This window comes from Minwuia sp. (assembly GCF_048007105.1).
Lineage (GTDB): Bacteria > Pseudomonadota > Alphaproteobacteria > Minwuiales > Minwuiaceae > Minwuia.
In genome coordinates this window covers 735,001-791,844 of record NZ_CP180352.1, presented here as the reverse complement: position 1 = coordinate 791,844, position 56,844 = coordinate 735,001, and the positions used below count along the sequence as shown (strand labels likewise).

The following is a 56,844-nucleotide window of genomic DNA, read 5'->3' as shown; positions in this document are numbered from 1 at the left end:
ATAGTAGCGCTCCACATATTCGATCACCTGCGGCCAGACGAGAATGTGCGCCGAAAGGATCTCACCCGAGCGCGGATCCACCGTGTGTGGTCCCATGGCATTGGCCCGCGGCTGCGACAGCCATCGGATGACGCTGTGATTGACGTTCTCGTCGGACCAGGTCGGATCCTCCGTCGCGGTGGGCGCATCGCGGGCGATGATGGCGTTGGAGAAGCCCGCGGCCTCGAAAACGGGTAGCCAGGACTCCACGGCCCGCCTGATCCAGGGCCGCCATCGGGCGGGGACATCCTGGCCGATATAGAAGACAATCGGTTCGACCGGATCGCTGACCGCCTGATCCGGGTTCCTCTTGACCAGGGGGTAGCGTTCGATCAGCGCCCCGCTTTCCAGCAACCCGCCATCTGCTGTCTCGAAGGCGGTGTAGCGGGTTGCGAAGAACCCGACGCGCGGATCGAAGGCGCGCGAGCGGACCGGCGTCCTGCGCAGCAGCACCAGCGAATGCCCGACGGTGACCGAGACCGGCGCGGGCCCTGCGGCCGGATTCGCCGGGTTGGCGGCAAGGAAGGTCAGATGTGTCCGGATGTCGATATCGATGTCATGGGCGACCACGCGGCTGATCCAGGACCCGCGTGGATCCGGCGCCTGGGGCAACATTCCGGTGCGCAGAACCAGTTCCCGCGCCGACATCTGCGGAAGGTCCGCCGAGAAAACGGCCGTACCGTCGATCAGCAACCGTCCCGCCGGGCTCCGGCCGATTACCGGAAACGCCGCGATGACCGGGCCGACGGCCGTGTTGCCGACCGAAACGGCGACCGGATCGTCGGCTGTTCCGGCATCTGTTTCCCGCGGTTCGTAGGGCTCGGGATGGCCGCGGCGCCGTGTGATCGGGCCGCTCATGTCACGGGCAATCAGGCTGCCGTCGATCTCCTCGAATCGTACGAGGACGCCGCGCAGTCCGATGCCGCTCGCTTCGGCCTTCAGCGGCAGGCCGACGCCCTCGACATACCAGAGAAACAGCCGGTCCGGCGTGTCCTCGGGCAGTTCAAGCAAGAGCTGTGGCCCCTTCCGGAAGGCCCGGATCGCGCCATCGCCGATCGCCTCGGCGCCATCAATGGCATTGACATAGGGATCGGGCGGCGCCTCGGCGGTCTGGGCCGCAGCGCCACCCAGCGGCAACAGGAGAACAAGCAGATAGAGAAGCGATCGAGCCATGACGGAGCCCCCTGATTCCGGTCTGTTTGTCGCCCGCAGCCAGTCTGGCAGACGTGCCGGAAGGACGCCATCGGCCTTTTCGGCTGCCCGGAACCGGCTGGCTGCGCTAGACTCCGGCGCAACGGAGGGGTTCGGATCGGAGCGAGATGATGCGCGGATTGCAGCACGTGGACAGGCCGTTCCGGCGTCCTTTTCAGCTTGTCGCGACGCTGATCATCCTGTGTGCTCTTTCGGCCTGCGGCTTTCTCGGCCCGGCTTCGATTTCCACAGAGCGCGGGTCCTACATCGATGTGCTTGCCCAGACCGACCGCGAGGAACTGCTGGGCAATCTCGTTCGCCTGAAATACAGCGAGCCCCCAGTATTCCTGCAGGTCGGCAGCATCACGGCGAGCCCCTCTCTCGAACTGGGCGTCGAAGGTGAGGTCAATCTCGGCAACAACGTGCCGCCGCCCTCGGTCGTGGCGAAACCGAACATCGTCTACAAGGACGCGCCGACCATCGTCTACGCGCCGTTGTCGGGCACCGAATTCGCCACTGAAATCCTGACGCCCATGGGTCTCCCGTCGGTCTATCTGATGCTGGAGAACGGTTTCGCCTTCGATGTCATCGCCGATCTGATGCTGGTCTCGATCAATGGTCTGTCCAATGCCAGGGATGCGCCGGCCGCCGAACGGGCCATGTTCAGGCAGGCTGCCACAGCGTTCACCCGCCTCATAGCCGCCGGCCTGGTCCAGAGCGGAACGGTCGAAAGCGGTGGCGAACTGGAGATCGCCATCGATCTGGCGGGCGCCGCCGGAACGGCGGACGGCGATCTTGTCGCTCGGGCCTGGGGGCTCGACCTGTCGGCCGGTCAGATCCGGGTGGAACGCGGTCTGGGCGGCGGCGCCAGCGTCCTGTCGGTGCGGACCCGGTCGCTGCTGGCCATCATGAGCTATCTGTCCAACTCGGTCGAAGCGCCCGCTGCCCATGCGTCGCAGGTCTGGCCCAGTCCGGGCGATCCCGATCCGCCGATGCGGGTCCGCGTGAACACAGCGCGCCCGGCGGGGGCGGCCGTCGCGGTCCGGCAGCGGGGGCACTGGTTCTACGTCGCCGCGGATGATCTGAAGTCCCTGAATGCGCTTTATCTGTTGCGGGTCCTGTTCAACTTGCAGGCCCAGGCCAGTGGCGGCCAGATTCCGCAGGTCCAGCTGACGCTGCCGGTGCAGTAGCTGAGCGGTCCGCGAAGCTCCACCGGCCGATGTTAACGATAAATTTGTTACCTCGTGTTGCACTGCAACGGGTTGACGGCGGGCGGTTTCATCGGCTTTCTGCCGCGGTCGCAGTAGCATATCTAGGACGAGGTCTTGACGCATGAACGACTCACACGATCCTGCGGATCGGCAAGCACGTTTCGGCGCGCCCCTGCTGGGCAGGCGCGCGCTTCTGGCCGGCTTCGGCGCCACTGCGCTGGTCGCCGGCATGGGCATCGCTCCCGGCGAGGCGCACGCCCGGACACCCGTCGCCCGTCGAATCGGGCTCAAGAGCATCCACACCGGCGAATCGATCGACGTGACCTTCCAGGAGCACGGGCATTTCGACCCGCGCGCGCTGGACGAGATCAATCACGTCCTCCGCGATCACCGCACCGGCGACGTCGAGGCCATCGACCCGGCGCTTCTGGTGCTGCTGACCGACCTGCGCACCCGCATGGACAGCAACGCCAGCTTCAACATCATCTCCGGCTACCGCTCGCCCAGGACCAACGCGGCGCTGGCGGCCAAGAGCGGCGGTGTCGCCAAGAAGAGCTTTCACATGAGAGGCATGGCGATCGACTGCAACCTGCCGGGCCGCGACCTTCTGAAGCTGCACAAGGCGGCCCGCGCGGCCAAGGCCGGCGGCGTCGGCCTCTACCAGCGCTCCAACTTCGTCCACATGGACACCGGCAGGGTCCGCTACTGGTAGGCTGACCGGGCGGCGGCCGCCCGCGAACAAGACAAGGCCAATCGGCACTGACCCCTCGGTCTCGCTGCGGCGCCGGGGGTTTTTTATGCCCGGCCGCCGCTGCGGTGGTATTCTCCGCGCTCAGGCTTTCGCGATGGGGAGGATCGGATGGCGCAGAAAAACTGGCAGGTCCGGCGGCTGGCGGCCGCGCTGGGCGCGGAAATCACCGGCGTCACGCTGGCCGATACGGACGATTCCGAGAAGGCGGCGATCCGCGACCTGCTGCACGAGCATAAGGTGATCTTCTTTCCGGGCCAGCACATGGCCGCCGGCGATCATGTGGAATTCGGCCGTTTCTTCGGTCCGCTGGAAGGGCACCCGAACCTGAAGGACCGCAACGCCGCGGAGCATCCGGAGCTGTTCCGCCTGGAGGCGAGCTCGGGCGGCATCGCCGACGAATGGCACACCGATCTGACCTTCCAGGCGCAGCCGGCGCTGATGTCGATCCTGAACATGAAGAAGTGCCCCGATGTCGGCGGCGACACCATGTGGACCAGCCTGTTCGCCGCCTATGAGGGGCTGTCGCCGCCGCTGAAGGAAATGTGCGATGGCCTAAGCGCGCTGCACGACGCGCATCCGCACGACCGGTCCGACCGGATGGCGATCCATCCGCTGGTTCGCATCGACCCGGAAAGCGGCCGCAAGGCGCTCTACGTCAACGAACACTTCACCCGCCGCATCGTCGAGATGCGGGCGCAGGAAAGCGATCTGCTGCTCGGCTATCTGACGAAGTGGGTGCAGCAGCCGGCCTTCACCGTCCGCTACAACTGGACCGAGGGCACGATCTGCATGTGGGACAACCGCTACACCCAGCACTATGTCGTCAACGACTTCGTCGGCGAGCGGGTGATCGAGCGGGTGACGGTGATGGGCGACCGGCCGGTGGGGAACCGTCCGCGCTGGGCGCCCTGGCCCGACGGCGGCCGCGGCTCGGCGATGTACCGCCACGACCGCCAGCTCTCCCGCTTCCTGCGCAGCCAGGCGTCTGAGGAAGCGGCGGAGTAGATCGTCGTTCGCTTCCCTCCCCCTTGAGGGGGGGTCAGGGTGGGGGTGAGAACCGCCGGCCTCGGTGAGTCCGCCCCCCACCCGGCGCTGCGCGCCGACCTCCCCCTCCAGGGGGGAGGTTTCAGGGAGCGCGCCGCCTCGTTCCCGGAGCCCTACGTCTCCAGACCGATCTGGAAGGCCCGGACGATGACGAAGTCGGGCTCGGGCGAGGTGGCCTGCACCGTACCCGCGAAGAAGCGGCGGTTGAGCCAGGCCCATCTGCCCTCGGGCGCCACCGGTTCGATGCGGGAGACGGCGTAGCGGCCCTGCGGGGCTTCGGCGTCCAGCAGCACCCGGTTGCGGATGGTGATGGCCGTGCCGTCATGGATCCGCATCTCGTAGAGCGCATCCAGCTCGCGGATGCCGTCGCGGCGGAGCAGTTGCCGGTCGGCGCCGCCGGGCTCGATCGTGCCGTGGAACTCCGGCAGACCCGGCCCGCCGCGGAAGTGCCCGCCCAGTATGGGAACGATGAAGCGGTGGCCGAGCGGGCTCTCGCCCAGATCCTCGCGCGGGCCGACATCGACGGCCGCTTCCCAGGCCAGTTGCGGCGACAGATGCCGCGGCGGCAGCGCCGACAGCGCGTCGAAGGCCTCGTCCTGATTCATCCCGTTTCCTCATCCCCGAAAAGCCGGCGGGCGGCGGCGCATGTTCGCGCCGCCGCCCGCCTTGCTCAAGGGGCCATCGGGCGGGAGCCCTCAAGCCCCCTGAAGTCAGGCCGCGTTGCGGATGTTGACCAGGAAGGCGTCCACCGACTGGCGCAGCGTGGTCGACTGCTGCGACAGGTTGCCGGCCGCGCCGTCCAGCTGTTCGGCGGCCTCGCCGGTCTGGTTGGCGGCGTTGGAGACCTCGAGGATCCGGGCCGAAACGTCCTGGGTGCCGATCGCGGCCTGCTGGACGTTGTCGGAGATCTCGCTGGTCGCGGTGTTCTGCTCCTCGACCGCGGCGGCGATCATGTCGGTGATCTCGCTGACCTGGTCGATGATCGCCTTGATCTCGGCCATGGCCTGCACCGAACCGCCGGTGGCGTCCTGGATGTCCTTCACCTGCTGGGTGATCTCCTCGGTCGCCTTCGCGGTCTGGTTTGCCAGGCCCTTGACCTCGGCGGAGACGACAGCGAAGCCCTTGCCCATCTCGCCGGCGCGGGCCGCCTCGATGGTGGCGTTCAGCGCCAGCAGGTTGGTCTGGCTGGCGATCTCGTTGATTATGCCGACCACGTTGCCGATCTTGTCCGCAGCGACGGCCAGGCCCTGAACGCGCTCGTTGACCGAGTTCACCTTGGTCACGGCTTCCTGCGCGATGCGGCTGGATTCCATCACCTGCTTGGAGACCTCGGCCAGGGTCGAGGAGAGTTCCTCGGCCGCGGCGGCGACATTCTGCACGTTGGCGGTCGCCTGCTCGGAGGCGGAGGCCACGGCGGTGCTGTTGTCGCTGGTCTGCTCGACGCCGAGACGCAGGATCTCGGAGGTCTGGCTCAGCTGCGCGGCGGCGGCGGCCACTTCGTCCACCAGGCTGCGGACGTCGCGCTCGAAGTCGTTGGCGTGCCGCTCGCGGGACTCGCGGGCGTCTTTCTGCATCGTTTCGTAGTAGACGGTGATCGCGAGATCCATGTCCATGAACAGCGCGCGGGTGACCGCGTCGAGCATGGCCGGGCCGTTCTTGCGGTTGCTGAAGCGGCTGGTGCGCGCGATCAGGATCTGGCTCAGGCGGGCCAGCACGAAACCGTAGGCGGAAATGTACCAGCGCGGTTCCAGGCCGATCTTCTTGTGGGCCAGGCCGATCCGGTTGACCCGCTCGAAATAGTCGTTGTCGAAGCGGCCGCTCAGCAGCACGCTCCAGTGCGAGGACTGGGCCTTCTTCAGCCGGGCGATCTTGTCGGCGCTGCCGACCATGTCGGCCAGCCCCCTGATCCCGGTCACGTGGGCGTAGAAGGCGTCCAGCAGGTCATCGAGCTGCGGTTCGATGATCGGCCACGCGGCCTGCATCAGTTCGCGAACCTCAGCCGTGATCCCGGAAAACTCGAGACGCGTCGCGCTATCGAACTCGTTATTGCTAGTCATGATGACGATTCCTCTGGTCGATTGACCCTGCGATAATCGTCACGGAAGAGCAAATAACTGGTTAACGTATGGGTTGTTTCTGAATCGAAACATGGTTTCGAGTCGAAATACAACTTCGAGTTCTTCGGCGCTTTTCTGAAAATCTGTCGCAGAAGCAAGAGCAGAACATACGAAAAAGCACAGTTTGCAAGGGTTTGAGCCCCCAGCCGCCCCCATTGCCGTGCATGAACCGTTCTGTTCAAAAAGAGCGCGCCTTTCCCCTGCGGCAATCCACGCCGCCGCAGGTTCGCGCATAGAGCGAACTGGCAACCGCCGGGGAAGACCTATTCGCCGGCCGCGATCATGGATTGGGGCAGTCCGCCGGCCTCGATCGGGTGCGCCTGCTCCCATTCGTAGATATAGTCGCGGGTCATCGGCACCGTGTTGATGTTCTTGGCCAGCTGCATCTGGAACACGGTCAGGAAGCTCTCGCGGAAGTTCGCCTCGCAGGACTGCAGGTAGAACTCCCACATCCGGCAGAAGCGCTCGTCGTAGAGATTGTCGCGGATATGGTCGCGGTGGCGCTGGAACCGCTCGTTCCAGGCCTTCAGCGTCTCGGCGTAGTGCAGCCGCAGGCTCTCGAAGTCGGTCATCCAGACGCCGAGCTGCTCAAGATGCGGGGCGATCTCGCTGAGCGACGGCAGGTAGCCGCCGGGGAAGATGTATTTCCGGATCCAGCCGGCGACCGGGCCCGGCACGTCGGCCGAGCCGATGGTGTGGATCATCGCCACCCCGTCATCGGTCAGCAGGTCGCGGACCTTGGTGAAGTATTCGCGGTAATGCAGGTTGCCGACATGCTCGAACATGCCGACCGACACGACCCGGTCGTACTGCCCCTCTTCCAGCCGGTAGTCGAGCAGCTTGAATTTCACGCGGTCGTCCAGCCCGGCTTCCTTCGCGCGGCGCTCGGCCACGGCGTGCTGTTCGACGCTCAGCGTCAGGCCGGTGACCTCGATGTCCGCCTGCTTCGCCAGATAGAGCGCCAGACCGCCCCAGCCGCAGCCGATATCGAGCACCTTCTGGCCCGGCTTCAGCAGCAGCTTGGCGGCGATGTGGCGCTTCTTCTGCGCCTGCGCCATCTCCAGCGTGTCTGAGGGATCGGCGTAGTAGGCGCAGGAATACTGGCGGTCCGGATCGAGGAACAGGTCGAACAGTTCGCCGGAGAGGTCGTAGTGGTGGGCGACGTTCTCCTGCGCCTTGCCAACCGGATTGTAGTGCGCCGCCACGGTCGACAGGCGCTGCAGGGCGACGGCCGGACGGGATCGCTGCCGGTTGAAATAGGCCAGGTTCTGCACCGCGACCTGCAGGAAATCGTAGAGCGAGTGGCCATCGGGGATCACAAGCCGCCCGTCCATGTAGCATTCGCCGACCTTCAGCCGCGGGTTCCGGGCGATCTCCCCGGCCACGCGGGCGTCGGTGAACTGGATCGCGGCAGTCGGCCCGTCCAGGTCGCCTGCGAAGACGTGTTCCTCGCCGGTGTGGTCGATGACGGTAAGCTGCCCCCGCTTCACCAGCCGCTTCAGGAATGTGCGCAACAGAATCATGGCGACCCTCCGCTCGCCTCAACCGGTATCTCAACCGCAAGACTAATCCAGCCTGCAATGAAAATGGAACATCCACGGTGTGACTTCCTGTGCCCCTGCGGCCACAGTGCCACGCCCGCGGCCGGAGCCGGGCCTGCGGGAAGGTGATTTTCCGGCCTGCGCCCTATATGACCCGGCATCGCCTTGAACCCCCGGGAGCCCGACGTGCTGAACCGCCTGTTCAGATGGATGGAGAGCAGCCAGACGGTCTTTCCGGAAGCGTTACCGGACAGGCCGCCTCAGGGATTCTTCCCGTTCGTGTGGCACTATGCGCGGCCGTTCCGCGGCATTATTGCCGCCAATGCCGCGGCTGCGGCCTGTGTCGCGCTGATCGAGGTCTGGATCTTTTCCTTCGTCGGCAATCTGGTCGACTGGCTGTCGGGCGCCGAGCGAGAGAGTTTCCTGCAGACCTACTGGCCGGAACTGCTCGGCATGTCGGCCGTGGTGCTGATCCTCTATCCGCTGTCGCATCTGGTTTCGGAGGTGATCTCGAATCAGGGCGTGCTGGGCAACTTCGCCATGCGCACGCGCTGGCAGGCGCACCGCTACCTGCTCCGGCAGTCCGTCGGCTTCTTCCAGAACGACTATGCGGGCCGGGTGGCGGCGAAAATGATGCAGACCTCGCTGGGGGTCCGCGACGCGGTGCTGAAGACCACCGAGATCCTGCTTTATGTCGGCATCTACTTCCTGGCCGCGGTGGCGCTGTTCGCGGCCGCCGACTGGCGGCTGGCGATGCCGATGCTGGCCTGGCTGGCGGCCTATGCGGTGATCCTGCGGTTCCTGGTGCCGAAGATGGCCGCGCTGTCGGAGGCCCAGGCCGAGGCGCGCTCCATGGTCACCGGCCGGGTGGTCGATGGCTATACCAACATCACCACCGTGAAGATGTTCGCCCATGCCGACGCCGAGGACGGCTTCGTCCGCGAGGGCATGTCGCAGATGCTGGGCGCAGTCTACCGCTCGATGCGGCTGGCCACCTGGATGATGTTCCTGATGACGGCGATCAACGCGGCGCTGTTCTTCGCCGTCTGCGGCATCGCCATCTGGCTCTGGCAGTTCAATCTCGTCAGCCTCGGCGCGCTGGCCTTCGCCACCGGCCTGGTGCTGCGCATTCACGGCATGGCGCACTGGATCCTGTGGGAGGTCTCGTCGCTGTTCGAGAATATCGGCATCGTGCAGGATGGCATCGGCACCATCTCCCGCGACCGGGCGGTGACCGACCGGCCCGGCGCCGCGCCGCTGAAGGTGAGCGACGGCCATGTCCGCTTCGAGGGCATCCGCTTCAACTACGGCAAGTCCATCGGGCTGGACGGGGACCGGGTGATCGAGAAGCTCGATCTGGACGTGAAGCCGGGCGAGAAGATCGGTGTTGTCGGCCGCTCCGGCGCCGGCAAATCGACGCTGGTGAACCTGCTGCTGCGCTTCTACGACCTGGAGGGCGGGCGCATCACCATCGACGGCCAGGACATTGCCGGCGTCTCACAGGACAGCCTGCGCTCGGCCATCGGCATGGTCACCCAGGACACCTCGCTGCTGCACCGCTCGGTTGCCGACAACATCAGCTACGGCAGCCCGGATGCGAAGATGGAAGATGTCGTCGCCGCCGCCACCCGGGCCGAAGCGCATGATTTCATCCGCGGCCTGTCGGATCCGCACGGCCGCACTGGCTACGACGCCCATGTCGGCGAGCGCGGCGTGAAGCTGTCGGGTGGCCAGCGCCAGCGCATCGCCATCGCACGCGTGCTGCTGAAGAACGCCCCGATCCTGGTGCTCGACGAGGCGACCAGCGCCCTCGATTCGGAGGTCGAGGCGGCGATCCAGCAGAACCTCTACCGCCTGATGGAGGGCAAGACCGTCATCGCGATCGCGCACCGGCTGTCGACCATCGCGGCGATGGACCGCCTGGTGGTGATGGATGGCGGGAAGATCGTCGAGGAAGGCACCCATGACATCCTGATCCAGAAGGGCGGTCTCTACGCCGACCTCTGGTCGCGCCAGTCCGGCGGCTTCCTTCTCGGCGAGGCGGCGGAGTAGGCCCCGTGCTGGTGCTGGGCTTTCTGGGTCTGGTGCTCGGGCTTCTGCTGTTCGTCGGACCGCAGCTCTGGGCTCGTCACACCCTGAGCCGCCACGCCGATGACCGTCCAGATTGTCGTGGCACCGGCGGCGAACTGGCCGAACATCTGGTCAGGACCCACGGGATGGAGGGCGTCCGGGTCGAACGCATCGATCATGACGGCGACCACTACGACCCGGATGCCAGGGCCATCCGTCTCTCCCCGCGGAGTTTCGACGGCCGGTCGATCACCGCCGTCACCGTTGCCACGCACGAGTTCGGGCATGCCCTGCAGGACCATCAGGGCGATCCGGGACTCAGACGCCGGACGGTTCTGGTGAAGCAGGCATTCTGGATCGACCGGATCGGCAGTGGCATCCTGATGCTGTCGCCGTTCCTGATCGCCTTCGGACCGAGCCGCGCCATGGGCATCACGGTTCTGCTGGCCGGCATCGGGCTGTCTCTGGTACGGGTGATCGTGCATGGGCTGACCCTGCCGGTCGAGCTCGATGCCTCGTTCCGCAAGGCGCTGCCGATTCTGGAGCAGGGCGGGTACCTGCCGCCGGAACACATGCCGGCGGCCCGGAATATCCTCCGGGCCTGCGCCCTGACCTATGTCGCCGGATCGCTGATTTCGGTCCTGAACCTGCTGCGATGGATCCGCCGCTGACCGACGCGCGCTTCCGTCCGCTCCCTCCTTCCGGTTAGATGCCGGAGGCGAAGGGCGGAGGGATTCGATGACCGAGTGGCACGAGATGACGGCGCTGGAACTGGGGCGCGGGGTCAAGGCGGGGGAGATCGATCCTGTCGCACTGGCGGATCATTTCCTCGACCGGATCGAGGCCGCCGATCCCGACCGCCGGACCTTCGTCTCGCTGACCCGCGAGCGTGCCTATGGGGAGGCCATCGCCGCCCGCCGCCGCGCCGCCGCCGGCATGGTGCTGTCCCCGCTGGACGGCGTGCCGATCGGCTGGAAGGACCTGTTCGACACCGCCAACCATCCCACTGAAGGCGCTTCGGCGCTGTTCGCGGGCCGCGTGCCGGACCGGGATGCCGAGCCGCTGCGCCGCGCGACCGCCGCCGGCGCGGTCTGCCTGGGCAAGACCAACCTGCCCGACCTCGCGTATTCGGGCCTGGGCGTGAACCCGCACACGGGCACGCCGGCCAATCCGCACAGCCCGCAGGGCGATCCGCGCGTGCCGGGCGGCAGCTCCGCCGGGGCCGGCACCTCGGTCGCGGCAGGGCTTGCGCCGGCAGGCATCGGCTCCGACACGGGCGGATCGGTGCGCATTCCGGCGGCCTTCAACGGCATCACCGGGCTGAAGACCACCTGGGGCGCGATCTCGCTGGAGGGCGCCATTCCGCTGGCTCCGTCGCTGGACACCGTGGGGCCGCTGACCAGGGACGTCGCCGACGCGAATGCCCTCTTTTCGATCATGTCCGGACGGCCGATGGCCGACCTGGGCGGCGTCAACCCGTCGCACCTCCGCCTGCTCTGGGCGCGGGGCCATGACGAGAACGAGCTGGAACCGGGGGTCGCCGATGCGATCGAGGCCGCGGTCGAGGCGCTGCGGCGCACCGGGGCCACGGTCGACGAGGCGCGGCTGGATTCCTACGAGGCGGTGGACGATCTGGTGATCCAGCACGGCAACCCGATCACGCTGGAAGGCTGGGCGCTCTGGGGCGAGACCGTCGAGGCTAACCCGGGCAAGCTCTACAAACCAATCCGCGACCGGATTTCCGCGGGCCGGGACGCCAGCGCCGTGGACGCCGAGATCATGCGCCGGCGCTTTCCCGACCTTGCCCGGGTCTGGCGGCGGGAGGCGGCGGGCTACGACGCCGTGATCCAGTCGACGACGCCAGTTGTTGCACCCTCGATCGCGGAGGTGTCCGCCGACGAGGCCCGGCACAGCAGATTCGCCCTGCTGTCGTCCTTCAACACCCGGCGCATCAACTTCCTGGGTCTCTGCGCGCTGTCGCTGCCCTGCGGCTGGAGCGAGGGTCTGCCGGTCGGACTGATGGCCACCGCCGGGGCGAATGGCGAAGGCGGCCTGCTGCGTACGGGCAAGGCAATCGAGGCCGTCTGCACGGAATTGTTCAGCAGATAGGCAAAATCTGGATTTTGCATGTTTTTTGATCAGTATGAACAGGCCGTGAAGGGCATTTTTTGAGCACAATTTGCTCAAGTCGTTGAATTTCATGGGAAATTGCATTCCGGCACGCTGCTTGTAATCCCTGCGCCAGTCGGGGCCGCTGTTGGCCCTGTGAACTACGCGAGGGAGTGGCGCATGAAACTCATCATGGCCGTGATCAAGCCGTTCAAGCTGGACGAGGTCCGCGAGGCGCTTACCGCGCTCGGGATCGACGGGCTGACGGCCACGGAAGTCAAGGGGTACGGCCGTCAGAAGGGCCATACCGAAATCTACCGCGGCGCCGAATACGCCGTCAGCTTTCTGCCGAAGGTGAAGATCGAGATCGTCGTGAAGGCCGACATGGTCGAGCAGGCGGTCGAGGCGATCCGCCAGGCGGCCGGCACCGGCCAGATCGGCGACGGCAAGATCTTCGTTCTGGATGTGGTCAGCGCGATGCGGATCCGCACCGGCGAAACCGACGCAGACGCGCTCTGAGTTTCAGGGAGATTCAAGACAGATGAACCACAAACAACTCATCACGGGCCTGATTGCCGCGCTGCTCGCGGTCGTCGGCCTCAGTGCGCCGGCCTTCGCCGAAGTGTCCGGCGAAACCGCCTACGTCCTCAACACGCTCCTCTTCCTGATGTGCGGCTTCATGGTCATGTTCATGGCTGCGGGCTTCGCCATGCTGGAAAGCGGTATGGTCCGTTCCAAGAACGTGGCCACGATCTGCGTCAAGAACATCGCCCTCTACTCGCTGGCGGGCCTGATGTACTACCTCATCGGCTATGACCTGATGTACGGCATCGACGAGGGCGGCTACATCGGCTCCTTCAGCCTGTTCTGGTCGCCCGACGACGCCGCGGCGCTGGCCGAGGAAGGCGCGAACTTCGATGCCGGCTATGCCGCGACCTCCGACTGGTTCTTCCAGATGGTGTTCGTCGCCACCGCCGCCTCGATCGTGTCGGGCACGGTCGCCGAGCGCGTGAAGCTCTGGCCGTTCCTGATCTTCGTCTGCTTCCTGACCGCGATCATCTACCCGATCCAGGGTTCCTGGGAGTGGGGCGCGGGCTGGCTCGACGCGCAGTTCGGCTTCTCCGACTTCGCCGGTTCGACCCTGGTGCACTCCACGGGCGGCTGGGCGGCCCTGGTCGGCGCCATCATCATCGGCGCGCGCAAGGGCAAGTACACCTCGGACGGCAAGATCAACCCGATGCCGGGTTCGTCCATGCCGCTGGCCACGCTTGGCACGTTCATCCTGTGGCTGGGCTGGTTCGGCTTCAATGGCGGCTCGCAGCTGGCGCTGGGTTCCGGCGCTGACGCCGTCGCCGTCGCGAACATCTTCGCCAACACCAACACGGCGGCCGCGTCCGGCGTGGTTGCGGCGATGATCGCCAGCCAGATCATGTTCAAGAAGGTCGACCTGACCATGGCGCTGAACGGCGCGATCGGTGGTCTGGTGTCCATCACCGCCGAGCCGCTGGCTCCGACGATGGGTCTCTCGGTCATCATCGGCGCCATCGGCGGCGTGCTGGTCGTGGTCTCGGTCCCGCTGCTGGACAAGCTGAAGATCGACGACGTTGTCGGCGCGATCCCGGCCCACCTGGTCTGCGGCATCTGGGGCACGCTCGCCGTGCCGCTGTCGAACGGCGACGCCAGCTTCGGCGGCCAGCTGGTCGGCATCATCGCCATCGGCCTGTTCGTCTCGATCGCCAGCGCCATCGTCTGGACGGTGCTGAAGTTCACCATCGGCGTCCGCGCCGACGAGGAGGACGAGGTCATGGGTCTCGACCGGGCGGAGCTCGGCATGGAGGCCTATCCCGAGTTCGGTTCGGGCGGCTCCCAGCGGCTCTGACCGAAACCGCAAGACGGGGCGGCCCTTCCTCTCCGGGGCCGCCCTCCTCCCCATGGCCCGGCGTTCAGCGCCGGGCCATTTTTCTTTGCGCAGGCGCCGCTTCCTGAACCGCGCCGTCCGTCCCGGTCTATCCCCCTGAGAACGCCCGCGATTCCGGGCCTGCCCATTTCCGGATCACATTGATACACTCTGGCGCAATTCACGAGCCGGACGCCCTTGCAGCGCCGGCCGGCGAGGGTGTCTGGAGGGGACAATTCAATGGAACAGGTGGTTTCGGGACTCGACGTCTTTTTCGTGCTGATCGGCGCGATTCTCGTTTTCGCGATGCATTCGGGCTTCGCGTTTCTCGAGGTCGGCACGGTCCGCCACAAGAACCAGGTCAACGCCCTGGTGAAGATCCTGGTCGACTTCTCGATCTCCACGGTGGCCTATTTCTTCGTCGGCTACCTGGTCGCCTACGGCACCGGCTTCCTGGTCAGCGCCGCGGTGCTGTCCGGCGCCGAGACGGTCGAGGGGCTGGACTACGGCATGTCCGGCTTCGGTCTGGTGAAGTTCTTCTTCCTGCTGACCTTCGCCGCGGCGATCCCGGCGATCATCTCCGGCGGCATCGCCGAGCGCGCCAAGTTCTGGCCGCAGGCGATGGCGACCGCGATCATCGTCGGCCTCGTCTATCCCTTCTTCGAGGGGCTGGTCTGGAACGGCAATTACGGCTTCCAGGGCTGGCTGGAAAGCGCCTTCGGTGCCCCGATGAACGATTTCGCCGGCTCCATCGTGGTCCACGCCGTGGGCGGCTGGATCGCGCTCGGCGCCGTGGTCATGCTGGGCGTGCGCAAGGGCCGCTACCGCAAGGACGGCACGCCGGTCGGCATTCCGCCGTCGAACATCCCCTTCCTGGCGCTGGGCACCTGGCTGCTCTGCATCGGCTGGTTCGGCTTCAACGTGATGAGCGCGCAGTCGGTCGAGGGCATCAACGGTCTGGTCGCCATGAACTCGCTGCTTGCGATGGGCGGCGGCATCCTCGCGGCGCTGGTCGCCGGGCGCAACGACCCGGGCTTCGTGCACAACGGCGCGCTGGCCGGACTGGTCGCGGTCTGCGCCGGCTCCAACGTGATGCACCCGCTGGGCAGCCTGGTCGTCGGCGCGGTCGCCGGCGTCATCTTCGTGGTCTTCTTCCAGCTCTGCCACAACCGCTGGAAGATCGACGACGTGCTGGGCGTCTGGCCGCTGCACGGGCTCTGCGGCCTGTGGGGTGGCATCGCCGCCGGCATCTTCGGTTCGGAATCGCTGGGCGGCCTGGGCGGCGTGACCTTCATGTCGCAGCTGGTCGGCTCCGTGATCGGCGCCGTCTTCGCCCTGGTCTGCGGCTTCATCGTCTATGGCGGGCTGAAGGCCATCATGGGCATCCGGTTGTCGGAAGAGGAAGAGTTCAACGGCGCCGACCTGTCGATCCACCAGATCCGCGCCAACCCCGAAGCGGACCTGCCAGTCCGGAACTAGGGGAAACCGCGCGTCCGGGGATGATAGGTGGGGGCTCCGCTGTCGCCCGACCGGCCGGGCCGATCGCCGCTGCGGTGCTCTGATCCTCCTCGCCAGACGGGCCCGGCCCGGACTTCTCGAGATTCTCTGCCGCCCCCGGGCCTGACCCGGGGGCCTCGAGGTTCGGCCGTCCGGATGGTTGCAAGGACAGGTCCCCGGGTCAGGCCCGGGGACAGCAGAATGAAGTATCGCGTCAGACCCAGTGCTCCGTCTCGCAGAGGTCGTGATCCGACAGGCTCTGGATGACCGCGCAGTCGCCGACGGCGCCGTGCGCGCAGGCGGTCGAGATGCGTTGCAGTTCGGCCTCCAGCCGCTGCAGCCGGGCGATGCGGGCGCGGACATCGGCCAGGTGGGCGCGGGCGATGGCGTCGGCCTCATGGCAGGGCTGGTCGGGGTCCTGCCCCAGATCCAGCAGATCCCGCACCGCCTCCAGCGCGAAGCCGAGATCGCGGCAGTGGCGGATGAAGTGCAGCCGCTCCAGGGCTGCCGGTTCGTACCGGCGCTGGTTGCCGTCGGTGCGGTCCGGCGCGGCCAGCAGGCCCGTCAGTTCGTAGTAGCGGATGGTCGGCACCTTGACGCCGGTCCGCCTCGACATCTCGCCGATGGACAACATGCGGAATATCCCTTGAACCTCTAGTCGCTATAGATCCTAGATAGGGGGCCTCTTGAGGAAAAGGAGGCCCCGATGAGCGGCTGTTGCGGTCAGGATCAGACTTTCGATGGCGTTTCCGCCGGCTACCGGCGCCGGCTGTGGATCGTCATCGCCATCAACGCGGCGATGTTCGGCGTGGAGATCGTCGCCGGCGCGCTGTCCGGATCGCACGCCCTGCAGGCGGATGCGCTGGATTTCCTCGGCGACGCGCTGACCTACGGACTTTCGCTCGCCGTGATCGGCATGTCGCTGCGCGTGCGGGCCACCGCGGCGCTGGCGAAGGGGATCAGCCTGGCGCTGATGGGCCTCTGGGTGCTGGGCAGCACGGCGCATGGCGTCCTTGTCCAGGGCGTGCCGGAAGCGGCGACCATGGGCGCGGTCGGTTTCATGGCGCTGACGGCAAACCTGATCAGCGTGGCTCTGCTGATGAGTTACCGCGAGGGCGACGCCAATGTCCGCTCTGTCTGGCTGTGCAGCCGCAACGACGCCATCGGCAATGTCGCGGTGATGCTGGCGGCCGCCGGGGTCTGGGGCAGTTCCACCGGCTGGCCCGATCTCATCGTCGCCGCGGTGATGGCGGCTCTGTTCCTCTGGTCGTCCGTGCAGATCGTGCAGCAGGCGCTTGGGGAACGCCGCGCCGCCGCCGCGTCCTGAGGCTGGCGCAGACCGGTGATGCATTTGACTTATGCAGACTCGCGCCATTTCATGATAGGTTCACGACCAGCAACCGATCCACGTGGGAGGATTTGAAGAATGCCGTCCGGAATTCGCGACAAGGTAGCCATTCTTGGCATGGGCTGTTCGAAGTTCGGCGAGCGCTGGGACTGCGACGCCGAAGACCTGATGCTGGAAGCCTATGAGGAAGCCCTCAAGGACGCCGGCATCGAGACCAGCCAGATCGATGCGGCCTGGTTCTCCACCGCCATCGAGGAAGTGCATGTCGGCAAGTCGGCCCTGCCGCTCGCGACCGCGCTGCGCCTGCCCTACATCCCGGTGACCCGGGTCGAGAACATGTGCGCCTCCGGCACCGAAGCCTTCCGCGGCGCGGTCTACGCCGTCGCCTCAGGCGCGGCCGATATCGCTCTGGCCGTCGGCGTCGAGAAGCTGAAGGACACCGGCTATGGCGGCCTGCCGCAGCGTGGCCGCGGCCCGCTGAACGACATGATGAACCCGAACGCCTCGGCGCCGGGCAACTTCGCGCAGCTGGCCACCGCCTACCGTCAGAAGCATGGCGTGAAGGCCGAGGACCTGAAGCGGGCCATCGGCCAGGTGTCGGTGAAGAGCCACGCCAACGGCGCCAAGAACCCGAAGGCCCACCTGCAGAAGGAAGTCTCGATGGACACGGTGCTGAATGCGCCGATGATCGCCGAGCCGCTGGGCCTGTTCGACTGCTGCGGCGTCTCCGACGGTTCCGCCGCCGCCATCGTCACCACCCCCGAGATCGCCGAGAAGCTGGGCCGCAAGCGCGCCGAGATGGTCACGGTGAAGGCGCTGCAGCTGGCCGTGTCCAACGGTCTGGAAGCCCAGCACAGCTCCTGGGACGGTTCCTACTTCATGACCACCCGGCAGGCCGCGAAGCGCGCCTACCAGGAAGCCGGCATCAAGGATCCGCGCGAAGAAGTGTCGATGTTCGAGTGCCATGACTGCTTCTCGATCACCGAGCTGGTCACCACCGAGGACCTCTACATCTCGAAGGAAGGCGAAGCCTGGAAGGATTTCCTGGACGGTTTCTACGACGCCGACGGCAAGGTGCCGGCGCAGATCGACGGCGGCCTGAAGTGCTTCGGCCACCCGATCGGCGCCTCCGGCCTGCGCATGCTGTACGAAATGTACAGCCAGCTGCTCGGCCGCGCCGACAAGCGTCAGCTGAAGGATCCGAAGATCGGCATGACCCACAATCTGGGCGGCGCGCCGCACCAGAACGTGTCGTCGATCGCGATCGTGGGCCTGCACGGCGCCTGATCCGGTCCATCAGGGACAGAACCGGGAAGGGGCGGTCTTCGGGCCGCCCCTTTTTCTTTTGGGTGGGAGCTGATACTTTTTATGGATGATAAATAAGTCGCAATATAGGCGGCGTGAAAAGCGCTCTTCTTTGATTGCTCCAGCCCGTAGTCAAACGTTCGAGCGTTTGAGCGGGCTGGTCGAACGGCTTTTGGAAATTGATTATCGTGAATTGGCGAAGAATGGATTCCAAGTTTTCTCGGTTTATACATCAATAGGATTCATTCATTTTTTCTCATATTTGGTATTTTTCGACCATGAGATTATTGGAATTTTGGATTTTTCTGCAATTTCGAGTTTTTTCTGGGGAGTATCCCTTCTTATTGTAGCCTCTCTGGGGTTGGGACGACTTACTACATTTCTCTTTTTTAATTATTTCGGGCACACAATTATTGCACTAAGGACGATAGAATTTGCAAGAATGCTTATCTTGGAGCGTTATGAAATAAGATACTCAATTCGGAAGCTCAGTTTTGTGGATAGGGATCGCAATAGGGTTAAGTTAGATTTATCAGACTTGGAAAAGGAAAAGATTATTGGTTTTTCTAGGAGCCGAGAGCAAAAACTAGATAGATTAGAATCAATTTTTTTCTATACTAATTCGTTAGTGATATTCTCACTCATATATGTTGGGGGTGTGAATACTATTGATTTCGCAGTAAAAATTTTGATAGTATTTGTTATATTGCTTTCAATTTATTCACTCCGTGGCTCAATAATAAGGATGCTGGAATTTCTGCCGCTGACAAAAGGTTCTAGGCCGGATTCTAATTTCTGGTTATCAGGCGTAATTCAAAATGGTACTAGGGCGAGTCTGGCATTGCTGTTAACATTTGGCTCGTTCTTTTTAGGTGTTGAGAGAGCTGAGTGGACTCAGCGTACATCAATGTTTGATATATATGAAGCTGAGCACAAGATTTTTGAAGATCGTCCGATCATTCTACGATCCCAGAGTGGTGTTGTGGTTTTTGACCCATCGGATCAAAGTTCTCACTATTTGTCTTGGGAGCGCGGGATCAAATTAGTCCGCACGTCACCGCCCGACAGCGGATCGTTCAAACAGCTAGTGCGGCAGCTTTCCCTATTCCCGACCGGAACAAGATAGAACAGCGCCGCAAGCCAGCATATACGCACTTGAATGTTGTTGATACTAGCAATAAAAGGCCCGGAAGCAGGGCTTCCGGGCCAATGAGGTTCAGCGCTACTCGTCTTACGCTACGCGGTACGGATACTCGTTCGCGCCTTCAAGGGGTCGTTTCTTCTTGTTGTTATCCGAGCGCACCTCGCCCCGCTGCCGCGTTGGGGGTCGCGGCGTCAGGCCGGCGGCCGGATGACCTGGTGTCGGGGTCGGGGTGTGCGGGCCGGGTCGGTGCCCGGCCGTGTGTCGTCGTCAGTCGTTGACGGCGTTGGTCGCGGCGTCGACCGCGATCACGGCATCGACGACCCGGCGCGTGGCCTCTGCGATCAGCAGCAGGTCGCCATCGACCCGGCCATAGACGTAGCCGTCCTCGACCGGCGGATAGTGGCGATAGTCGTCCCGCGGGATGTAGCGGATGATCACATCGTCCGGGACCGGCTGGCCGATCTGGTAGCGCTTCTTGGCGATACCCGGCGGCAGGCAGCCATTGTTCTTCTTGGCCAGGCCCGGCGGGCAACCCCCCGGACCCTTGGCGTCGGCCGAGCTGCCGGCGGAGATGCCACCGATGGCCAGAACGGCCAGGGTGGCGGCAATGGTGTTCCTGAACGTCGTCATCTTGCGGGCTCCGTTCGTCCTGTTACGCGGATCATTAGGCTGATCCGTCATTGTTTCGCGCGGCTGGCTGAACCGCCGATGAACCGGGATATGGGGAGGTACTTGCTGCCAACAACCACTGTGACCGGCTGGTCACGCATCGGTCACAGGCTGAGGTGACCATCGTAACCGGCTGGAAAACAAGCCGTTTCAGGCTGTGACGGCGGTCACTGTACCGGCTGGCGCAGACCCGGCGTGCGGCGCTGCAGATACCAGCGCAGGAAGGCCGCCATCAGTTCCGGCTCGTCGGCCAGCGCAGTGCGGACCTGCGGCAGGCCCGGGCGGTCCAGCACGGTCTCGGCCAGGATGCGCGCATTGTAGCGGGCGAGCCCGCGGATCTGGGCCAGCACCCGCGCCTGCTGGGTCTCGTCCAGCACCGGCCAGAGCACCAGCCCGAGCACCACGCGCGGCTGCATCAGGTCGATCACCTGCGGTCCCGTCTCCAGCGACATGGTGAAGGCGAGCGCGGCCTTCACGCCGACGCCGGAATGCTGCAGTTCGGCCTGGGCCAGGCGGAGCCAGACATAGGGCTGGGCCGGGTTGGCGGCGAGGGAGCGGTGGCTGGCCTCGATGGCGGCCTCGAGCCGCTTGCCGCGCTCGACGGTGTCCTCGGCCGGAGTGCGCTGCGCGGCGACGAGTTCGACCAGCGCCAGATCGCGCGGTGTCCGGTAGTCGGAGGGCAGCGCGGCGCCGGCGGCGAGGAAGGAGGCGCGGGCGTCGGCGATGCCGTGCTCGCCGACCGACTGACCCGTTTTCAGGCGCTCCAGTACGACTTCGCCGGGCGCGGCCAGCAGGGTGGAAACGACACGGGGCAGCGAGAGATAGACCAGCAGCACGCCGATCGCGAGCATCGCCAGTCCGCCGAAGGATGATCCGACACTGAAGCCGGACCGACCCCGGCGTTTAGGTGCCATAATATTTGCCGTATCCGCGGTAGTAGTAGTAGCTGTCGCTGTAGTTGTACTTCTGGTGCTTGCGGATGTCGACGCGGGTCATCGCGACGCCGGCCAGGTCGCCATTGGCTTCCTGCACCTGACGGATGCCGGCCAGCACCGCCTCGCGGCGGGTCGAGCCCCAGCGCACCAGGAACACCGCCTTGTCGACATGGCGCAGCAGCACCAGCGAGTCCGAGACCGGCAGCACCGGCGGGGTGTCCAGGACGACGAAGTCGTAGCGGTCTTCCAGTTCGCGGATCAGCTGGCGCATGGCTTCCGAACCCAGCGCATCCGGCGGGTTCGGCGCCTTGGCGCCGGCGGTGATGTAGTGCAGCCCGGACTTCAGATCGATCTCGATGGCGTCTTCCAGGTCGATGGCGCCGGTCAGCACCTCGACCACGCCCCGCCCGTTCGGGACCCGCAGCGATTCGTGGACCGAGGGCTTGCGCAGGTCGCAGTCGATCAGGATCGTCCGCTGGCCGGCCTTGGCGGCGGCGCGGGCGACGGAGACCGCGGTCGAGGTCTTGCCCTCGGCCGGCACCGAGGAGGTGAAGAGCACGGATTTCGGCTGCCGGTCGATGCTGGAGAGCATCAGCGACGTCCGTATGGTCCGTATGGCTTCCGAGTAGAGCGAATTCGGCTCGTCGAGCACGAAGTCCTCCGGCGTGGTGCGGCGGCCTTCCAGCACCGACAGGCGCGGCACGATACCCAGCGCGGGCACGTAGGCCTGCTGCTGCAGTTGCTGCAGCGAGCGGAAGCCGGCGTCCATGTATTCCATCAGGAAGACCAGCATGATCGCCAGCATGGCCGCGCCGACGATTGCGGCGGCCATGGTCAGGCTCTTGCGCGGGAAGCTGGGATCCAGGGGCGTGGCGGCGCGGGAGATGACGCGGGCGTCGGCCTTCTGGGGCGCGCGCTCCTGCAGGTTGATCTCGTTGAAGCGGGCCAGCACGGTCTCGTAGAGGCGCTTGTCGGCGTCGCGCTCGGAGCGCAGGCCCTGCAGCGTCACCTCGGCGTCGGTCTGGCGGTCGATCTGGGCCTCGACGACCGCGACCTCGTTCTCCAGGTTCGCGACCTTCACGCGCGCCAGCTCCAGCGCGTTGTCCTGTCCGATGACGATCTTGTCGATCTCGCCGCGGATCTTCAGCTGCAGGTCTTCCAGCTCGGCCCGCTTCAGCAGCAGACGCGGATGACGGTCGCGCAGCTGGGTGCGCAGCTCGGCGATCTCGCGGACGACCTCGGCTTCCTGCTCGCGCAGGCGGCCGATCAGCGGCGAGTCGAGCACGGAAGCGACGGTCTCGATGCCGCCCTCTTCCTGCAGCAGGCGGCGGACCTGATTGTTGCGGGCCTCGGATTCGGCCAGTTCCTCGCGGGCGACGACCAGCTTGCGGTTCAGCTCGGCCAGCTGCTCCTCGATCAGGGTCAGGCGGTCGCCGACGCTGACGAAACCGGTCTGGCGGCTGAACTCCTCCAGCGCCTGCTCGGCGGCCTGGTACTGGGCCTTCAGCCGCTCGACCTCGTCGCGCAGGAAGCCCGACGCCTGGGTGGTGGCGTCCGACTTCTCGCTCTGGGTCGAGTTCGACATAGGCCTCGGCGAAGCTGTTGGCGATCTGCCGGGCCAGCTCGGGCTTGTCGGAGATCGCGCGGATCTGGATGGTGCGCGACCGGTCGGACGGGTCGACGCTGATGGCGTCCAGCAGGGTGCGGATCAGGTTCTGGCGCTCGAAGGCCTCACGCTCCTCGGGCGTCATGCGCTTCAGCACCGAGCGGTCCTCGGCCTGCTGGCTGCCGCCGCGGGCCAGGTTCAGCAGGCCGCGGGCGCCCTCGACCACGGGGTCGGGGAGAATGCTCTTGATGGTGGACTTCAGGCTCTGGCCGGCGGACGGCCCGCCGGTTTCCCAGTAGAGGCGCTCCGGATTATCGAACAGGCCCAGCCGGTTCGCGACTTCCTCTGCGATCTGCGAGGAGGAGATGATCTTGGCCTGGGTCTCGTTGAAGTAGAAATCGTGCTCCTGGCGGGCCTGCACGCCCTCGATGCCGGTGACGTTCTCGTCGCGGATGCCGATCACGACCTCGGAGCTGGCGGAATAGAGGGGGGTCTGGGACTGCAGCCAGAAATAGGCCATGGCGACGACAAGCATCATCACCGCGGCGACGATCCACTTCCGCCGCCAGATGATCGAGAAGACCTGCCGGAAGTTCATCATCGGCGACGTGGAATCGTTCTGGGAGATGAAGGACGGTGTATCCGCCAACTCTCCCGAACTCGCCGTATGCAGGTAACTCACATTCGCCATCGCTTCACTGCCTGAACCCGTACGCCGCGCCTGTCACTCTAGACCAATGGAACAAAACCATTAAGTTTGTCAGTCTATTGGGCGCGGTTTTTCACGTTCCTTGTTACTTTTCCGCCCCACCAATCGCTTTTTGCGGCGAGAAGGTGGGGCAACTCCAACATCTTGTGTATCGCGGAATGGCAGTGACGAAATGTCGAGGCCGCTTCCTGATACACATGGGATGTTGCAACCGGTGTGCCAGCTTTTGTGACGGGGCCACAGCGACTTAGCGAACGTGTCGCAGGTCACACCGCCGCGGCGGCCTGCCCGAACGGCACCGCCCCGGACGTCTGTCCGGGGCGGTGCCGGCTCGTCGATGACGGGGCGGGCGGCGCCCGGCCGCTCAGAACAGGCGGCGGTGCACCTCGATGGTGTCGCCGGGCAGGATGGTGGCGTCCTGGTCGGCGTCGAACTTGATCAGGTTGCCGGCAGAATCGGTGCGGAAGATCGTGATCGGCTCTTCCTTCGCGCGCCTGGTGTAGCCGCCGCCGGTTGCGATCGCCATGCGAGCGTTCAGGCCGGGCTGGTACTTGTAGGTGCCAGGGCTGCCGACCTGGCCCAGGATGAAGAAGGGCCGGTAGTTGGTGATCTCGACGGTGACCTGCGGGTTGACGAAGTATTCCTCCAGCGCGAGCCGCAGCACCTCGTTGAACTCGCCCGGCGTCATGTTCTCGGCGGTGATCTGCCCGATCAGCGGATAGGACAGTTCGCCGGCGGCGCTGATCTCGAACTCGCCGGAGATATCGTCCTGGCCAAAGACCTTGATCTGGACGCGGTCGCCCGGCCCCATCCGGTATTCCTCGAGCTTCTGCGCGACGTCGTTCGGGACGTCGTCGACGGCGAATTCGGGCCGGCCGCGGACCACGGTGCCGACCGGCGTCGGATCGTTGGAGGCGGTATTGGTGGCGGCGACGATACGCTGGCCCTGGGCGTCGCGCCGGGCCTGCTCGACCGCGGCATTTCTCGCATCGCCCTGGCCCTGGGTCAGCTGCGCGACGGCCTCGTCGGTCAGGGGTGTCGGCGTGCCGGAGGTGGCGGAGGTAGCGGATGAGGTATCGGGCGCGGCGGGCACGGGCGTCTTCACGGTGGCGGACTGGGTCACAACGGGCGCCGCCGCAGGGGCGGGGGTCACCGGCTGCGGCGCGGCGGGCGCGGGCCGTGGAGGCTGCGCGGCGGGCAGCGGCTCGGCCTGGACCGGTGTGCGGGCGACGGCCGGCGGCGGGGCGGGGGCGACGGGCTGGGCCGGAGGCGGTGTGGGGGCGACGGGCTGGGCCGGAGGCGGTGTGGGCGTCGGGGTGGCGGATGCGGCCTGGACCGGCGCGCGGCCATAGCGCCGGTCGGCGCAGCCCTGTACGGCAGCAATGGCGACCAGCAGCGTGACCGCGAGCGCCAGCTTGCCTGAAAATCTGATGTCGAACATGCCTGTGCTCCTTCCCTGCGGCCCGAAACTGCAAGCGGCCGCCGCGAATCGGTAACTCAGGCGGTCAGTATTGCAAGGTTAACGCCAGCCCGACACGGTGCTTGGCGAACTCGCGGTTGTTGTCGTTGGAGACCAGCCGGGAGAACTCCCAGAAGCCCCGCAGCCGGGAATATTCGTTCATCAGCCAGAGCAGGGCCAGTTCGGTATCGACGCTGGTCTGGGTGGTGTCGTTCTGGATGGTGTCGGCAAGCGCGATACCGAATTCGGCACTGGCGAGCAGTTCGTAGGTGATCTCCAGCTCGGTCGCCAGCTTGAAGCTGTTGGTGTTGAAGGCGACGTCGGGCACCAGCTGGTTGTTCACCGGTGTCGCACTGTTCGTCGAGGAAATGTCGCGGCTCCAGCCGGCCTTGAATGTCCAGCTGTCATGCGGGTTCCAGACCAGATCGAGTTTGGGTTCGAAGAAGAAGAAACTGTCGGAATTGCCGTCCATGGGAACGGCGTATCCGAAACCCATCCCGGCTTCGAGGAAGGTCACCGCCGAAGCATCGTAGGTCAGGCCGAAGGTGATGCCCTGCGTGTTGAAGCCGCGCGAGATGTTCGAATTGTCCAGCCGGATGAAATTCCGGCTCATGGTGAAGAACGGCTCAGCGAACAGCGTCGTGCCGCGCCATTGCTCCCATCCGATCCGGACCGTGTTTTCCCAGAGCCAGTTGTCGTTCTGGTCGTTCTCCGTCTCGCTGTTGCCGGCCGGCGTGTCGACGAAATCCTTGACCGTCATCTTGGTTTCGCCACGCAGATCCAGCTTGTCGCGTTTGTAGCGGGCGCTGATCTCGCCGAAGCTCTCGTAGAAGACCGTCGGTTCGTCGCCGCCCGTGTCGGCGTCGATGTCGCTGCGGGCCGCGGTCTTGCGCTGCCAGCCGGCGCCCAGATTGACGCTCAGATACTCACGTACATCGACGCGGCCGCCGATCTCGACGCCGTGGCGGCGGAAGCTCTCGCGGTTGTTCCTGAGGTTGCGGCCGAACTCGCCGAAACCGCGCACGAACAGTTCGTGATTGTCCCAGTTCGAATGCAGCTCCAGCTCGGGTTTCACGGTGCCGATGAAGTCCGCCACCTTGCCGTTCTTGTCGGCGAAGATGTTGTTGTCGAAGACGATGGAGGTCTCGACCTTCGGGAACAGCAGGAAGCTTTCCAGGATCTGGCCACGGCCGAGATACTTGATATCGCCCAAGAAACCGCCGGCCTCGATGCCGATGGGATCGTATTCGCGCCGCTGGCGGGTCAGGACCGCGTCCTGCTTGGCGGTGGTGAAGGGCGGATCGGGATCGGCCTGTCCGGGAATGATCGGGTTCTGAACGACCTGCGGTTTCGCCTGACCTTCGGATGAGCTGTCGGTGGCGCCCTGCGCCCATGCCGTCCCCGCGCCCGCGCCGATCAGCGCAAGGCAGAATCCGGCTCCGATCAGGCCCCTCACAAACACGCTCCCTCCGCTACCGCTCGCGCCGGTCAGTTGGGACTGACGTCGTTCAACGGTTCGACGACAGGATCAGGCAGGTCGAGCAGCTGCGCAAGCTGCTGCGGCTCGGACTCGACGACGGTGTCGGACAGCAGGGTCTGGCGCGCCGATTCCACCTCGACGGTGGCGTTGACGATATCCTCGGGGCGGGTGAACAGCACCTGCCGCGCCTGCGGCGACCCGGCGAAGACGCTCTCCTCGGTCGCCGGCTCCAGGATCACGCCGGTCAGATAGGTCTCGCGGCCCTCGACCAGATCGAAGACCAGATCCAGCTTGCCGTCCTTCACCTCGGCCTCGACGACCATGACGCCGCCGGTGGTGCGGCCCTGGGCGTTGCCGCGGCCCGCGACCTCGTCGGCAGCCTCGGCGCCGTTCTCGCCATAATAGCGGTTGGGCTCGGCCAGATAGGTCTCGTCGACCCAGTTCTTCGGGGTCTGGGCGGCGACGCGGACGCGCTCGCCATTGATCTTCAGGCCGGCGCCGTAAGGGCGTTCGGTCGCTTCCGGCACGCCGATATCGTCGGTGGTGATCATCACCCGGTATTTGCCGTTCTCGACCGGCAGGTTGACCTTGCGGATGTTGCGGATGCCGTCGCGCAGCAGCGCTTCGCCTTCCGGACGCCGCATGGCCGCCGGGTTCGGGCCCTTGATCATGTCGCTCTTGGCGGTGACCTTGGTGAAGCCGTCGCGCGTCGCGGCGTCGGGCGGGCCGAAGTCGAAGCCGATGCGCTTCTCGCCCAGCTCGAAGGTGCTGGTGACGCGGGTCTTGAAGATCTTGGCGGCGACGAAGGAGCGGCTGGCCGCGCGCGAGATGCGGTCGGCGGCCTGCTGCAGCACCTTCGGATCGGCGACCAGGTCGCTGCGCTGCAGCTCGCGGATCAGGCCGACCGCGCGCTGGGCCGCGGCGCCGGGGACGCCGCCGGCGTCGAGAAAGCGTTCGATGGCCTGCACGCCCTCGTCGCTGCCGGCGATCGCGCCGGCCAGGGCGTCGGCTCGTTCAGGCTCCTGAAGGGTCTGTGCGCCGGCCAGCAGCGGGGCGCAGGCGAGACCGGCGGTCAGGGCGAATATCCGGGACATACGTTTCATGACGTCGTTCCACTTGCAAGAATCGGGCGACGGACGTTCGTCCGCTTCTAGACCCGACCCGTTACCAAATAGTGTGCCTGCCGCCGGGCCGATACGGTCTGATTCGCCGAAACCGTGACGGATCATACAGATGTGAGACAGTCCTGTCCCGAAATGATACGTTGCAGGACGCGTCAGAGCGGGAAGAGTTGCCGGATGGCCGCGTCTCCGGTCTTCGAGATCCGGACCGCCCGGCTGTCCTTTTCGCGCATTGCCCAGCCCCGGTCCTGAAATGTGGTCAGGAATGCGGCCCCGAGTGCGCCGGCCAGATGACTGCGGCGGGCGCTCCAGTCCAGGCAGGCGCGGCAGACCGGCCGCCGACCCGCCATGAGCGGCTCCAGATCGATCCCCGCCTCCCGCACGAAGGCCGCGCCCTTCGGCGTCAGGTCGACGCTGTTGCCCGCCGTCCGGATCAGCCTGCGCTGTTCCAGGCTGTCGAACATCTGCACCGCCAGTTCGCCCGCCAGATGGTCGTAGCAGACGCGGGCGCGGCGCAGCGCCGGATCCTTCGGGCCGGTGCGCGTGCGGGTGTGGCCGCGGCGCGCGGCGATGCCCATGAGGCTTTCCAGAAGGTCGCCCACATCCTCACCGGCCAGCGAGAAGTAGCGGTGACGGCCCTGACGGACCTGTCCGACCAGACCGCCATCCTGCAGCCGCGACAGGTGGCTGCTGGCGGTCTGCGGCGTCACGCCGGCCTCGGCGGCCAGTTCGGTCGCGGTCAGCGCCTTGCCGCTCATCAGTGCGGTCAGCATGTTGGCCCGCGCCGGATCGCCGATCAGGGCGCCCAGCCGGGCGATGTCCGGACCTTCCTTCATGCTTCGATGCTAACCGAAGCATTGTTGTGCGGCAATGCGGGATCCTCCGTCCGACAGCCAAGGAGGAACCCATGCTGACCTGCGTCATCCGCTACCATATCGACCCGGTGAAGAAGGCCGAGTTCGAGCTCTACGCGAAGAACTGGAACGAGGCGATCCCGCGCTGCGGCGCCGATCTGATCGGCTATTTCGCCCCGCATGAGGGCTCGTCGACGCTGGCCTACGGCATCTACAACATCGACAGTCTGGCGGCCTACGAGGCCTACCGCGCCCGCCTCGCCGGCGACCCGCTGGGCAAGGAGAACTACCGCTTCGCCCAGACCGAACGCTTCCTGCTCCGCGAAGACCGGACCTTTCTGAAACGCGTCGGTTGACCGCGCCACGGGCGGGCCGATGATGCGGGGATGTTCAACCGCGCCCGGCCCGAATCGCATGTCCCGAATCGGCACGTCTGATCCGATCTGGTCCGCCGTGGCCGGGACTCCGGGGGGCGGCAGTCCGGATCCGGACGCGCTCGCGCGATTCGCCGATCTGGTCGGGGCGGCGGCGGTGGCGGCGCTGGTGCCCGGCGCGGAAGCCGCGCTGGACCCCGCGGCGGTGCGGCAGAGCCGTCTGCTCAACCGCTTCCGCCGTCTGCAGGGGGAGAAGTGGGCCGGCGTGATTGCCGGGGCCGGCATTCCGGTGCTGGCGATCAAGGGGCTGGCGACGGCCCGCACCGACTGGCCGGACCCCGACGCCCGCGCGGTCTCCGACGCCGACCTGCTGGTCCGGCCCGACGACCTGTCCGCCGCCCTGGACTGCCTGATGGCCGAAGGTTTCCGCTTCGCCGAGATGCCCACGCGCGGACCCTGGGGATTCGTCGGCGACGCCAGTTTCCAGCCGCTGATCGGGCCGGAGGACGGCGCCAATATCGATCTGCATGTCCAGGGCGATGCCTGGCCTTTCGAGACCGCGCTGACAGCCGCGCAGCTGCTTGAATCTGCGGTCGAGGCCGGCCCCGAGGGGCTGCTTGCGCCGGCCCCGGCCCACCGGCTGCTGATCGCCGCCAGCCATGCGGCGGGCGATCTCTTTACGGCGGATGCGGTGAAGTCCGTCGTCGACGGGCTGCTGATGCTGCGGCGGCCGGAGATGGTCGACTTCGCCGCACTGCGGGCGCTTGCAATACGCGGCCACCTCTCGAGGCCGGTCGCAAACTATCTGGCGCTGCTCGGTGCGCTGGGGGCGGAACTGGACCCGGTCCGGGCGGCGGGCTTCCGGCTGCCCGACCCGGAGAGCGGCGAACTCGGCCGCGTTGTGGCGGCGCACCGCGCCCTGTTTCCGGCGGCCGGCGAACCGGGCCTGTTCGGGCGGTTGCGGCGGGAAGCCCTGATCTGCGCCGAGCCGCGCGTGCTTCTGTGGCGCAACGGGCGGCGGATCAGTGGTATGATTCGCCCGCGCCAGGGACGGCCGGACGGACACGGGATCGTCTAGGTCTGGCACGAGGATTGCCTTGTAGAGGCCTGAATCTTTAACGATGCTTCCAGTGATTGTTGCCAGGACACCGTCATGTTTGCGTATCTGAAGGGCGAAGAGCAGGGCCTGCCCGAGAACCGTGTCGCGCCGGAGCGGCGCACGGTCGAGGTCGGCTACATCCTCGATACCGAGAAGGCGGGCTTCATCTGGGAGGCGCCGCGCCCCTGCCGTCGCAATGACAATCAGGTCCAGCACGCGAAGTCCGTCGGCGTCTGCCCGGCGGTGCTCGACTACGAGGCCCGGCTGTTCGAGGTGCTCTGCCCGATCGACGTGCATCTGCGCTTCAAGATGGACGAGAAGGGACAGCCGCAGCTGGTCAACATGGCCGGTGACCGCAGTTCGATCCGGTCCAAGCATCTCCGCCAGATGGTGGCGGTGATGCCGCGCAAGGAATGGCGGCATCAGAACCGGCCGATCATCCAGTTCATCACGCCCTACATCTTCGTCGCCGACGACGTCTGCTGGATGAACCAGATGCCGGCCTTCAACCATTACCGGGCCGAGCAGATGCCCGGCACCATGATCGGCGGCCGGCTGCCCATCCACATCTGGCCGCGGCCGATGATGTGGGCCTTCGAATGGTACGAGCCGCAGAAGGACCTGATCATCAAGCGCGGCGAGCCCTGGTTCTACTGCCGCTTCGAGACCGACGATCCGCGCCGCCCGATCCGTATGGTGCAGGCCGAGAAGACCCAGACGCTGACCGACTACATGACCGGGCTGAACAGCGTCACCAATTACGTGAACCGGACTTTCTCGCTCTTCCAGGTGGCCGAGCAGCGCCGCCCGCCGAAGCTGCTGCAGAAGAAGGTGACGGCCTGATGGCCCGTGAGGGCGAGGGCGGCGACGGCCGCGACGACGGCGAGGGCTGGTCGCAGATCGGCCGCATCCCCGTCGCGCAGCGCCCCGCCAGCGACAGCGAACGCGCCGGGATCGAGGCGGAGCGCCGCAAGCATCCCGATGGCGGCGACGGTCAGCCGCGCTCGCACCTGCATGTCGTGGCCTCGCGTGTCGCGGCGTCGAAATCCGCCGAGATCGTCGATTTCTCCGAGGACGACTGGCGCCGGGGCGAGCAGGCTGCCGACCCGACGAGCGGCGGCCTTGGCTCGTTCCGCGAGGATGGGGCGCCCGAACGGCCTGCCGCTGCGCCGGCATCCGGCGAGGAGACGCCGGCGCAACCGGCGCCGCAGCGCCGCGTCGACACCCTCCGGCGGCTGCTGATCCGCACCACCCGCGATCTCGGCCGTCCCATCGGCGCCGCCGACATCCAGGCCGCGGCGCCCGGCGCCGGCAGCCCGATGACCCTGGACGGCTTCCGGCTGGCGGCCGAGAGGCTGGGCTTTCCGGCCGCCGAACAGCGCTTCGACGCCCGCGCGCTGGAGCGGCTGAAGCCGCCCTATGCCGTCATGGACCCGGCCAACCCGATGTCGGCGCGCTCCGTCGTGCGGCGGGAAGGCTCGGGCTATCTGGTCTACGACCCCGAGACCGACGCCGCCTCGCCGATGACGGCCGAGGAAGTCTTGAAGCTCGGGACCCTGACGCTGAAGCTGAAGGAGCCCGGCGCCGCCTCGGTGAAGGAGAAGGGCTGGCGCTCGCTGGTCATCGCCAAGATGCGCGGTGTGCTGCTGGAACTGGCGGTCGCCTCGCTGCTGATCAACATCTTCGCGCTGGCCGCGCCGCTGTTCATCATGACCGTGTTCAACAAGGTCGTCGGCACCGGCGGCGGGGCCGAGGGGACGCTGTTCGCGCTCACCATCGGCATGGTCGTGATCTACATCTTCGACCTGATCCTGCGCATCGTCCGCGTCTACGTCTCCAGCCATACGGGCGCGCGCGTTGAAAGCCTGATCGGCGGCGAGCTGGTGCATCACCTGCTGCGTCTGCCCTACAAGCATTTCGAGAGCACGGCCTCCGGCGTGATTTCCGAACGCATGCGCCAACTGGACACCATCCGCTCCTTCTTCACCGGCCAGATGCCGCTGGTGATCGCGGATCTGCTGTTCGTCGGCGTGTTCCTGTTCGCGTTGTTGCTGATCGAGCCGCTGATCGCACTGATCGTGGCGGTCGCCATCCCGATCTTCGTGCTGCTCTCCGTGGCGTCCCACAAGCGCCAGAAGCAGCTGACCGAACAGAACTTCATGGGTCAGGCCGCCAAGGCCTCGGCGCTGCACGAGACCATGGCCAACGCGCTGACGGTGAAGGCGCTGGGCCTGGAATCGGAGATCGAGCGCCGCTGGGATCACCGCCTCGGCCTCTCGGCCTGGACCGGTTACCGCAGCCACAGCCTGGCCGGCATCCTCGCGGCCATCGGCCAGAACCTGCAGCAGATCCTCAGCCTGGTTGTCATCGTCACCGGCGCGCTGCTGATCATGTCCGGCGACATGTCGATCGGCGCGCTGATCGCGACCAACATCCTCGCCACCCGCGCCGTCGCGCCGATGCGTCAGGTGGTTTCGGCCTGGCATCAGGTGCAGGAAGTCCGTTCGGCCTTCCAGCGCATCGACGAGATCATGAACGAGAAGGCCGAAAGCGAGCCGGGCGAACTCAGCCCCGGTTCCCCGCTGGAAGGCAAGGTCACCTTCGAGAACGTCTCTTATCGCTACGCCGAGGATCTGCCCTTCGTCCTCAACGGCATCAGCCTGGAGATCGAATCCGGCACGGTCTTCGGCATCATCGGCCCGTCGGGGCAGGGCAAGACGACGCTGTCGAAGCTGATCCAGGGCCTGTACCAGCCCGACCACGGCCGCGTTCTGGTCGACGACACCGACATCGCCCATATCTCGCCGGCCACGCTGCGCCGCCAGATCGGCGTGGTGCCGCAGGACGTGCAGCTGTTCGCCGGCACGGTGCGCGAGAACATCGCCATGGGCGTCGATGACAAGGACCCGGCGCGCGTCGAATCGGTGGCCAAGTTCGTCGGTGCGCACGAGTTCATCCAGCGCCTGCCCAAGGGCTACGACACCATCCTGTCCGAACGCGGCGGCGGCCTGTCATCGGGCCAGCGGCAGCTGCTGGCCGTGGCCCGCGCACTGATCCGCAATCCGAAGATCCTGATCTTCGACGAGGCCACCAGCGCCCTCGATCCGGGGTCTGAGGAGCGCCTTATCCGCGCCGTCAACCGCGCCCGCCGCGGCCAGCACCATCATCCTGATCAGCCACCGCATGGCGCCGATGGCGATCGCCGACAAGGTGGCGCTGCTGCAGGAAGGCCGCATCGACCGTATCGGCCCGCCGCAGGAGGTCATCGCTTTCGCCCGCAGCCGCATGCGCGAGATGGGCCAGGCCCAGCGCGGCAAGTCCGGCGGCGGCGCATCCGGCGGCGACAGTCCGAAGGGGGCCTGAGCCCGCATGGCCCGCGACGACAGCGGCGAGCGCGGCGGCTCGCCCGGCTACCAGGAATTCCTGCCCGAAGCCCAGGCGATCAGCGAGCGCCGGCATTCGCCCATGGCGTCGATCCTGATCATGGTGATCGCCGGATTCTTCCTGGCGATCCTGCTCTGGGCCGCGCTGGCCGAGGTCGATCAGGCCGTGGTCGCGCCGGGCGAGGTGCGCCCGGGCGGGCGGGTGAAGGTCATCAACCACCCCGAAGGCGGCGCGGTCTCGGAGATTCTCGTCCGCGACGGCGATCTGGTCGATCAGGACCAGGCGCTGCTGATCCTGGACGAACGGCTGATCGGCGCCGAGGTGCGGCGGCTGCGCGGCGACCTGCTGACGCTGGAGGCGGAGCTGGCGCGGCTGGAGTCCGAGGCCGCAGGCGACCAGACCGTCCAGTTTCCCGGCTCGGTGATCTCGGAGCGGCCCGATCTGGTGGCGACTCACAGCCGGCTGTTCGAGGCGCGCCGCGACGCGCTCACTGCGCAGCGCGAGAGCGCCGACCGGGAGATCGAGCAGCGTCAGGCAGAGATCAACTCGCTGCAGGTCCGCACGCGTACCCTGACCTCCAGCGCCGAAGTCCTGCAGGAGCAGGTGACATCGCTGCAGCGGCTGACCGACAAGGGCCATTTCCCCTTCCTGCGCTTCCAGTCGGTGCAGCGGCAGCTGAACGAGACCCGCGGCGAACTGCAGGAAACCCGGCAGTCGCTGGAACTCGGCGGGGTCCGCGCTGTCCGCCGCGCGCTCCCGCCGCCGCGAGATCGACGACACGGCGCGCTCCGAGGTGCTGGCGCGGCTGGCCGAGGTCCGCGGCGCCCGCGACCGCACCGCTGCGGCGCTGGAGCAGGCTGAGACGCGGCAGGACAGCACCGTGATCCGCAGCCCCGTGCGTGGCTATGTGCAGAATCTGGCGGTCAACAATCCCGGCCAGGCGGTGCTGGCCGAACGAGCCGCTGATGTCGGTGGTGCCCGAATCGGATGAGCTGGTCATCGAGGCGCGGGTCGCCAACCGCGACATCGCCGCGGTCGAGGTCGGCCAGCCCGCAGCTGTGAAGGTCCGCGCCTACGACTTCATCAAGTATGGCAGCCTGGAAGGGACGGTCGAGCGCGTCGCCCGCGACGCCAACCGCGACCAGGAGACGGGGCAGGTCTTCTTCACGGTCGAGATCCGGACGTCGAAAAGCTATCTCGGCGATGCGCCGGGGCAGAATCCGGTCCGGCCGGGCATGCAGGTCGATGCCGAGATGAAGGCCGGCTCCCGGTCCGTGCTGTCCTTCCTGACCGACCGCGTGATCGGCACTTCCGACGAGGCCTTCCGCCAGCGATAGAGTCGGCCTGCTAAAAAATGCGAACCGTTCGCAATTTCTTTCTTGCGAATGATACGCAATAACACTACACAGGACTCACCGGGCCGCGGCTGAGTTCGATCCTCCTCCCGAAGATCCCCAACCCCGAGGGAGCGGCGCTGCGGTTGGGGGCTGGCTTGACCCCATGGGCCAGCCCCCACTTCCGGTCCTTTCCGGATCACCGCCAAGCTATGCATTCCTTGCAATGCTGCACGTGCGAACACTATATTGCCGCGTTGCGAAACACTCCTATTTTCCCAGTCAGACAACAGGCCCGGAAGAGGCCGTCCGACGGGAGGTCTGAGAGCCTGAACGGATTTGGCAGAGGACCTTGATCATGCATTACGACCCCATTCGCGAACGTCATACCGCTGACTACGCTTCCATCGCCCACGGCATGCCGGAATACCGCGTGCTGTCCTTCGGCGAGATCGACCACGGCATCGCCATGGCCCGCCGCGAGCAGGCCCGGCTTTTCGCCGCCTGGATGCGCGCCGCCGCTCGCCGCATCGCCGGCCTCTTCACTTCGAAGGACAGCCGCGCCGTCTCCTGACCCGGCACTTACCTTCCGAACCGTTACCGCCCCGGCCATCGCGCCGGGGCGTTGCGTTTGTGACCGGTGGCGGTTGAAGAAATCCGCGTGGCGGGCGATATGGGGCCTGTGGGCGCGGCGGCCAGGGCCTCAACGGGAATGGAGAGTGTGCCGATGGTTTCCGCAGTCCGAACCGCCGTCCTTGCGGCGGGTCTCGCATGTCTCGCCGCATTCCCGGTCATGGCGCAGACCCAGGGCGGCGCCGGATCTCCCGTCGAGGTCGTCGCCAAGCACGGGGCCTGGGAACAGCGCTGCGTGAGTTCGGCCAATGCCGGCCGCAAATGCGTCCTGCTGCAGGTCGCGACGGCGACCGAGAACGACAAGGTTTCCGCCGCCATGACGGTCGCCCGCGGCGGCGAGGGCGGCCAGCAGTTCGTCGCCCGCTTCGAGGTGCCGATCGGCGTCTACCTGCCGGGCGGCCTGAGCCTGAATATCGACGGGCGCGACTTCGGCGCCATCCCTTACCAGACCTGCTACCCCGACCGCTGCGCAGCCATTGCGATGCTGTCGGAGGAACATGTCACGGCGCTCAAGGCGGGCGCGCGGGCGGTGCTGACGCTCTACGCCAATCCCAAGACGCCGCTGACCGTCCCGATCTCGCTCAGCGGGATCACCGCCGGGATGGGCGCGCTGGGCTGACCGGCCCTATTCCTTCCGCAGGATGAACCGCTGGATCTTGCCGCTCGGTGTCTTCGGCAGGGCGTCGGGAAAGGCGACTTCCCGCGGGAAGGCATGTTTCCCGAGCCGCGTGCGGACGTGCTGGCGCAGTTCCTCGGCCAGGTCGTCATTGCCGTCGTAACCGGGCTGCAGGATCACGAAGGCCTTCACGATCTCGCCGCGTTCCGGGTCGGGTTTGCCGACGACGGCGCTCTCGGCCACGGCATCGTGCTCCAGCAGCGCACTTTCCACATCGAAGGGCCCGATCCGGTAGCCCGATGAGGTGATCACGTCGTCGGACCGGCCGACGAAGCTGATGGAGCCGTCCGCGTTCTCCTCGACCGTGTCGCCGGTCAGATACCAGTCGCCGACCCAGTCCTGCCCCTCGCGCCCGAGATAGCCGTCGAAAAAGAACATGGGCGAATCGGGCCGGTGCACGGCCAGGATGCCCTGATCGCCCTGTTTCACCGGCTCGCCCTGTTCTGTGACCACGCCGAGGCGGAAGCCGGGCATCGGCAGGCCGGCCGAGCCTTCCCGCACCGGGTGCTTCAGGCCGTGATGATTGGCCAGCACCATGCCGCATTCGGTCTGTCCGTACTGGTCGTAGAGATTGCAGCCGATATGGTCGCGGAACCAGCGCATCACTTCCGGGTTCAGCGGTTCGCCGGCGCTGGAGGCGACGCGGAGATTGTCCGCAAGCGGCTTCGACGCCGCCGGTCCGGCTGCGATCAGCATGCGGTAGGCGGTCGGCGCGCCGGCGAAGTTGGTGACCTTCAGCTTCTCCACGACGCGGGCCGTGCTTTCCACGGTGAAGCCGCCGTCGTAGAGCGTCGTCTGGTGCCCGATCAGCAACGGCCCGGTGACGGCGTAGTAGAGGCCGTAGGCCCAGCCCGGATCGGCGATGTTCCAGAAAACGTCGTCGTCGCGGACTTCCAGCACGTGGCGCATGTAGATATCGAAGGCGAGCAGCGCGCGCAGCGGGATCTGCAGCAGCTTCGGCAGGCCGGTCGTGCCCGATGTCGCCATCATCAGCATGCCGTCATCGCCCTGCCGCATGACCGGCGCGAAGGTGTCGCTCTCATTGTCGGCCAGCAGGTTGAAGTCGATCTCGTCGCCATGTCCGCCGACGGTCGTGATCATGGTCGTCACGTCCAGGCCGTCGAGCTTCGGCCGGTTGGCGATGTCGGTGATCACCACCTTTGCGTCCGACGAAGTCAGCCGGTGCTCGATCGCCTTCGGCCCGAAGGCCGTGAACAGCGGCTGGTAGACCGCCCCGCAGCGCCAGGCGCCCAGAATGAAGGCGACAAGCTCGGGGATGCGCGGCAGCAGGCCGGAGACCCGGTCGCCGGGCTGGACACCGAAACGGACCAGCAGGTTCGCCACCTGCGCCGACCGCTTCTGCAGGTCCTCGAAGGTCAGGCTGCGGCTGCTGCCGTCCTCGCCTTCCCAGTTCAGCGCGACCCGGTCCTCCCCGACATGCCGGTCGCAGCACTCGATGCAGGCGTTGATGTCCTGCCCCAGGTCCCCGTGAAGGGTCTGCGCCAGCACCGCGGGATCGAAATCTGCGCAGAACTGCCTGTAGTCGGTCACCTTGCATCCTCCCCGAAGCGCCCGGTTTTGGCGGCAGAGTGAAGCGCCCGTCATCGCCGTGTCAACGAAGCTTCACCCCTCGCGCCGGCGACGCAGGCACCAGTCGAGCGCCGCTTCTGCCGTCGGGACGATCTCGCCCGGCGGCGGGGGCGGCCGGTCGATGACGATGGTCCGGACGCCGAGCTGCGCCGCCGCGTCCAGCTTCGTCTGACCGCTCCGACCGCCGGAATTGCGGCAGACGAGGTGGGTGATCCGATGGCGGCGCATTAGTCCGGTCTCTTCAGCGACCGTTCCGGGATGGCCCTTGATGAAGGTGAAGCGCGCTACCCTTCTGCTGTCCTCGGGCTTGACCCGAGGACCTTGTCGTCCCGTTTGCGCCGAGGCCCCCGGATCAAGTCCGGGGGCGACAGCCGGTGATGGCGCATCCACGCTCCGGACCAGCATCTGCGCCGGATGATCGGCGAACGCCTGCAGATGCCGCTGGCCGAGCGCCAGGAAGGCGCGGGCGTCGGCGGGCAGGGCGCGCGCGGCCTCGGCGAGCGAGCCGCAGACGGTCCAGCCGGGCCGGGGCGTCCATGCGGGCCGGATGACATGCAGCACGGGGATGGCCTGCGCCGATGCATGGGCCTTCATCTGCGCGGCGAAGGGATGGGTGGCGTCCACCAGAAGGTCGATCCCGCGGGCGGCGATGAAGTCCCGCAGCCCGCCCGCACCGCCGAAGCCACCGCTTTGGGTCTCGACGCCCAGATCGGCAGGCGTTTCCGTCGCGCCGGCCAGCGAGGCGATGACCTTGAAGCGGCCATCCTGCGAAAGCCCCGTCGCGATGGCGCGCGCCTCCGCCGTCCCGGCGAGCAGCAGCACCTTCATCCGGCTTCCGCCACGATCCGGCCCTGACGGTCGGTGATCATGATCCCGACGGCGACGCCGCTGCCGTCAAGCTGCGCTTCGGCCCGTTCCTGCGCCCGGGCGGCGACCATCCCGGCCAGATCGATGCCGGCCTCGGTGGCGAGGTCCAGCGCATGCTTGGCGGTCGAGGCCCGGCCGATTTCTGCCGACCCTGCGAGTCTTGCCAATGCCGCGATATCCACCTGGCTGCGGCCGGAATGCAGGTCGTTGGCGCCCTGCGCGAACTTGGTCATCTTGGCGAAGCCGCCGGCGATGGTCAGACGCGGCACGGGATGCGTCTTCAGATATTTCAGCGTCCCGCCGATGAAGTCGCCCATGTCCAGCACGTGCTCCTCGGCGAGACCGTACTTCGCCCGGACCGCGGCCTCCGAGGTGGAGCCGGTGGCGGCGGCGACATGCGTGAAACCATTCGCGACGGCGACGTCGATCCCGCGATGGATCGAGGCGATCCAGGCCGAGCAGGAGAAGGGCTTCACGATGCCGGTCGTCCCCAGAATCGAGAGGCCGCCGACGATGCCCAGCCGCCCGTTCCAGGTCTTCTCGGCCAGTTCCTCGCCGCCGGGCACCGAGATCTCGATCTCCAGATCGCCCGGGACGCCGAGCGCGCTGGCGGTCTCGAAGACCGCCGCCCGCATCATGTCGCGGGGGACGGGATTGATCGCCGGCTCGCCCGGCGGCAATGGCAGGCCGGGTTTCGTCACCGTCCCGACGCCCGGCCCGGCGCGGAACCGCACGCCCGAGCCTTCCGGCAGGCGGCGGACGGTGGCGACGATCAGTGCGCCGTGGGTGACGTCCGGGTCGTCGCCCGCATCCTTGACCACGCCGGCCGAGACACTGTCCTCGGCAAACCCCTGAAAGGCGATACTGAAGACGGGCGTCTGGCCGCGCGGCAGGGTGATCGTGACCGACTCCGGGCACTGTCCGGTCACCAGCGCGGTGAAGGCCGCCTTCGACGCTGCGGTGGCGCAGGCGCCGGTCGTCCATCCGGTCCTGAGCGGTCTGTCCTCGCCCTCGCGCATGTCAGGAACTGTGGCCCCTCCGTTGCCCTTGCCGCCCGGACGTTCTACATGACGCGGACGCGAACAATCCTGAAGGGGACGGACGGGTATGGAAACGATTATTGGCGGCGCGGAAGCGGGCGGCGCTCCCGCGGACCTGATCAAGGACAGCGACATGCAGACCTTCATGGCCGATGTCGTCGATGCCTCCCGCGAGCAGCCCGTGCTGGTGGATTTCTGGGCGCCGTGGTGCGGGCCGTGCAAGCAGCTGACGCCGATCCTGGAGAAGGTCGTCACTCAGGCCGGCGGCAAGGTGAAGCTGGTGAAGGTCAATATCGACGAGAACCAGCAGATCGCGCAGCAGATGCGCATCCAGTCGATCCCGGCCGTGTTCGCCTTCAAGGACGGTCAGCCTGTGGACGGCTTCATGGGCGCGCTGCCCGAGAGCCAGGTGCGCGAGTTCATCGACCGCGTCGCCGGCGGCATCGGCCCCAGCCCGGCCGACGAGATCATCGAGGCGGCCCGGCAGGCCGTCGAGGCCGGCGATCACGCCCGCGCGGCGCAGGCCTGGGCGGCGCTGCTGGAGGAAGACCCGGAGAGCCCCGAGGGCTTCGGCGGACTGGCGCGCGCCTATATCGAACTGGGCGAACTGGAGGCGGCGGAGCAGGTGCTGGATCAGGCGCCGGCCTCGATCGCCAACCATGCCGAGGTCAGCGGCGCCCGCGCCGCGCTGGATCTGGCGAAGAACGCGGCCGATCCGGGCGCGTCGGAAGACGTCACGCGGCTTGAGGGCGAACTTGAGACCGATCCGTCGAGTTCGGATGTCCGCTTCCAGCTGGCCGAGGCGTTGCTGGCGGTGAACCGGAAGGAAGACGCCGCCGCGCATCTGCTGCACATCGTCGAGCACGACCGCGAGTGGAACGAGGACGGCGCGCGCAAGAAGCTGCTGCAGCTCTTCGAGGCCTGGGGCCCGAAGGACCCGCTGGTCAAGCCGACCCGCCGCAAGCTCTCGGCCATGCTGCTGAGCTGAGGCTCCTCCACGTTCGATCCGAAGCGGTCATGCCGGACTATCACGGGTATCCGGCCACAATGACCTTTCTGCGAAGCCGCTCCGGACCCCCGAGTGACCCTTCGGGCCATCGGGGGTGACCAGACAGGCACAGGCGGCCAAGGAAGCTGGTCATGCCCGCCTTGCGCGGGCATCCGGTCTAACGATGAGCGTGGCTGCGAGGCAGCCCCGGACCCCGAGTGGCTGCGCCTTCGGGGGTGACCGCTGCGGGTCTGTCGGTCTCCTTACGCCTCTCCGACGCACTCCATCATGGCGGTATCGGCGGCTTCGGCGGCGGACTTGCCGCCCCAGAGGACGTACTGGACCGCGGGGAAGAAGCGTTCGCATTCGGTGAAGGCGATGTCGAACAGGGCCTCGATCTGGCCGGGTTCCACCTCGCCGTCGCGGCCGAGCAGCAGCGCGTGCCGGAACAGCAGCAGCCCCTCGTCGCGCCAGACATCGAAATGGCCGATCGACATGCGCTCGTTGGCCAGAGCCAGCAGTTCGTGCAGGTCCGGCTGGCGGGACGCGGGCACCTTCAGGTCGAAGACGCAGGCAAAGTGCATCGAACTGATTTCCGGGCGCCAGGACACCCAGAGGTGAAAGTCGCACCACTTGCCCGACACGCCCACGGTCATCTCGTCGGACGCAGAGCGGTCCGCCGGCCATTCATTGGCGTCGACGAAGTCCTCTACGGCATCCAGCGGATTGACGGCGGCGGTCTCGGCGAGTTCGATCATCATGCTCATGGCGATCGGTCTCCCTGCCTGGCCGGGAACAGGATGTTGCCGGCACATATGGTTGGCGCCGGCGAATCGCGACGCCACATCTAGGCTAGGAGTTGGAGGATTCCTCCGTCAATCGCCGATTTGCGGCGACTTAAGCGTCTGGTTCGGCAGCCTTTTTCCGGGGGGCCGCGCGGCGGGTCTTCTTCGCCTTCGCCAGTTCCTGCTTCAGCGATTTCGATTTCGGCCGCAAGACGCTCGTTTTCGGCCCGCGCATTGGCGGCCATTTCCTTCACCGCCTCGAACTCGTCGCGGTCCACCAGGTCCATGTCGGCAACGATCCGCTCGAGGTGCGTGCGCACCCGCGCCTCGACCTCGTCGCGCGCGCCCTGGAAGGCGCCGGCGGCCGAGGTCATTACCCGGGACAGGTCGTCGAACAGGGGGTTACGGGTCTGCATGTCCGCCTCCGAAGCTTGCGTTCACCCCTGCATATGGCCGCCAGCGCGCCGCCGCGCAAGCCGCCTGGCCGGGCCGCCCCCCCCCTGTTGCAATCGGTTATCAACAAATGCGGCACTTTCGCACAGTTTTCCGGTCCGAATCGGGTTGAATAAGAGACGCCCATGGATATGTTGGCGACGTTTTCGTGACAGTGTGCGGCACGGGTGGATGGCGCAGGGATTGCGGCGTCGCCCGGTACTATTTTCCGGCCATGCGAAACGCGCCGGAACGGGACCCATCCATCGGGAGGAAAGCGTGGACAATCTGGGACCGACGATCAGCAAGAACGGCCTGGAAGGCCAGGGACTGTCCGGTGTCGCCAGGGCGCACTGGAACTACGGCACCGCCGCGCTCTATACGGCGGCCCTGTCCCGTGGCGAAGGCCGGCTGGCCAATGGCGGCTCGATCGTCGTCGAGACCGGTGTCCACACCGGCCGTTCCGCGCAGGACAAGTTCATCGTCCGCGAGCCGTCCTCGGAGAACGAGATCTCATGGGGCGCCATCAACAAGCCCTTCGAGGCCGACCGCTTCGATGTGCTGCTGAAACGCGTGCAGGATCATCTGAAAGGCCGCGAGGTCTTCGTGCAGGACTGCTGGGCCGGTGCGGCCCGCGACTACCGCCTGGGCGTGCGCGTGGTGACCGAGCAGGCCTGGCACAATCTGTTCGCGCGCAACATGTTCATCCAGCCGACCTCGGATGAACTGGCGTCCTTCGCCCCCGAATTCTCCGTCATCCAGGCGCCGAGCTTCAAGGCCGACCCGGACCGCGACGGCACCCGCTCCGACTGCTTCATCATCGTCAGCTTCGAGAAGAAGATCGTCCTGATCGGCGGCACCTATTATGCCGGCGAGATCAAGAAGTCGGTCTTCTCGCTGCTCAACTACCTGCTGCCGGCGCGCGGCGTCATGCCGATGCACTGCTCGATCAATGTCGGTCAGGCCGGCGACGCGGCGATCTTCTTCGGCCTGTCGGGCACCGGCAAGACGACGCTGTCGGCCGATCCGCGCCGCGAACTGGTCGGCGACGACGAGCATGGCTGGTCCGACGCCGGCGTCTTCAACTTCGAGGGCGGCTGCTACGCCAAGGTCATCGACCTGTCCGAGAAGGCCGAACCCGAGATCTACGCCACCACGAAGATGTTCGGCACCGTGCTGGAAAACGTGGTCATGAACCCGATGACGGGCGAACTGGACCTGTTCGACGGCTCGCTGACCCAGAACACCCGGGCGTCCTACCCGATCGACTTCATTCCCAACGCCTCGCCGACCGGCGTCGCCGGCCATCCGAAGAACGTGGTCATGCTGACTGCGGACGCCTTCGGCGTGCTGCCGCCGATCTCCAAGCTGACGCCCGAGCAGGCGATGTATCACTTCCTGTCCGGCTACACCGCCAAGGTCGCCGGCACCGAGAAGGGGCTGGGCAACGAGCCGCAGGCGACCTTCTCCACCTGCTTCGGCGCGCCCTTCATGCCGCGCCACCCGTCGGTCTACGCCAACCTGCTGGGCGACAAGATCGAGAAGCACGGTGCGACCTGCTGGCTGGTCAACACCGGCTGGACCGGCGGCGTCTTCGGCGTCGGCCACCGCATGCCGATCGACTACACCCGCGCCCTGCTGAACGCGGCCCTGGACGGCTCGCTGGACAGCGTGCCGACCCGGACCGACCCGAACTTCGGCGTTCAGGTTCCGACCGCCTGCCCGGGCGTGCCGGAAGAGGTGCTGAACCCGCGCGGCACCTGGACGGACGGCGGCGCCTACGACGCCAAGGCCGGCGAGCTTGTGGGCCGCTTCAACGACAATTTCGAGCAGTTCGAAGGCTATGTGGAGCGCGACATCCGCGAAGCCGCCCCGCGCCGCGCCGCCTGACCGCGGCTGAGGCCTGAAACACGAAGCCCCCGGGGTTTGCGCCCCGGGGGCTTTTTTCTTGTCCGATGTCTGAAGCGGTCTGTTACGGCACCAGCTTGTAGCCGCCCGGTTCGGTCACCAGCAGCTGGGCTTCCGAGGGTACGGGTTCGATCTTCTGGCGCAGCCGGTAGACATGGGTCTCCAGCGTGTGCGTGGTGACGCCCGCATTGTAGCCCCAGACCTCGTGCAGCAGCGTGTCGCGGCCGATGGCCTTCTCGCCGGCGCGGAAGAGATATTTCAGGATCGAGGTTTCCTTCTCGGTCAGCCGGATCTTCTTCTCGGTCTCCTTGTGGACCATCAGCTTCTGGGCGGGGCGGAAGCTGTAGGGCCCGATGGTGAAGACCGCGTCCTCGGACTGTTCGTGCTGGCGCAACTGGCCTCGGATCCGCGCCAGCAGCACCGCGACCTTGAAGGGCTTGGTGATGTAGTCGTTGGCGCCGCTCTCCAGGCCGAGGATTTCCTCGGCTTCCGAATCGGCGCCCGTCAGCATGATGATCGGCATCTTGAAGCCGTGCTTGCGCAGCGCCCGGCAGACCTCGCGGCCGTCGGTGTCCGGCAGTCCGACATCCAGCAGGATCAGGTCGAAATGGTCGTGCCTCGCGGCCTCGATGCCGGCCTGACCGCTGTTCACCTGCACGGTCTCGAATTCCTCGTGCAGTTCCAGCTGTTCGGCGAGCGTCTGGCGCAGGGCGCCGTCATCGTCCACCAGCAAGATGCGCTTGCCGCTCAGCATTCTCGAAAACCCCCGCTGTCAATTCACGATTGGTGCGCGTGCAAAAGATTTGATCGCGACGCCGTCAATTCAACCTTTCGCGGTCACGCTCGCGCGTCTGTCACCGCTTCGTGAGCATGGCCGCAGAACGGCTGCCCGGCGGAAGCGGCTTCAAGTCCGCCCGGCGCCGGGATATAGGACGGCATGGTTTCCGATTCCCGCACCCGGCTTGCTGCCGTCCGATACGCCGACCGCGCGGCAGCGGATCTCCGCCGCGGCCTGCCCGTCGTGATCCGGGGCGCGGGGCAGACCGGCGTGGCGCTGTCGGTGGAAACCGCCAGCGCCGCCGATGTCGAGGAATTCCTCGCTCTGGCAGTCGGTCAGGCCTGGCTGGCGCTGACGCCGGAGCGGGCCAACGTGCTGCATATCCTGCCTTCGGGCGGGCCGGTGCAGCTGGTGCCGCTGGATGCGCGGCTGACCGCCGACCTGGCCTCGAAGATCTCCGATCCGGCGCACGATCTCGATGGCGGGCTGCGTGGGCCGTTCCGGCAGGTGAAGGGCGACGCGCCCGACTATGCCGTGGCCGGGGTCGCGCTGGCCAAGCTGGCCCGCCTGCTGCCCGCCGTGCTGGTGGCCGAACTGGGCGATGCGGATGCCGCCGCGCGCGGGCTGATGTCGGTGCCCGCGGCGGACGTGATTGCCCGGAATCTCGACGCGGCCGCCGAACTGACGCCGGTCGCCTCGGCGCGGCTGCCGCTCTGGGCGGCCGAGAACACGCGCATTCTCTCCTTCCGCCCCGCCGATGGCGGGCTGGAGCACCTCGCCCTGGTGATCGGCGACCCGCCACGTGACAAGCCGGTGCTGGCGCGGCTGCATTCGGAGTGCTTCACCGGCGACCTGCTGGGCTCGATGAAATGCGACTGCGGAGAGCAGCTGAAGGGCGCGCTGGAGGCCATTGCGAAGGAAGGCAACGGCGTCCTGCTCTACATGGCGCAGGAGGGCCGCGGCATCGGCCTGATCAACAAGCTCCGGGCCTATGCGCTGCAGGATCAGGGCTTCGATACCGTCGACGCCAATCTGCGCGTCGGCTTCGAGACCGACGAGCGGCTGTTCGCGCCGGCGGCGGAAATGCTGAAACAGCTCGGCTTCGCGTCCGTGCGGCTGATGACCAACAATCCCTCAAAGGTCGAAGGCCTGGAAGGCGAGGGGATCGAGGTCGCCGAACGGGTGCCGCACAGCTTCCCGTCCAACCCGCACAATGCCGACTATCTGGAAACCAAGAAGAACCGGACCGGGCATTATCTGTAGCCGCACCCGGCCAGAATTGCCGGGGATGGGCTCCGGGCGGCGCATGGGATTCAGGAAAATCAGACAGTTAGGTCTGGCCTGCGGCTTGCTTCGTCCGGGCCATGGTACTGGCTCTCGGCAATTTCCTGCCCCAGCGCGGCGAAGCGCCTCCGTCGATCGACGAGACGTCGGCGGGCGCGTCGAGACCGGGGCCCGGACCGAAGGAAGATGACGGCTTCGGCTTCTGGGATCTCGTCGATGTCGTGAACCCGCTGCAGCATATCCCCATCGTTTCCTCGATCTACCGCCACTACAGCGGCGACGAGATCGGCGCGCCGGCGCGGCTGGCCGGCGGCTTCCTGTTCGGCGGTTTCATCGGGCTGGCTTCGTCCGCGGCCAATCTCGGCATCGAGATGGCGACCGGCGAGGATGTTGGCGCGCATGTCATGAACGCGCTCGATCCCGGCGAGGCTCATGCAGCACCGGGTGCGCGTCTGCAACTCGCCTCGGCGCGGGCGGCCGATGCCTACGCGGCCGGCGCGATTCACAATCCCCGCGTCGATCTGCCCGCCTGAGGCCACACGGACGCTCACATCCGCGCGATCAGCACGGATAATTTTCCAGATTGCCCAATCTCTGCCAAATTGGCGGCCCAATACGCCATATTCTCGTGCCACGGAACGGACGCGAAGAGGCTTGAAGGGCATCTGCGCGCGGCATAGATGCGTAGGAACTTCCAAGGCCACCCGTTCTTCAACGAAGGAGCTCGAACACGGTGAAACTCATTCGACCCGAAAGGGGACGCGCCGCCGTTGCAGCGTCCCGGGACGACCGGGCCATGATGGTCCGCTACGGCGTGGCGTTTCTGATGGTGCTGGCGGTGATGGCCGCCGCTTCCGCCAGCTTTGCACGCGCCGCCCCGGAAAGCTTTGCGCCGCTGGTGAAGAAACTGAAACCCGCGGTGGTGAACATCCAGGTAACCCAGCAGGCCGGCAAGGCCGGGCCGCATGAGGGCTTCGAGATGCCCCAGGTGCCGGAGGGCTCGCCCTTCGAGGAGTTCTTCAAGGACTTCTTCGACAAGCGCCGCCGTCAGGCGCCGGGCAACCGCTCGCTGACCTCGGTGGGCTCCGGCTTCGTCATCGATGCCGGCGGCCTGATCGTCACCAACAACCACGTCATCGACGGCGCCGACGAGATCCGCGTCTTCTTCAGCGACGGCGAGAGCCTGGATGCCGAACTGGTCGGCACCGATCCGAAGACCGACGTCGCCGTGCTGCGCGTGAAGCCGAATGACGGTGTCACCTTGACCGCCGTGCCCTGGGGCAATTCGGACGCCGCCGAGGAAGGCGACTGGGTGATTGCGATCGGTAATCCGCTGGGTCTCGGCGGCACCGTGACCGCCGGTATCGTGTCGGCCCGCGGCCGCGACATCCGCTCCGGACCCTATGACGACTTCATCCAGACCGATGCCTCGATCAACAAGGGCAATTCGGGCGGTCCGCTGTTCAACGTCGACGGCGAGGTGATCGGCATCAATACCGCGATCTTCTCCCAGACCGGCGGCTCCATCGGCATCGGCTTCGCCGTGCCCGCCAATCTGGCCCGTCCGGTCGTCGACCAGCTGGTCAAGTTCGGCCGCACCAAGCGCGGCTGGCTGGGCGTCCGCATCCAGACCGTCACCCCCGAACTGGCCGAGGGCCTCGGCATGGATCAGCCGCGCGGCGCGCTGGTTGCCGGTGTGACCGACAGCAGCCCCGCGGGCGACGCCGGCATCAAGTCGGGCGACGTCATCGTCGCCTTCAACGGCCGCAGCATCGACGAGATGCGCGAACTGCCCCGCATCGTCGCCGAGACCGGCGTCGGCAAGGAAGTCCCGGTCAAGGTCTGGCGCAAGGGCGAGGAGCAGGAGTTCAAGGTGACCCTGGGCGAGCTCGAGGCCGCCGAGAAGGAAATGGCGGCAGTCGACCCGGAACAGACGACCGAACCGGTCGAAAGCTCGCTCGATTCGCTGGGTCTGAAGCTCAGCCCGGTGACTGACGCGCTCCGCGACCAGTTCGGGATCGACGCCGAGAAGGGGGCCGTCGTGACCGACGTCGCCCCCGAGTCCTCGGCCGCCGAGAAGGGTCTGCGCGCCGGCGACGTCATCATCGAGGTGAACCAGGAGCCGGTGAGCACCCCGTCCGACGTGGCCAAGCAGGTCAAGAGCGTGTCCGACACGAAGGCGCGCTCGGTGCTGCTGCTGGTCCAGCGTGGCGACGACCGCCTGTTCATCGCGGTTCGGCTCAACCAGGGCTGACCGCCGCGCAAGCGTTGAAGAGCGAAGCCCCCGGATTCCGTCCGGGGGCTTCTTTCTTTCCGGGCGGGACATGCGGCAATCGGCGCCTGTCCCCGGACGCCGCCGGGCGCTAGGTCCCGCCGCATGAGCGCTGCCACCATTCCCCACACCGCCGCCGCGTCCGGCCGCCGCGCCGTCGCGATCTGGCTGTTCGCCGTCGCCGGCCTGGTCTTCCTGATGGTCGTCGTCGGCGGCATCACCCGCCTGACCGAATCCGGCCTCTCCATGGTCGAGTGGCATCCCGTGACCGGCTGGTTGCCGCCGATGTCCGATGCCGCCTGGCAGGCCGAGTTCGACAAGTACAAGAACTTCCCCGAATACCAGAAGGTCAACCGGGGCATGTCCCTGGACGACTTCAAGACCATCTACGCCTGGGAGTTCGGCCACCGCCTGCTGGGCCGCATCATCGGCCTCGCCTTCTTCGTGCCGATGGTCTTCTTCATCGTCACCGGCCGGATCAGGGGCCGCGAAATCCCCTGGTTCGTGTTCCTGCTGGCCGCCGGCGGGTCACAGGGGCTGATGGGATGGTACATGGTGCAGAGCGGCCTGATCGACCGGCCCGATGTCAGCCAGTACCGGCTGGCGGCGCATCTGGGGCTGGCCTTCCTGATCTTCGCCCTGCTCTGGCTGACGGCATTGCGGATCCGCGCCGAGGGCCGGCCTGCCGCGCCGCCCGCGCCGCGGGGCTACCGCCTGCCGGCCGTGCTGATCACCGGGCTGGTCTTTCTGCAGATCGTCATCGGCGCCTTCGTCGCCGGCACCAATGCCGGCTTCGCCTTCAACACCTGGCCGGACATGGATGGCGAATTGGTGCCGTCCTACCTGTTCGCCGTGGCGCCGTGGTGGCTGTCCTTCTTCGAGGACATCACGACGATCCAGTTCACCCACCGCATCACCGGCTACCTGATCGCCGGCGTGGTGCTCTGGCTGTTCCTGAAGGCCCGCCAGGGCACGGGCGCGCCGAAGACCGCCGGTACCGCCGTCTTCCACGCCACCGTGCTGCAGGTCCTGCTGGGCATCGCCACGCTGCTGATGGTGGTGCCGGTCTGGCTCGGCGCGCTGCACCAGGCCATGGCCGTGGTGGTCTGGGCCGCCGCCCTGACCGCCCTGCGTCAGGCGTGGGCGGGGTCCGCCCTGCGGGGGTAGCGGGGGGCCGGGAAATCCTGTCAAATGCGCCGCAGGTTCATTTGGGAGGAGGAACTGGATGTCTGACAAGACCATTACCTTCCCTGTCGAGGCGACGCACATCCTGATGTTCGCGCGCTCGATCGGGGACTATTCGCCGGAATACAACGACGCCGAGGCGGCCAAGGGCACGGAAGCGGGCGGCATCGTCGCGCCGCTGACCTTCCCGCAGTCGGTCGCGCAGTTCGATCCGGACTATCACCTGCGTCTCCAGCCCGGAAAGCCGTGGTTCGGATCGGGCAAGACCGCGTCGGGCATCGAGGGCAAGCCGGCCTCGTCCGGCGGCCTGCATGCCGAGCAGCATTTCGAGTATCACCGCCCGCTGCGTCCCGGCGACGTGCTCAGCGTGACCGTGAAGGACGGCAACACCTGGGAGAAGGAAAGCAAGCGCGCCGGCAAGCTGATGTTCTCCGAGCGGATCACCGAATACCGCGACCAGAACGGCGAGCTCGTCGTCACCGCCCGCTCCGTCGGCGTGCGGACCGAGCGTCCGGTCGAGCAGGGCTGAGGGAGGCGAGACAGATGGCACTGAAGGCAAGCGATGCGAAGGTCGGCGACAGCCGCGAGGTCAAGCTGGTCGAGGATCTGAAGCGCACCCAGCTGGTGATGTATTCGGGCGCCTCGGGCGACTACAACCCGCTGCACTCCGACGACAAGTACACCAAGGAAGCTGCCGGCTATCCGGGCGTCTTCGCCCACGGCATGCTGACCATGGGCATGACCGGCCGCGCGGTGACCGACTGGGTCGGCGTCACCAACGTGAAGAAGTACGGCGTCCGCTTCACCAATCAGGTCTGGCCCGGCGACACGCTGACCGCGACCGCGACCATTGCCGACATCCGTGAGGAAGACGGCGAGACCGTGGCCGAGATCAAGGTCGAGACGAAGAACCAGGACGGCGCGACGGTGATCACCGGCGCCGCCGTGGCCAAGCTGGCCGGCTGACACCCGACCCGGCTGAAGACACGAGGAAGGCCCCGGGTTCCGCCCGGGGCCTTTTTCATGCCCGCTGGCCCGTCAGGCGCGGGATCAGCAGCCAGCAGGCCGCCAGCACCGGCAGGAAGCCAGCGAAGACCCAGAACCCCACCGGGCCGACCTGGGAGAGCTCGGGCCGGTCGGTCAGGCCGGCGGCGTTGGCGAGGAAGCCGGTCAGCGCCGCCCCGATGGCATAGCCGATCAGCTGCCCGGTCGGCATGGACGAGGCCGCCTTGTCGCGCTCGTGCTCGGGCGTGGCCGCGACGACCCTTTTGAGCACGAAGGCCCAGAGCGCGCCGAAGCCGGCGCCCAGACCGATGATGAAGAAGCCCACGCTCCAGATCGGACCCTCGGGCATCGCCCACATCAGGCCGACGACGCCGACGGTGCCGGCCAGCGCGCCGAGCCGGATCGCCAGCGGTTCGCGGCGCTCGTCCAGTCCGGCGACGGCCACTGCCGCGATGGTCCAGGACACCGATTCGATGGCCACGAAGTACCCGCCCACCAGCGGCGAGACGCCGAAGCGGAGCTGCAGCAGCAGCGGTCCGTAGACGGTGAAGGCGATGGTTCCGCAGGCGAACAGCAGGATGAACATGATGCCGGCGCCGGTCATGGTCTTCGGGTTGGCCGCGTTCTTCGGCATCAGGCCGTTCGCCGCCCGCGCGTCGGCGCGGAAGAAGACCGCCAGCAGCGCGATCCCGGCGGCGATGCTGAAGGAGGCGGCGGCCGGGCTGGCCCAGTTGCCGGCCGCGGCGATGGCGACCACGGCCGCGGTCAGGATCGACAGGCGGCTCCAGGGCGTCGGTCCGGGATCGGGCCGTTCGCGCCGTTCCTGCGGCAGCAGCCAGAGCGTCAGAACCGCGAGCAGGACGGCCTGGATGGCGAAGGCGTGGAAGCCCCAGCGCCAGAGTCCGTAATTGGCGAAGATGCCGCCGATCAGCGGCCCGCAGAAGGCCGACGCGCCCCAGACCGCCGAGATCACGGCCATCACCGCGCCGGTCAGCCGGGCGGGAAACAGGCCCTCGATGCCGACAAAGGTCAGCGCCAGCATGGCGCCGCCGCCCAGGCCCTGCAGCAGCCGCCCGGCCAGCACGATCCACATCTCAGGGGCGACGCCGCTCATCACGCAGCCGCCGGCGAACAGCAGGGCCGAACCGGCCATGGCATTGCGAACGCCGAAGCGCATCGCCAGCACGCCGCCGGTCGCGCCGGCGACGATGGAGCCGACGATGTAGAGCGCGACCGTCCAGCCCATGAAGGCGATGCCGTCCAGTTCGCGGGCGGCGTCGGGCATCAGCGTGGCGACCAGCAGGCTGTCGGCGGCATGCAGCCAGACACCGGCGCAGAGCACCAGCAGGCGCGGCAACTCCGCGCTGCGGGCCAGGGACTTCCACGCGCCGGGCTCGGAAGTCTCCGTCGGTCCGGCGTTGTGCGTCACCGGAAACCGCCCGGCTGCGCGGCCACCTCCCCCTCAAGGGGAGAGGGGTGGAGCATGGCAGGTCCGGTGTGCCGGTCGATGACTCTCCGGCGGCGCAACCGTCCGCTCAGATGGTCATCGCGCGGGCGCGGGCGCCGACTTCGATCGCTGCGGCGTGGAGGCGGCTGACGCCGAGGGACTGGCGGATGATCATCAGCACTTCCAGCTCGGTCTGGGTCAGGTCGCCGTCGGCGGCCGCGACGTCGCAGGCCAGCGCATAGGCGGTCTCGCCCAGCCGCGAGGGCAGTACCGAGACGATGTCCTCCATCATCTCGTCGATGCCGTCCTCCTTCTCCAGATAGGCGAGGCAGTTCTCCGAATCCGAGGCGAGCCGGTCGATGTCGTAGGAGCGGAAGACCGGCCAGGTCTTGATCATCTCGCCCATCAGGCGGATTTCCTCTTCCGCCAGCTCCTTGTCGGCGCAGGCAGTCAGGACCATCACGTGAACCAGGGCGCTATGCGCGCTCATCTTGTCGGCCATTGGCGGGCTCTCCTTGGTTGTCGGACAGGAATGACTTAGCAGCTTTGACGGCCTCGGCAATGCCTGTGCGGTGGATTTCCACATCCGTCGGGAAGGCGTCGCAGAGACGCGACGGCAGCATTGGGTCCAGCATCACGAAGACGCCGCGGTCGCCCGCGCGCCTGAGCAGACGGCCGTAGGCCTGCTTCAGCTTCAGCCGGATCAGCATGTCATCGTACTGCCGGCCGCCGAAGGCCTTGCGCCGCGCCTTGTGCAGGATGTCGGGGCGCGGCCACGGCACGCGGTCGAAGACGATCAGCCGGAGCGACTGGCCGGGCACGTCGACGCCGTCGCGCACCGCATCCGTACCCAGAAGGCACGAATCCTCCTCGGCGCGGAAGATATCGACCAGCGTCGGCGTGTCGATCGGGTCGACATGCTGCGCGTAGAGCGGCAGGCCGGCGGTCTCCAGCGGCTCCACGATCCGCTCGTGCACGTTTCTCAGCCGCTGAATGGCGGTGAACAGGCCCAGCGCCCCGCCACCGGCGGCCAGGAACAGCTCGCGATAGGCAGCGGCGATTTCGTCGGGCCGGTCGCGGCGGACATCGCCGACCACGAAGATCCGCGTTGCCGCGCCGTAGTCGAAGGGCGAGGGCACGCTGATGCGGCTGGCAGGATTGACCAGATGCGTGAGCCCCGTGCGCGCTTCCGCCGTGGACCAGTCGTCGCCCTCGCCGGAGCGGTCGCGCAGGCTGGCAGAGGTGATCAGCGCGCCGTGGGCCGGCTTCAGCACGGTTTCGGCGAAGGGCTCGGTCGGGTCGATCATGTGCCGGTGATAGGCGGCGTCGGCCTCCCGCCCGCCGACCCGGCGCAGCGAGAACCAGTCGACGAATCCGTCCGCCGGTCCCGCGCCGATCCCCTGCAGCATCGAGATCCAGGCCGACAGCACCATCTCGCAGCGGTACTCGATACCGTTGATGGCCGCCTCGATGCGGACGCGTTCGCCGGTGGACAGCTCGTCGGTCTCGTCCTCCAGCCGCTTCGCCAGCGCCATCTTCAGGTCGGTCAGCGGGGCCTTGATGTCGCCCAGCGCCGAGGCCAGCTCGGCCGCCGCCGCGGTCAGCCCGTCGACCGGCGGCGCGGTCTCGCATTCCAGCCCGTAGGGATTGTCCGGTTCGCCGGTGCGGGCCAGCACCTGCTGGCGCAGCTTGGTCAGGAAGGCCTCGGCGACGCCGGCCGGGTTCTCCGCCTTCAGCCGCGTCAGCCAGTCGAAGCCGGGCAGCTTCCGGGCGGCATGGGTGGCGCGATCCAGCGCTGCCTTCGCCGTCTCGTCGCCGGCGATCAGGTCCTCGACGCGGCGGGTCAGGCCCCGCGCCCGGCCGCGGCGTCCGTCCTCGGCGCCCCGGATCCAGCGGCGCAGTTCCGCCGTCTCCATGCCCGAGAGCTCCGCCGAGAAGGCGCTGTCGGCGGCGTCGAACAGATGGTGGCCCTCGTCGAAGACGTAGCGCTTGGCGGCGCTCTCCTCTGCCGAGAGCTGGACCGCGCGGGACAGCACCAGCGCGTGGTTGGCGACCACGATCTCGGCGCGCGTGGACTTTCGCCGCGCGGTCTCGATGAAGCATTTGCGGTAGTGTTCGCAGGCCGAGAAGACGCATTCGCCGCGCCGGTCGGCCAGAGCCACCGTGCGGTCGCTGCCGAACAGCGTCACCAGCCATGACGGGAAGTCGCCGCCGCCCAGGTCGCCGTCGCGCGTCGCCTCGATCCAGCGCGCCATCAGCGCCAGCGGCACGATGTCGGCCCGCCGCGCCGCGCCGCCCTGCACCGCCTCCTGGAAGTTCAGCAGGCAGAGATAGTTCTCGCGGCCCTTGCGGATGACGGCCTTCTCCGCCTTCACGCGCGGGTCCGGATAGAGCCGGTCGAGTTCCTGATCCAGCTGCCGTTGCAGGTTCTTGGTGTAGGTCGAGACCCAGACCGCGCCGCCGTTCTTCTGCGCCCAGACGGAAGCGGGCGCGACATAGCCCAGCGTCTTGCCGGTGCCGGTGCCGGCTTCGGCCAGCACCACCTGCGGTTCGTCCTGGCGCTCGCGGGGGCGGAAGGCATGGGCGGCGCGGGCGGCATAGTCGTACTGACCCTGACGGCGCTCGGCGTCCGGCCCCAGCATGGCCGACAGCCGGTCCGCCGCCTCGTCCGCCTCGACCGGCAGGCTGGAGGGCGGTGGCGGCGGGGCGGGATCGACAGGTTCGGGCAGCACGCTCCAGGCGTCGAGGCCCCGGAACCGGGATTTCGAGCCGCCCTGACCCAGCGCCTTCAGCACCGGTACCGCCCAGGGCCAGTCGCCATCGGCCATGGCCTGCGCCAGTGTCGCCGCCCGCTCTGTTGTGCGGCGGTCCAGATGACCCAGCTCGCCCAGCAGGATCTCGGCGATCTGCAACAGACGCAGCGGGTCCGGCGGCGATCCCGCCGGCGGCAGGTCCAGCGCCGCTGCCAGCCCGTCGAGGGTCGGCAGGCAGAAGCGGGCGGGGCGCACGAAGGCGAACAGCTCCAGCAGGTCGTGGGCGGCGAAACGCCGGACCTTCAGCCGCCGCGCCGCCGTCGGCATGGACACCAGCAGCGGCAGGTCGCGCACGATCCGGGCCGCCGCCTCGTGGCCGTCCAGCGTCTCGATCTCGCCGTCCCGGGTCAGCAGCACGCCGCCCCGCCCATGCAGGGCGAAGGCCGGGACGTCGGGCAGGGCGATGGCCGGTTGGCTGGGCGAATCCATCGCGGGACCATAGCGCGAACACGGCCGACGGGTCAGCGCCAATTCCGGCCGGTTCGGACTGCACAGAATCGACGTCCCTGCTATAACGGGGGCATGGATGATGCGTTCGATCTCGGCGCGGCCGAGCCGGCACGCCGGCAGGCCCCGCAGTTCCCCTATCTCGACAGCCTCAACCCGCCACAGCGGGAGGCGGTGGAAAGTCTCGACGGCCCGGTTCTGGTGCTGGCGGGCGCGGGCACCGGCAAGACCCGCGTACTGACCACGCGGCTGGCGCACCTGCTCAATCTGGGCAAGGCGCGGCCATGGGAGGTGCTGGCCGTCACCTTCACCAACAAGGCGGCGCGGGAGATGAACGACCGCGTCGGCCAGCTCATCGGCGCCGCGGTCGAGGGCGTCTGGCTGGGCACGTTCCACTCCATCGGGGTACGGATCCTGCGGCGCCATGCCGAGCTGGTCGGGCGGAGCTCCAGCTTCACCATCCTGGACGATGACGACCAGCAGCGGCTGATCAAGCAGCTGCTGGAGGCAGAGAACATCGACGCCAAGCGCTGGCCGCCCCGCGCCTTCGCCGCCGTCATCGACAACTGGAAGAACCGCGGCCTGATGCCGGACAAGGTCGATCCCGGCGATTCGGGCTTCGCCGACGGCAAGGCCAAGGCGCTCTACCAGATGTATCAGGACCGGCTGCAGACCCTGAACGCCTGCGACTTCGGCGATCTGCTGCTGCTGACGACCGAGCTGTTCAAGAACCATCCGGACGTGCTGGCCGAGTATCACCGCAAGTTCCGCTACATCCTGGTCGACGAGTATCAGGACACGAATGTGGCCCAGTATCTTTGGCTCAGGCTGCTGGCGCAGGGCGGGAACAACATCTGCTGCGTCGGTGACGACGACCAGTCGATCTATGGCTGGCGCGGGGCGGAAGTGGGCAACATCCTGCGCTTCGAGAAGGACTTCCCCGGCGCGAAGGTGATCCGGCTGGAGCAGAATTACCGCTCGACCCAGGCCATCCTGGATGCCGCCTCCTCGGTGATCGCCAACAATGAAGGCCGTCTCGGCAAGACGCTCTGGACCGACGTGCCGGGCGGCGAGAAGGTCACCGTGATGGGCGTCTGGGACGGCGAGGAGGAGGCCCGTCAGGTCGGCGAGGAAATCGAATCGCTGCAGCGGAAGGGCGAATCGCTGCGCCAGATGGCGATTCTGGTGCGCGCGACCTTCCAGATGCGGGCCTTCGAGGACCGTTTCATCGAGATCGGCCTGCCCTATCAGGTGATCGGCGGCGTGCGGTTCTACCAGCGCCAGGAGATCAAGGACGCGACCTGCTATCTGCAGGTGATCGCCCAGCCCGACAACGATCTGGCCTTCGAGCGAATCGTCAACACGCCGAAGCGCGGCCTCGGCAACGCCACCGTCCAGAAACTCCACCAGATCGCTCGAATCGAGCGGAAGCCGCTCTATCAGGCCGCGGCAGACATCGCGGAAACCGAGGAACTCGGACCCAAGGCGCGGTCCACCCTGAAGGGGCTGCTGGAGGACTTCCGCCGCTGGCGGCAGATGGCGAAGGACGTGCCCCCGGCCGAGCTGACCGAGATCGTGCTGGAGGAAAGCGGCTACACCGACATGTGGCAGCGCGACAAGACCCCCCAGGCCCCGGCCCGGCTGGACAATCTGAAGGAAATGGTCCTCGCCATGGAGGATCACGAGACCCTCGACACCTTTCTCGAGCACATCGCGCTGGTGCAGGCCAATGACGAGAGCGATTCGTCGGAAAAGGTCTCGATCATGACGCTGCACGGGGCCAAGGGGCTGGAGTTCGACACCGTCTTCCTGCCGGGCTGGGAGGAGGAGGTCTTCCCCAACCGCCGGGCGCTGGAGGAGACCGGCAACACGGGGCTGGAGGAGGAACGCCGCCTCGCCTATGTCGGCATCACAAGGGCGCGGCAGCGCTGCTTCATCAGCCACGCCGCCAACCGGCGGGTGTTCAACGAATGGCGCTCGGGGATCCCCAGCCGATTCATCGAGGAACTGCCCGAAGACGGGATCGAGGTGCGGGCCGAGACGGGGCTCTACGGCTCGCAGGCCACCGGCCACGGCCGGCAGGGCGGCGGCATGGGCCAGAGCCCGGGCAGCTTCGTCTACGACGCGCCCTGGGTCGCCGCGACGCAGCGCCTGAAGGAGCGGGGCTACCGCGCCGGCGGCTATGTGCGGGGCAAGACCATCGAGGGCGCCGCCAGCCGGGTTGAACAGCTGGAAAGTCCCAACAGCTTCTCGAAGGGCGAACGGGTGTTCCACCAGAAGTTCGGCTACGGCGCGGTGCAGGCCATCGACGGCAATCACCTGCTGATCGATTTCGAGAAGGCCGGTCAGAAGAAGGTCGTGGCGGCCTTCGTCGACCCGGCCTGAATCCGCAACCGCCGGCTGCGG

49 protein-coding genes and 1 pseudogene (1 of these 50 only partly in view) are annotated in these 56,844 nt (G+C 67.0%); 28 read left to right on the top strand and 22 right to left on the bottom strand.

Features of this window, described 5'->3' with window-relative positions:
* Positions 1–1,212 carry the start of a zinc-dependent metalloprotease gene (locus ACMVY4_RS03705; RefSeq protein WP_416898848.1) on the bottom strand. 1,269 nt of this gene lie to the left of the window's left edge, so only the first 1,212 of its 2,481 coding nucleotides appear in the window; it begins with the start codon at positions 1,210–1,212; its stop codon lies beyond the left edge, outside the window.
* A gap of 149 nt (positions 1,213–1,361) precedes the next feature.
* On the opposite strand from ACMVY4_RS03705, the gene ACMVY4_RS03700 reads away from it, so the two are divergent.
* From ACMVY4_RS03700 to ACMVY4_RS03690, 3 genes are all read left to right on the top strand, one after another.
* Positions 1,362–2,420, top strand: a complete 1,059-nt coding sequence (locus ACMVY4_RS03700) for a hypothetical protein (RefSeq protein ID WP_416898847.1) — start codon at positions 1,362–1,364, stop codon at positions 2,418–2,420.
* 142 nt (positions 2,421–2,562) lie between these two features.
* Complete coding sequence (locus ACMVY4_RS03695; protein WP_416898846.1) at positions 2,563–3,153, top strand: DUF882 domain-containing protein; 591 nt, start codon at positions 2,563–2,565, stop codon at positions 3,151–3,153.
* A 147-nt stretch (positions 3,154–3,300) separates the two neighbouring features.
* Positions 3,301–4,197: a TauD/TfdA dioxygenase family protein gene (locus ACMVY4_RS03690; RefSeq protein WP_416898845.1), complete on the top strand. Its 897-nt coding sequence runs from the start codon at positions 3,301–3,303 to the stop codon at positions 4,195–4,197.
* Positions 4,198–4,349: 152 nt separating this feature from the next.
* Here the strand turns inward: ACMVY4_RS03690 and ACMVY4_RS03685 are convergent, their stop codons facing one another.
* The 3 genes from ACMVY4_RS03685 to ACMVY4_RS03675 form a co-directional block, all read right to left on the bottom strand.
* A complete protein-coding gene (locus ACMVY4_RS03685) occupies positions 4,350–4,841 on the bottom strand; it encodes a DUF3237 domain-containing protein (protein ID WP_416898844.1) in 492 nt (163 codons plus the stop codon).
* 105 nt (positions 4,842–4,946) lie between these two features.
* A complete protein-coding gene (locus ACMVY4_RS03680; RefSeq protein ID WP_416898843.1) occupies positions 4,947–6,293 on the bottom strand; it encodes a protoglobin domain-containing protein in 1,347 nt (448 codons plus the stop codon).
* A gap of 323 nt (positions 6,294–6,616) precedes the next feature.
* On the bottom strand, positions 6,617–7,876 hold the full coding sequence (locus ACMVY4_RS03675; RefSeq protein ID WP_416898842.1) for a class I SAM-dependent methyltransferase: 1,260 nt from the start codon (positions 7,874–7,876) through the stop codon (positions 6,617–6,619).
* 228 nt (positions 7,877–8,104) lie between these two features.
* Here ACMVY4_RS03675 and ACMVY4_RS03670 point away from each other — a divergent pair, with 228 nt between their 5' ends.
* The 6 genes from ACMVY4_RS03670 (at position 8,105) to ACMVY4_RS03645 (ending at position 15,449) form a co-directional block, all read left to right on the top strand.
* Entirely contained in the window at positions 8,105–9,946 is a 1,842-nt protein-coding gene (locus tag ACMVY4_RS03670) for an ABC transporter ATP-binding protein (RefSeq protein WP_416900245.1), read from the top strand.
* A gap of 5 nt (positions 9,947–9,951) precedes the next feature.
* A complete protein-coding gene (locus ACMVY4_RS03665) occupies positions 9,952–10,635 on the top strand; it encodes a zinc metallopeptidase (protein WP_416898841.1) in 684 nt (227 codons plus the stop codon).
* Positions 10,636–10,702: 67 nt separating this feature from the next.
* Positions 10,703–12,073 (top strand): amidase, encoded by a 1,371-nt coding sequence (locus ACMVY4_RS03660; protein ID WP_416898840.1) that lies wholly within the window; start codon positions 10,703–10,705, stop codon positions 12,071–12,073.
* Positions 12,074–12,253: 180 nt separating this feature from the next.
* Complete coding sequence (locus ACMVY4_RS03655; RefSeq protein ID WP_416898839.1) at positions 12,254–12,592, top strand: P-II family nitrogen regulator; 339 nt, start codon at positions 12,254–12,256, stop codon at positions 12,590–12,592.
* A 22-nt stretch (positions 12,593–12,614) separates the two neighbouring features.
* Positions 12,615–13,952 (top strand): ammonium transporter, encoded by a 1,338-nt coding sequence (locus ACMVY4_RS03650; protein WP_416898838.1) that lies wholly within the window; start codon positions 12,615–12,617, stop codon positions 13,950–13,952.
* A 258-nt stretch (positions 13,953–14,210) separates the two neighbouring features.
* The gene (locus tag ACMVY4_RS03645; RefSeq protein ID WP_416898837.1) at positions 14,211–15,449 is read left to right on the top strand and encodes an ammonium transporter; all 1,239 of its coding nucleotides are present in this window, start codon (positions 14,211–14,213) and stop codon (positions 15,447–15,449) included.
* 232 nt (positions 15,450–15,681) lie between these two features.
* Here ACMVY4_RS03645 and ACMVY4_RS03640 read toward each other — a convergent pair whose 3' ends face one another.
* Positions 15,682–16,101 carry a MerR family transcriptional regulator gene (locus tag ACMVY4_RS03640; protein WP_416898836.1) on the bottom strand — a complete coding sequence of 140 codons (420 nt, stop codon included), beginning with the start codon at positions 16,099–16,101 and terminating at the stop codon, positions 15,682–15,684.
* A 72-nt stretch (positions 16,102–16,173) separates the two neighbouring features.
* On the opposite strand from ACMVY4_RS03640, the gene ACMVY4_RS03635 reads away from it, so the two are divergent.
* The 3 genes from ACMVY4_RS03635 (at position 16,174) to ACMVY4_RS03625 (ending at position 19,246) form a co-directional block, all read left to right on the top strand.
* On the top strand, positions 16,174–16,794 hold the full coding sequence (locus ACMVY4_RS03635; RefSeq protein ID WP_416898835.1) for a cation transporter: 621 nt from the start codon (positions 16,174–16,176) through the stop codon (positions 16,792–16,794).
* Between the two features lie 99 nt (positions 16,795–16,893).
* Positions 16,894–18,102 carry an acetyl-CoA acetyltransferase gene (locus tag ACMVY4_RS03630; RefSeq protein ID WP_416898834.1) on the top strand — a complete coding sequence of 403 codons (1,209 nt, stop codon included), beginning with the start codon at positions 16,894–16,896 and terminating at the stop codon, positions 18,100–18,102.
* Between the two features lie 85 nt (positions 18,103–18,187).
* Positions 18,188–19,246 (top strand): hypothetical protein, encoded by a 1,059-nt coding sequence (locus ACMVY4_RS03625; protein WP_416898833.1) that lies wholly within the window; start codon positions 18,188–18,190, stop codon positions 19,244–19,246.
* 285 nt (positions 19,247–19,531) lie between these two features.
* Here the strand turns inward: ACMVY4_RS03625 and ACMVY4_RS03620 are convergent, their stop codons facing one another.
* From ACMVY4_RS03620 to ACMVY4_RS03585, 8 genes and pseudogenes are all read right to left on the bottom strand, one after another.
* Positions 19,532–19,894 carry a hypothetical protein gene (locus ACMVY4_RS03620; protein ID WP_416898832.1) on the bottom strand — a complete coding sequence of 121 codons (363 nt, stop codon included), beginning with the start codon at positions 19,892–19,894 and terminating at the stop codon, positions 19,532–19,534.
* 206 nt (positions 19,895–20,100) lie between these two features.
* Positions 20,101–20,784 carry a hypothetical protein gene (locus ACMVY4_RS03615; RefSeq protein WP_416898831.1) on the bottom strand — a complete coding sequence of 228 codons (684 nt, stop codon included), beginning with the start codon at positions 20,782–20,784 and terminating at the stop codon, positions 20,101–20,103.
* Positions 20,785–20,836: 52 nt separating this feature from the next.
* The gene (locus tag ACMVY4_RS03610; protein ID WP_416898830.1) at positions 20,837–22,453 is read right to left on the bottom strand and encodes a polysaccharide biosynthesis tyrosine autokinase; all 1,617 of its coding nucleotides are present in this window, start codon (positions 22,451–22,453) and stop codon (positions 20,837–20,839) included.
* Positions 22,454–22,862: 409 nt separating this feature from the next.
* Positions 22,863–23,009: pseudogene (locus ACMVY4_RS03605) on the bottom strand (hypothetical protein); the annotation flags it as partial.
* 538 nt (positions 23,010–23,547) lie between these two features.
* Entirely contained in the window at positions 23,548–24,624 is a 1,077-nt protein-coding gene (locus ACMVY4_RS03600; RefSeq protein ID WP_416898829.1) for a polysaccharide biosynthesis/export family protein, read from the bottom strand.
* Between the two features lie 64 nt (positions 24,625–24,688).
* On the bottom strand, positions 24,689–26,098 hold the full coding sequence (locus tag ACMVY4_RS03595) for an outer membrane beta-barrel protein (protein WP_416898828.1): 1,410 nt from the start codon (positions 26,096–26,098) through the stop codon (positions 24,689–24,691).
* 32 nt (positions 26,099–26,130) lie between these two features.
* Positions 26,131–27,225 (bottom strand): hypothetical protein, encoded by a 1,095-nt coding sequence (locus tag ACMVY4_RS03590; protein WP_416898827.1) that lies wholly within the window; start codon positions 27,223–27,225, stop codon positions 26,131–26,133.
* 173 nt (positions 27,226–27,398) lie between these two features.
* A complete protein-coding gene (locus ACMVY4_RS03585) occupies positions 27,399–28,079 on the bottom strand; it encodes an ArsR/SmtB family transcription factor (RefSeq protein WP_416898826.1) in 681 nt (226 codons plus the stop codon).
* A 71-nt stretch (positions 28,080–28,150) separates the two neighbouring features.
* Here ACMVY4_RS03585 and ACMVY4_RS03580 point away from each other — a divergent pair, with 71 nt between their 5' ends.
* The 7 genes from ACMVY4_RS03580 (at position 28,151) to ACMVY4_RS03550 (ending at position 35,540) form a co-directional block, all read left to right on the top strand.
* Positions 28,151–28,453, top strand: coding sequence for an NIPSNAP family protein (locus ACMVY4_RS03580; protein WP_416898825.1), 303 nt, complete (start codon positions 28,151–28,153; stop codon positions 28,451–28,453).
* Between the two features lie 58 nt (positions 28,454–28,511).
* Positions 28,512–29,549, top strand: a complete 1,038-nt coding sequence (locus ACMVY4_RS03575; RefSeq protein ID WP_416898824.1) for a nucleotidyltransferase family protein — start codon at positions 28,512–28,514, stop codon at positions 29,547–29,549.
* 75 nt (positions 29,550–29,624) lie between these two features.
* On the top strand, positions 29,625–30,413 hold the full coding sequence (locus ACMVY4_RS03570; protein WP_416898823.1) for a hypothetical protein: 789 nt from the start codon (positions 29,625–29,627) through the stop codon (positions 30,411–30,413).
* On the top strand, positions 30,413–33,838 hold the full coding sequence (locus ACMVY4_RS03565; protein WP_416898822.1) for an ABC transporter transmembrane domain-containing protein: 3,426 nt from the start codon (positions 30,413–30,415) through the stop codon (positions 33,836–33,838). Before ACMVY4_RS03570 ends, ACMVY4_RS03565 begins: the two co-directional genes overlap by 1 nt.
* Positions 33,839–33,919: 81 nt before the next feature.
* The gene (locus ACMVY4_RS03560) at positions 33,920–34,291 is read left to right on the top strand and encodes an HlyD family efflux transporter periplasmic adaptor subunit (protein WP_416898821.1); all 372 of its coding nucleotides are present in this window, start codon (positions 33,920–33,922) and stop codon (positions 34,289–34,291) included.
* Positions 34,292–34,646: 355 nt separating this feature from the next.
* Positions 34,647–34,862 (top strand): hypothetical protein, encoded by a 216-nt coding sequence (locus ACMVY4_RS03555; protein ID WP_416898820.1) that lies wholly within the window; start codon positions 34,647–34,649, stop codon positions 34,860–34,862.
* A gap of 153 nt (positions 34,863–35,015) precedes the next feature.
* The gene (locus ACMVY4_RS03550) at positions 35,016–35,540 is read left to right on the top strand and encodes an invasion associated locus B family protein (RefSeq protein ID WP_416898819.1); all 525 of its coding nucleotides are present in this window, start codon (positions 35,016–35,018) and stop codon (positions 35,538–35,540) included.
* A gap of 6 nt (positions 35,541–35,546) precedes the next feature.
* Here ACMVY4_RS03550 and ACMVY4_RS03545 read toward each other — a convergent pair whose 3' ends face one another.
* From ACMVY4_RS03545 to ACMVY4_RS03535, 3 genes are all read right to left on the bottom strand, one after another.
* A complete protein-coding gene (locus ACMVY4_RS03545) occupies positions 35,547–37,148 on the bottom strand; it encodes an AMP-binding protein (RefSeq protein WP_416898818.1) in 1,602 nt (533 codons plus the stop codon).
* A 72-nt stretch (positions 37,149–37,220) separates the two neighbouring features.
* Positions 37,221–38,015, bottom strand: a complete 795-nt coding sequence (locus tag ACMVY4_RS03540; protein WP_416898817.1) for a precorrin-6A/cobalt-precorrin-6A reductase — start codon at positions 38,013–38,015, stop codon at positions 37,221–37,223.
* Complete coding sequence (locus ACMVY4_RS03535) at positions 38,012–39,073, bottom strand: cobalt-precorrin-5B (C(1))-methyltransferase (protein ID WP_416898816.1); 1,062 nt, start codon at positions 39,071–39,073, stop codon at positions 38,012–38,014. Before ACMVY4_RS03535 ends, ACMVY4_RS03540 begins: the two co-directional genes overlap by 4 nt.
* Before the next feature lie 88 nt (positions 39,074–39,161).
* On the opposite strand from ACMVY4_RS03535, the gene trxA reads away from it, so the two are divergent.
* Positions 39,162–40,082, top strand: coding sequence for a thioredoxin (gene trxA, locus ACMVY4_RS03530; protein ID WP_416898815.1), 921 nt, complete (start codon positions 39,162–39,164; stop codon positions 40,080–40,082).
* 263 nt (positions 40,083–40,345) lie between these two features.
* On the opposite strand, the gene ACMVY4_RS03525 is transcribed toward trxA, so the two are convergent.
* Together ACMVY4_RS03525 and ACMVY4_RS03520 are read right to left on the bottom strand one after the other, a co-directional pair.
* Positions 40,346–40,849, bottom strand: coding sequence for a YbjN domain-containing protein (locus ACMVY4_RS03525; protein WP_416898814.1), 504 nt, complete (start codon positions 40,847–40,849; stop codon positions 40,346–40,348).
* Between the two features lie 80 nt (positions 40,850–40,929).
* A complete protein-coding gene (locus ACMVY4_RS03520) occupies positions 40,930–41,283 on the bottom strand; it encodes an accessory factor UbiK family protein (RefSeq protein WP_416898813.1) in 354 nt (117 codons plus the stop codon).
* Positions 41,284–41,578: 295 nt separating this feature from the next.
* Between ACMVY4_RS03520 and ACMVY4_RS03515 the strand changes: the two genes are divergently transcribed.
* Complete coding sequence (locus ACMVY4_RS03515) at positions 41,579–43,189, top strand: phosphoenolpyruvate carboxykinase (protein WP_416898812.1); 1,611 nt, start codon at positions 41,579–41,581, stop codon at positions 43,187–43,189.
* 82 nt (positions 43,190–43,271) lie between these two features.
* Here the strand turns inward: ACMVY4_RS03515 and ACMVY4_RS03510 are convergent, their stop codons facing one another.
* Positions 43,272–43,961, bottom strand: coding sequence for a response regulator transcription factor (locus ACMVY4_RS03510; RefSeq protein WP_416898811.1), 690 nt, complete (start codon positions 43,959–43,961; stop codon positions 43,272–43,274).
* Positions 43,962–44,144: 183 nt separating this feature from the next.
* Between ACMVY4_RS03510 and ribA the strand changes: the two genes are divergently transcribed.
* The 6 genes from ribA (at position 44,145) to ACMVY4_RS03480 (ending at position 49,692) form a co-directional block, all read left to right on the top strand.
* Positions 44,145–45,248 carry a GTP cyclohydrolase II gene (gene ribA / locus ACMVY4_RS03505; protein ID WP_416898810.1) on the top strand — a complete coding sequence of 368 codons (1,104 nt, stop codon included), beginning with the start codon at positions 44,145–44,147 and terminating at the stop codon, positions 45,246–45,248.
* 101 nt (positions 45,249–45,349) lie between these two features.
* Positions 45,350–45,802, top strand: a complete 453-nt coding sequence (locus tag ACMVY4_RS03500; protein ID WP_416898809.1) for a hypothetical protein — start codon at positions 45,350–45,352, stop codon at positions 45,800–45,802.
* 200 nt (positions 45,803–46,002) lie between these two features.
* On the top strand, positions 46,003–47,523 hold the full coding sequence (locus ACMVY4_RS03495; protein ID WP_416898808.1) for a DegQ family serine endoprotease: 1,521 nt from the start codon (positions 46,003–46,005) through the stop codon (positions 47,521–47,523).
* 123 nt (positions 47,524–47,646) lie between these two features.
* Positions 47,647–48,708, top strand: a complete 1,062-nt coding sequence (locus ACMVY4_RS03490) for a COX15/CtaA family protein (RefSeq protein ID WP_416898807.1) — start codon at positions 47,647–47,649, stop codon at positions 48,706–48,708.
* A 58-nt stretch (positions 48,709–48,766) separates the two neighbouring features.
* The gene (locus tag ACMVY4_RS03485; RefSeq protein WP_416898806.1) at positions 48,767–49,255 is read left to right on the top strand and encodes an FAS1-like dehydratase domain-containing protein; all 489 of its coding nucleotides are present in this window, start codon (positions 48,767–48,769) and stop codon (positions 49,253–49,255) included.
* A 14-nt stretch (positions 49,256–49,269) separates the two neighbouring features.
* A complete protein-coding gene (locus tag ACMVY4_RS03480; RefSeq protein WP_416898805.1) occupies positions 49,270–49,692 on the top strand; it encodes a MaoC/PaaZ C-terminal domain-containing protein in 423 nt (140 codons plus the stop codon).
* Positions 49,693–49,747: 55 nt separating this feature from the next.
* Here the strand turns inward: ACMVY4_RS03480 and ACMVY4_RS03475 are convergent, their stop codons facing one another.
* The 3 genes from ACMVY4_RS03475 to ACMVY4_RS03465 all read right to left on the bottom strand — a co-directional run bounded on the left by ACMVY4_RS03475 (position 49,748) and on the right by ACMVY4_RS03465 (position 54,420).
* A complete protein-coding gene (locus tag ACMVY4_RS03475) occupies positions 49,748–51,160 on the bottom strand; it encodes an MFS transporter (protein ID WP_416898804.1) in 1,413 nt (470 codons plus the stop codon).
* A 106-nt stretch (positions 51,161–51,266) separates the two neighbouring features.
* Positions 51,267–51,680 carry a tellurite resistance TerB family protein gene (locus ACMVY4_RS03470; protein ID WP_416898803.1) on the bottom strand — a complete coding sequence of 138 codons (414 nt, stop codon included), beginning with the start codon at positions 51,678–51,680 and terminating at the stop codon, positions 51,267–51,269.
* Positions 51,655–54,420 (bottom strand): ATP-dependent DNA helicase, encoded by a 2,766-nt coding sequence (locus ACMVY4_RS03465; RefSeq protein ID WP_416898802.1) that lies wholly within the window; start codon positions 54,418–54,420, stop codon positions 51,655–51,657. Before ACMVY4_RS03465 ends, ACMVY4_RS03470 begins: the two co-directional genes overlap by 26 nt.
* Positions 54,421–54,513: 93 nt before the next feature.
* Between ACMVY4_RS03465 and ACMVY4_RS03460 the strand changes: the two genes are divergently transcribed.
* Positions 54,514–56,823 carry an ATP-dependent helicase gene (locus ACMVY4_RS03460; protein WP_416898801.1) on the top strand — a complete coding sequence of 770 codons (2,310 nt, stop codon included), beginning with the start codon at positions 54,514–54,516 and terminating at the stop codon, positions 56,821–56,823.
* Positions 56,824–56,844: the final 21 nt, after the last annotated feature.

Coding starts and splice junctions, on each gene's coding strand:
- ACMVY4_RS03700 (WP_416898847.1), top strand. CDS start 1,362: ATGCGCGGATTGCAGCACGTGGACAGGCCGTTCCGGCGTCCTTTTCAG.
- ACMVY4_RS03575 (WP_416898824.1), top strand. CDS start 28,512: ATGTCCCGAATCGGCACGTCTGATCCGATCTGGTCCGCCGTGGCCGGG.
- ACMVY4_RS03580 (WP_416898825.1), top strand. CDS start 28,151: ATGCTGACCTGCGTCATCCGCTACCATATCGACCCGGTGAAGAAGGCC.
- ACMVY4_RS03570 (WP_416898823.1), top strand. CDS start 29,625: ATGTTTGCGTATCTGAAGGGCGAAGAGCAGGGCCTGCCCGAGAACCGT.
- ribA (WP_416898810.1), top strand. CDS start 44,145: ATGGTTTCCGATTCCCGCACCCGGCTTGCTGCCGTCCGATACGCCGAC.
- ACMVY4_RS03670 (WP_416900245.1), top strand. CDS start 8,105: ATGGAGAGCAGCCAGACGGTCTTTCCGGAAGCGTTACCGGACAGGCCG.
- ACMVY4_RS03685 (WP_416898844.1), bottom strand. CDS start 4,841: ATGAATCAGGACGAGGCCTTCGACGCGCTGTCGGCGCTGCCGCCGCGG.
- ACMVY4_RS03620 (WP_416898832.1), bottom strand. CDS start 19,894: ATGACGACGTTCAGGAACACCATTGCCGCCACCCTGGCCGTTCTGGCC.
- ACMVY4_RS03470 (WP_416898803.1), bottom strand. CDS start 51,680: ATGGCCGACAAGATGAGCGCGCATAGCGCCCTGGTTCACGTGATGGTC.
- ACMVY4_RS03660 (WP_416898840.1), top strand. CDS start 10,703: ATGACCGAGTGGCACGAGATGACGGCGCTGGAACTGGGGCGCGGGGTC.
- ACMVY4_RS03600 (WP_416898829.1), bottom strand. CDS start 24,624: ATGTTCGACATCAGATTTTCAGGCAAGCTGGCGCTCGCGGTCACGCTG.
- ACMVY4_RS03460 (WP_416898801.1), top strand. CDS start 54,514: ATGGATGATGCGTTCGATCTCGGCGCGGCCGAGCCGGCACGCCGGCAG.
- ACMVY4_RS03585 (WP_416898826.1), bottom strand. CDS start 28,079: ATGAAGGAAGGTCCGGACATCGCCCGGCTGGGCGCCCTGATCGGCGAT.
- ACMVY4_RS03625 (WP_416898833.1), top strand. CDS start 18,188: ATGATAAATAAGTCGCAATATAGGCGGCGTGAAAAGCGCTCTTCTTTG.
- ACMVY4_RS03680 (WP_416898843.1), bottom strand. CDS start 6,293: ATGACTAGCAATAACGAGTTCGATAGCGCGACGCGTCTCGAGTTTTCC.
- ACMVY4_RS03635 (WP_416898835.1), top strand. CDS start 16,174: ATGAGCGGCTGTTGCGGTCAGGATCAGACTTTCGATGGCGTTTCCGCC.
- ACMVY4_RS03695 (WP_416898846.1), top strand. CDS start 2,563: ATGAACGACTCACACGATCCTGCGGATCGGCAAGCACGTTTCGGCGCG.
- ACMVY4_RS03645 (WP_416898837.1), top strand. CDS start 14,211: ATGGAACAGGTGGTTTCGGGACTCGACGTCTTTTTCGTGCTGATCGGC.
- ACMVY4_RS03640 (WP_416898836.1), bottom strand. CDS start 16,101: ATGTTGTCCATCGGCGAGATGTCGAGGCGGACCGGCGTCAAGGTGCCG.
- ACMVY4_RS03655 (WP_416898839.1), top strand. CDS start 12,254: ATGAAACTCATCATGGCCGTGATCAAGCCGTTCAAGCTGGACGAGGTC.
- ACMVY4_RS03565 (WP_416898822.1), top strand. CDS start 30,413: ATGGCCCGTGAGGGCGAGGGCGGCGACGGCCGCGACGACGGCGAGGGC.
- ACMVY4_RS03610 (WP_416898830.1), bottom strand. CDS start 22,453: ATGTCGAACTCGACCCAGAGCGAGAAGTCGGACGCCACCACCCAGGCG.
- ACMVY4_RS03650 (WP_416898838.1), top strand. CDS start 12,615: ATGAACCACAAACAACTCATCACGGGCCTGATTGCCGCGCTGCTCGCG.
- ACMVY4_RS03675 (WP_416898842.1), bottom strand. CDS start 7,876: ATGATTCTGTTGCGCACATTCCTGAAGCGGCTGGTGAAGCGGGGGCAG.
- ACMVY4_RS03630 (WP_416898834.1), top strand. CDS start 16,894: ATGCCGTCCGGAATTCGCGACAAGGTAGCCATTCTTGGCATGGGCTGT.
- ACMVY4_RS03480 (WP_416898805.1), top strand. CDS start 49,270: ATGGCACTGAAGGCAAGCGATGCGAAGGTCGGCGACAGCCGCGAGGTC.
- ACMVY4_RS03550 (WP_416898819.1), top strand. CDS start 35,016: ATGGTTTCCGCAGTCCGAACCGCCGTCCTTGCGGCGGGTCTCGCATGT.
- trxA (WP_416898815.1), top strand. CDS start 39,162: ATGGAAACGATTATTGGCGGCGCGGAAGCGGGCGGCGCTCCCGCGGAC.
- ACMVY4_RS03500 (WP_416898809.1), top strand. CDS start 45,350: ATGGTACTGGCTCTCGGCAATTTCCTGCCCCAGCGCGGCGAAGCGCCT.
- ACMVY4_RS03535 (WP_416898816.1), bottom strand. CDS start 39,073: ATGCGCGAGGGCGAGGACAGACCGCTCAGGACCGGATGGACGACCGGC.
- ACMVY4_RS03555 (WP_416898820.1), top strand. CDS start 34,647: ATGCATTACGACCCCATTCGCGAACGTCATACCGCTGACTACGCTTCC.
- ACMVY4_RS03540 (WP_416898817.1), bottom strand. CDS start 38,015: ATGAAGGTGCTGCTGCTCGCCGGGACGGCGGAGGCGCGCGCCATCGCG.
- ACMVY4_RS03510 (WP_416898811.1), bottom strand. CDS start 43,961: ATGCTGAGCGGCAAGCGCATCTTGCTGGTGGACGATGACGGCGCCCTG.
- ACMVY4_RS03465 (WP_416898802.1), bottom strand. CDS start 54,420: ATGGATTCGCCCAGCCAACCGGCCATCGCCCTGCCCGACGTCCCGGCC.
- ACMVY4_RS03490 (WP_416898807.1), top strand. CDS start 47,647: ATGAGCGCTGCCACCATTCCCCACACCGCCGCCGCGTCCGGCCGCCGC.
- ACMVY4_RS03690 (WP_416898845.1), top strand. CDS start 3,301: ATGGCGCAGAAAAACTGGCAGGTCCGGCGGCTGGCGGCCGCGCTGGGC.
- ACMVY4_RS03485 (WP_416898806.1), top strand. CDS start 48,767: ATGTCTGACAAGACCATTACCTTCCCTGTCGAGGCGACGCACATCCTG.
- ACMVY4_RS03520 (WP_416898813.1), bottom strand. CDS start 41,283: ATGCAGACCCGTAACCCCCTGTTCGACGACCTGTCCCGGGTAATGACC.
- ACMVY4_RS03560 (WP_416898821.1), top strand. CDS start 33,920: ATGTCGGTGGTGCCCGAATCGGATGAGCTGGTCATCGAGGCGCGGGTC.
- ACMVY4_RS03525 (WP_416898814.1), bottom strand. CDS start 40,849: ATGAGCATGATGATCGAACTCGCCGAGACCGCCGCCGTCAATCCGCTG.
- ACMVY4_RS03615 (WP_416898831.1), bottom strand. CDS start 20,784: ATGCTCGCGATCGGCGTGCTGCTGGTCTATCTCTCGCTGCCCCGTGTC.
- ACMVY4_RS03590 (WP_416898827.1), bottom strand. CDS start 27,225: ATGAAACGTATGTCCCGGATATTCGCCCTGACCGCCGGTCTCGCCTGC.